The sequence below is a fragment of the Nocardiopsis sp. KDC1DS13DA1 genome (assembly GCF_055632325.1).
The window spans coordinates 1-57,135 of record NZ_JBVMUY010000002.1; the positions used below are offsets into that span (position 1 = coordinate 1).

General features: G+C 72.7%; 50 protein-coding genes. 18 read left to right on the forward strand and 32 right to left on the reverse strand.

The window, feature by feature from the left end; translation table 11 throughout:
• Nucleotides 1-268: 268 nt before the first annotated feature.
• Both ACTVAJ_RS00405 and ACTVAJ_RS00410 read left to right on the forward strand, forming a co-directional pair.
• Nucleotides 269-529 carry a mycoredoxin gene (locus tag ACTVAJ_RS00405; RefSeq protein ID WP_470386071.1) on the forward strand — a complete coding sequence of 87 codons (261 nt, stop codon included), beginning with the start codon at nt 269-271 and terminating at the stop codon, nt 527-529.
• A 160-nt stretch (nt 530-689) separates the two neighbouring features.
• Nucleotides 690-1,145, forward strand: a complete 456-nt coding sequence (locus ACTVAJ_RS00410; RefSeq protein ID WP_470385965.1) for an ANTAR domain-containing protein — start codon at nt 690-692, stop codon at nt 1,143-1,145.
• A 285-nt stretch (nt 1,146-1,430) separates the two neighbouring features.
• Here the strand turns inward: ACTVAJ_RS00410 and nudC are convergent, their stop codons facing one another.
• Both nudC and ACTVAJ_RS00420 read right to left on the reverse strand, forming a co-directional pair.
• Complete coding sequence (gene nudC / locus ACTVAJ_RS00415) at nt 1,431-2,381, reverse strand: NAD(+) diphosphatase (RefSeq protein WP_470385966.1); 951 nt, start codon at nt 2,379-2,381, stop codon at nt 1,431-1,433.
• A gap of 124 nt (nt 2,382-2,505) precedes the next feature.
• Nucleotides 2,506-3,888: a dipeptidase gene (locus ACTVAJ_RS00420; protein ID WP_470385967.1), complete on the reverse strand. Its 1,383-nt coding sequence runs from the start codon at nt 3,886-3,888 to the stop codon at nt 2,506-2,508.
• Nucleotides 3,889-4,108: 220 nt separating this feature from the next.
• On the opposite strand from ACTVAJ_RS00420, the gene ACTVAJ_RS00425 reads away from it, so the two are divergent.
• A complete protein-coding gene (locus ACTVAJ_RS00425) occupies nt 4,109-4,657 on the forward strand; it encodes an EF-hand domain-containing protein (RefSeq protein ID WP_470385968.1) in 549 nt (182 codons plus the stop codon).
• Nucleotides 4,658-4,769: 112 nt separating this feature from the next.
• Here the strand turns inward: ACTVAJ_RS00425 and ACTVAJ_RS00430 are convergent, their stop codons facing one another.
• The 3 genes from ACTVAJ_RS00430 to ACTVAJ_RS00440 form a co-directional block, all read right to left on the reverse strand.
• Nucleotides 4,770-8,186: a UvrD-helicase domain-containing protein gene (locus tag ACTVAJ_RS00430; RefSeq protein WP_470385969.1), complete on the reverse strand. Its 3,417-nt coding sequence runs from the start codon at nt 8,184-8,186 to the stop codon at nt 4,770-4,772.
• A 66-nt stretch (nt 8,187-8,252) separates the two neighbouring features.
• Nucleotides 8,253-11,435, reverse strand: coding sequence for an ATP-dependent helicase (locus ACTVAJ_RS00435; RefSeq protein ID WP_470386072.1), 3,183 nt, complete (start codon nt 11,433-11,435; stop codon nt 8,253-8,255).
• Between the two features lie 116 nt (nt 11,436-11,551).
• The gene (locus ACTVAJ_RS00440) at nt 11,552-11,881 is read right to left on the reverse strand and encodes an MGMT family protein (protein WP_470385970.1); all 330 of its coding nucleotides are present in this window, start codon (nt 11,879-11,881) and stop codon (nt 11,552-11,554) included.
• A gap of 143 nt (nt 11,882-12,024) precedes the next feature.
• Here ACTVAJ_RS00440 and ACTVAJ_RS00445 point away from each other — a divergent pair, with 143 nt between their 5' ends.
• Nucleotides 12,025-12,543, forward strand: a complete 519-nt coding sequence (locus tag ACTVAJ_RS00445; RefSeq protein ID WP_470385971.1) for a hypothetical protein — start codon at nt 12,025-12,027, stop codon at nt 12,541-12,543.
• Nucleotides 12,544-12,611: 68 nt separating this feature from the next.
• Here the strand turns inward: ACTVAJ_RS00445 and ACTVAJ_RS00450 are convergent, their stop codons facing one another.
• Together ACTVAJ_RS00450 and moeZ are read right to left on the reverse strand one after the other, a co-directional pair.
• Complete coding sequence (locus tag ACTVAJ_RS00450; RefSeq protein WP_470385972.1) at nt 12,612-13,025, reverse strand: SPW repeat protein; 414 nt, start codon at nt 13,023-13,025, stop codon at nt 12,612-12,614.
• A 165-nt stretch (nt 13,026-13,190) separates the two neighbouring features.
• On the reverse strand, nt 13,191-14,351 hold the full coding sequence (moeZ, locus tag ACTVAJ_RS00455; protein WP_470385973.1) for an adenylyltransferase/sulfurtransferase MoeZ: 1,161 nt from the start codon (nt 14,349-14,351) through the stop codon (nt 13,191-13,193).
• Nucleotides 14,352-14,635: 284 nt separating this feature from the next.
• Between moeZ and ACTVAJ_RS00460 the strand changes: the two genes are divergently transcribed.
• The 3 genes from ACTVAJ_RS00460 to ACTVAJ_RS00470 all read left to right on the forward strand — a co-directional run bounded on the left by ACTVAJ_RS00460 (nt 14,636) and on the right by ACTVAJ_RS00470 (nt 16,776).
• A complete protein-coding gene (locus ACTVAJ_RS00460; RefSeq protein WP_470385974.1) occupies nt 14,636-14,863 on the forward strand; it encodes a hypothetical protein in 228 nt (75 codons plus the stop codon).
• A gap of 155 nt (nt 14,864-15,018) precedes the next feature.
• On the forward strand, nt 15,019-15,663 hold the full coding sequence (locus ACTVAJ_RS00465; RefSeq protein WP_470385975.1) for a TetR/AcrR family transcriptional regulator: 645 nt from the start codon (nt 15,019-15,021) through the stop codon (nt 15,661-15,663).
• 327 nt (nt 15,664-15,990) lie between these two features.
• Nucleotides 15,991-16,776 carry a mechanosensitive ion channel family protein gene (locus ACTVAJ_RS00470; protein ID WP_470385976.1) on the forward strand — a complete coding sequence of 262 codons (786 nt, stop codon included), beginning with the start codon at nt 15,991-15,993 and terminating at the stop codon, nt 16,774-16,776.
• A 112-nt stretch (nt 16,777-16,888) separates the two neighbouring features.
• Here ACTVAJ_RS00470 and ACTVAJ_RS00475 read toward each other — a convergent pair whose 3' ends face one another.
• The 3 genes from ACTVAJ_RS00475 to ACTVAJ_RS00485 form a co-directional block, all read right to left on the reverse strand.
• Complete coding sequence (locus ACTVAJ_RS00475) at nt 16,889-17,131, reverse strand: hypothetical protein (RefSeq protein WP_470385977.1); 243 nt, start codon at nt 17,129-17,131, stop codon at nt 16,889-16,891.
• 261 nt (nt 17,132-17,392) lie between these two features.
• The gene (locus ACTVAJ_RS00480; RefSeq protein ID WP_470385978.1) at nt 17,393-17,704 is read right to left on the reverse strand and encodes a DUF6401 family natural product biosynthesis protein; all 312 of its coding nucleotides are present in this window, start codon (nt 17,702-17,704) and stop codon (nt 17,393-17,395) included.
• Nucleotides 17,705-17,878: 174 nt separating this feature from the next.
• Complete coding sequence (locus ACTVAJ_RS00485) at nt 17,879-18,559, reverse strand: ferritin-like fold-containing protein (protein ID WP_470385979.1); 681 nt, start codon at nt 18,557-18,559, stop codon at nt 17,879-17,881.
• Between the two features lie 587 nt (nt 18,560-19,146).
• On the opposite strand from ACTVAJ_RS00485, the gene ACTVAJ_RS00490 reads away from it, so the two are divergent.
• Entirely contained in the window at nt 19,147-20,688 is a 1,542-nt protein-coding gene (locus ACTVAJ_RS00490; protein WP_470386073.1) for a DEAD/DEAH box helicase, read from the forward strand.
• Nucleotides 20,689-20,937: 249 nt separating this feature from the next.
• Nucleotides 20,938-21,846, forward strand: coding sequence for an alpha/beta fold hydrolase (locus ACTVAJ_RS00495; protein WP_470385980.1), 909 nt, complete (start codon nt 20,938-20,940; stop codon nt 21,844-21,846).
• A 158-nt stretch (nt 21,847-22,004) separates the two neighbouring features.
• Here the strand turns inward: ACTVAJ_RS00495 and ACTVAJ_RS00500 are convergent, their stop codons facing one another.
• The 9 genes from ACTVAJ_RS00500 to ACTVAJ_RS00540 form a co-directional block, all read right to left on the reverse strand.
• Nucleotides 22,005-22,952 (reverse strand): MBL fold metallo-hydrolase, encoded by a 948-nt coding sequence (locus ACTVAJ_RS00500; protein ID WP_470385981.1) that lies wholly within the window; start codon nt 22,950-22,952, stop codon nt 22,005-22,007.
• A gap of 425 nt (nt 22,953-23,377) precedes the next feature.
• Complete coding sequence (locus tag ACTVAJ_RS00505; RefSeq protein WP_470385982.1) at nt 23,378-24,253, reverse strand: PHP domain-containing protein; 876 nt, start codon at nt 24,251-24,253, stop codon at nt 23,378-23,380.
• 66 nt (nt 24,254-24,319) lie between these two features.
• Nucleotides 24,320-24,976: a DUF6758 family protein gene (locus tag ACTVAJ_RS00510; protein ID WP_470385983.1), complete on the reverse strand. Its 657-nt coding sequence runs from the start codon at nt 24,974-24,976 to the stop codon at nt 24,320-24,322.
• Between the two features lie 91 nt (nt 24,977-25,067).
• Entirely contained in the window at nt 25,068-26,960 is a 1,893-nt protein-coding gene (gene typA, locus ACTVAJ_RS00515; protein WP_470385984.1) for a translational GTPase TypA, read from the reverse strand.
• A gap of 109 nt (nt 26,961-27,069) precedes the next feature.
• On the reverse strand, nt 27,070-27,489 hold the full coding sequence (locus ACTVAJ_RS00520) for a (deoxy)nucleoside triphosphate pyrophosphohydrolase (protein WP_470385985.1): 420 nt from the start codon (nt 27,487-27,489) through the stop codon (nt 27,070-27,072).
• A 92-nt stretch (nt 27,490-27,581) separates the two neighbouring features.
• The gene (gene recD2, locus ACTVAJ_RS00525) at nt 27,582-29,798 is read right to left on the reverse strand and encodes an SF1B family DNA helicase RecD2 (RefSeq protein WP_470385986.1); all 2,217 of its coding nucleotides are present in this window, start codon (nt 29,796-29,798) and stop codon (nt 27,582-27,584) included.
• 25 nt (nt 29,799-29,823) lie between these two features.
• Nucleotides 29,824-30,228, reverse strand: coding sequence for an MmcQ/YjbR family DNA-binding protein (locus ACTVAJ_RS00530; protein WP_470385987.1), 405 nt, complete (start codon nt 30,226-30,228; stop codon nt 29,824-29,826).
• A gap of 85 nt (nt 30,229-30,313) precedes the next feature.
• A complete protein-coding gene (locus tag ACTVAJ_RS00535; protein ID WP_470385988.1) occupies nt 30,314-31,525 on the reverse strand; it encodes a hypothetical protein in 1,212 nt (403 codons plus the stop codon).
• A gap of 143 nt (nt 31,526-31,668) precedes the next feature.
• Complete coding sequence (locus tag ACTVAJ_RS00540) at nt 31,669-31,914, reverse strand: hypothetical protein (RefSeq protein ID WP_470385989.1); 246 nt, start codon at nt 31,912-31,914, stop codon at nt 31,669-31,671.
• A 257-nt stretch (nt 31,915-32,171) separates the two neighbouring features.
• On the opposite strand from ACTVAJ_RS00540, the gene ACTVAJ_RS00545 reads away from it, so the two are divergent.
• Entirely contained in the window at nt 32,172-33,293 is a 1,122-nt protein-coding gene (locus tag ACTVAJ_RS00545; protein ID WP_470385990.1) for a serine/threonine-protein kinase, read from the forward strand.
• On the opposite strand, the gene ACTVAJ_RS00550 is transcribed toward ACTVAJ_RS00545, so the two are convergent.
• Nucleotides 33,278-33,841 (reverse strand): hypothetical protein, encoded by a 564-nt coding sequence (locus ACTVAJ_RS00550; protein WP_470385991.1) that lies wholly within the window; start codon nt 33,839-33,841, stop codon nt 33,278-33,280. The genes ACTVAJ_RS00545 and ACTVAJ_RS00550 overlap by 16 nt on opposite strands.
• Nucleotides 33,842-34,107: 266 nt before the next feature.
• On the opposite strand from ACTVAJ_RS00550, the gene ACTVAJ_RS00555 reads away from it, so the two are divergent.
• On the forward strand, nt 34,108-36,258 hold the full coding sequence (locus tag ACTVAJ_RS00555; RefSeq protein WP_470385992.1) for a bifunctional metallophosphatase/5'-nucleotidase: 2,151 nt from the start codon (nt 34,108-34,110) through the stop codon (nt 36,256-36,258).
• Between the two features lie 98 nt (nt 36,259-36,356).
• Here ACTVAJ_RS00555 and ACTVAJ_RS00560 read toward each other — a convergent pair whose 3' ends face one another.
• Together ACTVAJ_RS00560 and ACTVAJ_RS00565 are read right to left on the reverse strand one after the other, a co-directional pair.
• Nucleotides 36,357-36,782 (reverse strand): hypothetical protein, encoded by a 426-nt coding sequence (locus ACTVAJ_RS00560; protein WP_470385993.1) that lies wholly within the window; start codon nt 36,780-36,782, stop codon nt 36,357-36,359.
• A 245-nt stretch (nt 36,783-37,027) separates the two neighbouring features.
• Nucleotides 37,028-37,603 (reverse strand): hypothetical protein, encoded by a 576-nt coding sequence (locus ACTVAJ_RS00565; RefSeq protein WP_470385994.1) that lies wholly within the window; start codon nt 37,601-37,603, stop codon nt 37,028-37,030.
• A 63-nt stretch (nt 37,604-37,666) separates the two neighbouring features.
• Here ACTVAJ_RS00565 and ACTVAJ_RS00570 point away from each other — a divergent pair, with 63 nt between their 5' ends.
• From ACTVAJ_RS00570 to ACTVAJ_RS00580, 3 genes are all read left to right on the forward strand, one after another.
• Nucleotides 37,667-37,963: a hypothetical protein gene (locus tag ACTVAJ_RS00570; RefSeq protein WP_470385995.1), complete on the forward strand. Its 297-nt coding sequence runs from the start codon at nt 37,667-37,669 to the stop codon at nt 37,961-37,963.
• A 333-nt stretch (nt 37,964-38,296) separates the two neighbouring features.
• On the forward strand, nt 38,297-38,965 hold the full coding sequence (locus ACTVAJ_RS00575) for a response regulator transcription factor (RefSeq protein ID WP_017570862.1): 669 nt from the start codon (nt 38,297-38,299) through the stop codon (nt 38,963-38,965).
• A gap of 61 nt (nt 38,966-39,026) precedes the next feature.
• Nucleotides 39,027-40,313 (forward strand): sensor histidine kinase, encoded by a 1,287-nt coding sequence (locus ACTVAJ_RS00580; protein ID WP_470385996.1) that lies wholly within the window; start codon nt 39,027-39,029, stop codon nt 40,311-40,313.
• Between the two features lie 90 nt (nt 40,314-40,403).
• Here ACTVAJ_RS00580 and ACTVAJ_RS00585 read toward each other — a convergent pair whose 3' ends face one another.
• The 3 genes from ACTVAJ_RS00585 to wecB all read right to left on the reverse strand — a co-directional run bounded on the left by ACTVAJ_RS00585 (nt 40,404) and on the right by wecB (nt 45,741).
• Nucleotides 40,404-42,611: a glycosyltransferase gene (locus tag ACTVAJ_RS00585; protein WP_470385997.1), complete on the reverse strand. Its 2,208-nt coding sequence runs from the start codon at nt 42,609-42,611 to the stop codon at nt 40,404-40,406.
• A gap of 58 nt (nt 42,612-42,669) precedes the next feature.
• On the reverse strand, nt 42,670-44,442 hold the full coding sequence (locus ACTVAJ_RS00590) for a hypothetical protein (RefSeq protein ID WP_470385998.1): 1,773 nt from the start codon (nt 44,440-44,442) through the stop codon (nt 42,670-42,672).
• A gap of 186 nt (nt 44,443-44,628) precedes the next feature.
• Nucleotides 44,629-45,741, reverse strand: a complete 1,113-nt coding sequence (wecB, locus tag ACTVAJ_RS00595; protein ID WP_470385999.1) for a non-hydrolyzing UDP-N-acetylglucosamine 2-epimerase — start codon at nt 45,739-45,741, stop codon at nt 44,629-44,631.
• 253 nt (nt 45,742-45,994) lie between these two features.
• Here wecB and ACTVAJ_RS00600 point away from each other — a divergent pair, with 253 nt between their 5' ends.
• From ACTVAJ_RS00600 to ACTVAJ_RS00615, 4 genes are all read left to right on the forward strand, one after another.
• Nucleotides 45,995-47,743, forward strand: coding sequence for a glycosyltransferase family 4 protein (locus ACTVAJ_RS00600; protein WP_470386000.1), 1,749 nt, complete (start codon nt 45,995-45,997; stop codon nt 47,741-47,743).
• A gap of 102 nt (nt 47,744-47,845) precedes the next feature.
• On the forward strand, nt 47,846-49,210 hold the full coding sequence (locus tag ACTVAJ_RS00605; protein ID WP_470386001.1) for a nucleotide sugar dehydrogenase: 1,365 nt from the start codon (nt 47,846-47,848) through the stop codon (nt 49,208-49,210).
• Nucleotides 49,211-49,460: 250 nt separating this feature from the next.
• Complete coding sequence (locus tag ACTVAJ_RS00610; RefSeq protein ID WP_470386002.1) at nt 49,461-50,612, forward strand: glycosyltransferase family 4 protein; 1,152 nt, start codon at nt 49,461-49,463, stop codon at nt 50,610-50,612.
• 118 nt (nt 50,613-50,730) lie between these two features.
• On the forward strand, nt 50,731-51,333 hold the full coding sequence (locus ACTVAJ_RS00615) for a malonic semialdehyde reductase (RefSeq protein WP_470386003.1): 603 nt from the start codon (nt 50,731-50,733) through the stop codon (nt 51,331-51,333).
• A gap of 126 nt (nt 51,334-51,459) precedes the next feature.
• On the opposite strand, the gene ACTVAJ_RS00620 is transcribed toward ACTVAJ_RS00615, so the two are convergent.
• The 7 genes from ACTVAJ_RS00620 to ACTVAJ_RS00650 form a co-directional block, all read right to left on the reverse strand.
• Nucleotides 51,460-51,624, reverse strand: coding sequence for a hypothetical protein (locus ACTVAJ_RS00620; protein ID WP_470386004.1), 165 nt, complete (start codon nt 51,622-51,624; stop codon nt 51,460-51,462).
• Nucleotides 51,625-51,689: 65 nt separating this feature from the next.
• Nucleotides 51,690-52,520 (reverse strand): glycosyltransferase family 2 protein, encoded by an 831-nt coding sequence (locus ACTVAJ_RS00625; RefSeq protein ID WP_470386074.1) that lies wholly within the window; start codon nt 52,518-52,520, stop codon nt 51,690-51,692.
• 293 nt (nt 52,521-52,813) lie between these two features.
• Entirely contained in the window at nt 52,814-53,584 is a 771-nt protein-coding gene (locus ACTVAJ_RS00630) for a CDP-alcohol phosphatidyltransferase family protein (protein ID WP_470386005.1), read from the reverse strand.
• Nucleotides 53,562-54,611 (reverse strand): iron-containing alcohol dehydrogenase family protein, encoded by a 1,050-nt coding sequence (locus ACTVAJ_RS00635; protein ID WP_470386006.1) that lies wholly within the window; start codon nt 54,609-54,611, stop codon nt 53,562-53,564. Before ACTVAJ_RS00635 ends, ACTVAJ_RS00630 begins: the two co-directional genes overlap by 23 nt.
• A 5-nt stretch (nt 54,612-54,616) precedes the next feature.
• Entirely contained in the window at nt 54,617-55,348 is a 732-nt protein-coding gene (locus tag ACTVAJ_RS00640) for a phosphocholine cytidylyltransferase family protein (protein WP_470386007.1), read from the reverse strand.
• A 34-nt stretch (nt 55,349-55,382) separates the two neighbouring features.
• Complete coding sequence (locus tag ACTVAJ_RS00645; protein ID WP_470386008.1) at nt 55,383-56,126, reverse strand: DUF5941 domain-containing protein; 744 nt, start codon at nt 56,124-56,126, stop codon at nt 55,383-55,385.
• Entirely contained in the window at nt 56,123-56,941 is an 819-nt protein-coding gene (locus tag ACTVAJ_RS00650; protein WP_470386009.1) for a hypothetical protein, read from the reverse strand. Before ACTVAJ_RS00650 ends, ACTVAJ_RS00645 begins: the two co-directional genes overlap by 4 nt.
• Nucleotides 56,942-57,135 lie beyond the last annotated feature (194 nt).

Genomic DNA, 57,135 nt, shown 5'->3' on the forward strand with positions numbered 1-57,135 from the left:
GGCAAGCGGGCTGCGGCCGGAGGCCGTCCGTTGAGGGTGGTGGTGGGCGACGGGCGGGAACAGTCTCTCAAGTATCAGGCGTCACCGGGAGCGGATCGACACCACGTGCCTTCGGAGCGCCACCGCACAATCCGGAACCAGTCCGGCCTGTGAGGCGTCCCACGATGTGTCTGGCGGTCGCGGGAAGCGGGTCGCGCCACACGGTGTTGTCACGTGGTGGATCGACCGATCCCCACCGAACGCCTGACAGGAAGTGGATATGAGCGACATGACCAAGACGGGCACCGAACTGTTCACGATGTACACCACCCCGTGGTGCGGGTACTGCAAGCGGCTCAAGAGCCAGCTGGCCCGCGAGGGGATCACCGGGCGTGAGGTGAACATCGAGGAGCACCCGGAGTCCGCGGAGATCGTGATGAGGGCCAACGGCGGGAACCAGACCGTTCCCACGCTGGTCTTCAGCGACGGTGCGGCGATGACCAACCCGTCGCTCGCTCAGGTGAAGAAGAAACTGACCGAGTTGGCGTAGGTCGGTGCGCGGACCGCGGCCCCCTTCGGGGCGCGGTCCGCACCGCGGGGACTCCTCCCTCGGGGCAGCGGCCCCGGAGCATCCGCGTACCGTCCGGCGACCAGCACGGCCAACCTCTGGTTGGACGAAGACGACGGGGAGTGTTGAGTTGGGGGACGACATGAGGCCTCATGACATCGCGGTCGCCGACACGTTGGACGTCGGCGTGGTGCGCCGCACCCCGACGGGATGGCGGGTCGGGGGCGGGCAGGAGATGCCCGACCTGGTGAGCGCCATGGTCCTGGCGGACCTGCTGTCGAACGAGGCCGGTGTACCGAAGCCGCGCGTCCAGTCGCCCGGGCGCGCGCCGGAGGATGCGACCGAGGTGGAGCGGCTGCGCCACACGGTCGCGCAGCTGGAACACGCCCTGCACTCGCGTGTCACCGTCGAGCAGGCGATCGGTGTTCTGGCGGAGCGGCACACGCTGCTGCCCAGAGAGGCGTTCGAACGGTTGCGGTCCTCGGCGCGCTCACGCGGCCGCAAGGTGGCGGACCTGGCGCGGGACGTGGTGGAGAGCAGCACGAGCCCTCTGGCCCCGCTCCCGGACGAGTTGAACACCTCGACCGGCGCGAACTGAGGCCGTCGGCGACGAGGGAACGCGAGACCGAACACAGGTGAGGGCCCCGCACGACCGATCCCGGGGGGCGGGCGTGCGGGGCCGTGCCTGTTCCGGGCCCTCCGCCTGGCTTCGGCCCGGCCGTCCGCCCCCGAGGGACGCCTGCGGCGCGGTACCCTCCCTCGTCGGGCGCCCCGGCGGCGCCTGCCGCCCGTTCCCCGCCGCGCGGCTCGACCCGTCGTGCGCAACCCTGCCGGCGCCCGAACGACGGGCCGCCTCGGGTGACCGCCCGGCTTCGAGCGGCCGTCACCACTCTCCGGGCAGTTGGCCCCCGTACCAGCGCTCGATGAGGGAGCGCGCGATGGAGACCCGTCCGGGCAGGGTGACCTCCCCGGAGTCCACGGCGGTGAAGAGCCGCTCGCGCGTGAACCAGCGGGTCTCGGCGATCTCGTCGTCCGTGCGCTCGGTCTCCCCGACCGCCCGTGCGGTGTAGCCCACCATGAGGCTGCGCGGGAACGGCCACGGTTGCGACGACAGGTAGCGCGGGTCCTCCACGACGATCCCGGCCTCCTCCGCCACCTCGCGCACCACCGCCTGTTCCAGCGACTCCCCCGCGTCCACGAAGCCCGCCAGGACGGAGAAGCGGCGGGAGCCCCACTTGGGGTTGTTGCCCAGCAGGGCCTCCTCGCGGCCGTCGCGTTCACGGTGCACCAGCATGATCACCGCCGGGTCCGTCCGGGGGTACTGCTCGGTCCCCTCCTCCTCGCACACGCGCACGTGCCCGGCCGAGGCCGTCGCCGTGCGCGACCCGCAGCGCGGGCAGAAGCCGTGCGAGGCGTTCCAGTTGGCCAGCGCGACCGCCCGGGTCAGCAGGCCGGTGTCGCGGTCGTCGAGCAGGGCGCCGACCTCGCGCAGGGATGCGGGCGCGGCGGCCGGGGTGGCGGCGAGGTCCGTCAGGGAGCGCACCGCGAAGTAGGCCGTGCCGTCCTGGGTGCCCAGCAGGTACCGCTCGCCCTCGGGGGCCTCGCCCGGAGCGGTGAACACGAGTCCGGGCGCCCCGCCGGTCGTGACGAGCGCGCGCGACTGCTTGTTCATGACCGCCTGCCAGCCGTAGCTGCCGGGGTCCCCGCCCTCCAGGACGAGCACACGCGTGTTCGGGTCCGCCCACGCCTTCTCCAGCCACGCGGCGTCCGCGCGCCGATGGCCCGCGGGGTCCACAGCGGTGCGGGACAGTGAGGGGGTGGCGTCGAGGTCCATGGGTCCTTCCGGGTGGTCTCTCGGCCGCGGGAGCACGGCCCTACTCCTACAGGTAACACCACCGGGGCGGCGGCGCACTCCCCGCGCCGCCGCCCACGGCCTCCCGTACCCTCTCGGCCACCGCTCAGCCGCGGCGTGCGGCGGCGAGCTCCTCCCACAGGTAGGCGGCGCTCTCGGCGCCCTTGAGCAGGAGCGGGACCTCGACCTTCTCGTTGGGCGCGTGGATGCGGTCCTCGTCCAGGCCGACCGCGACGAACACCAGGGGCGCGCCCAGGACGTCGGCGATGTCGGCCTCCGGTCCGCTGCCGCCCTCGCGGGTGTAGAGGACGCGGGTACCGAAGGCGCGCTCCATCGCGGTGCGCGCGGCCAGCAGCTCGGGGGAGGTCAGGTCGGAGGCGCACGCGCGCACGCCCGGGCCGCCGAACGCCAGCTCGGCGCGCAGGCCGTCGGGGGTGTTGGCCGCCACGTACGCCCGGACGCGGTCCTGGACGCGCACGGGCTCCTGGCCTGGCACGAGGCGGAAGCTGACCTTGGCGTGCGCGGAACGGGGCACGATCGTCTTGCCGCCCGCGCCGGTGTGCCCGCCCCACATGCCGTTGATCTCGGCGGTCGGGCGCAGCCAGATCCGCTCCAGGGTGCTGTACCCGGCCTCGCCCCAGGTGGCGGTGGAGGCCGCGGTCTCCAGCCACTCCCCCTCGTCGAAGGGCAGCTGGGCGATGAGCTCACGCTCCTCGTCGCTGGCCTCGACCACGCCGTCGTAGAAACCGGGAACGGCGATCCGCCCGTCGGCGTCGTGCAGGCCGGACAGCAGGTCGCTCATGGCCTTGAGCGGGTTGGGCACCGCGCCGCCGAAGGAGCCGCTGTGCAGGTCGCGGGAGGGGCCGTACAGGCTGATCTCGACGTCGGTGACGCCGCGCATGCCCACGCACATGGACGGGGTGTCGGCCGCCCACATGGTGGTGTCGGAGATGACGGCGACGTCGCAGGCCAGGCGCTCCCGGTTGGTGCGCATCAGCTCGGCGAAGTGCACCGAGCCGGACTCCTCCTCGCCCTCGACCAGCAGCTTGAGGGTGACCGGCGGGGCGTCGGCACCCGACGCGGCCAGGGCGGCGCGTACGCCCAGGGCGTGGAACAGGACCTGGCCCTTGTCGTCGGAGGCGCCGCGCGCGAACAGTGAGGTGCCGCGCTCGGTGGGCGTGAAGGGGTCGGTCTCCCACTCCCCGACCGGGTCGACGGGCTGGACGTCGTGGTGGCCGTAGACGAGCACGGTCGGCGCTTCGGGGTCGGCGGCGGGCCACTCGGCGTACACCGCGGGCAGCCCGGGTGTCTCCCACACCTCGACGGTCGGGAAGCCGGTCGCGGTGAGGTGGTCGGCGAGCCACCGCGCCGAGGCGCGGACGTCGTCGGCGCGGGCCGGGTCGGCGGAGATCGACGGGATCGCCAGCCACTCCTTGAGAGAGGAGAGGAACTCGTCCCTGTGCGCCTCGATGTAACCGCGTACGTCCATGTTTTTCCCGTTTCCTGCCCGACGTCCTTGTCCGTTCCGAGCCTAGGACGTCGTCGGGAGCTCCGGTGCACCCGCTGCGGGCGGACACCCAGGGGTCGGTGGTCGCACCCGCCCATGTGTCAAGGAAGGCGCGAAACCGTACCGGGAACCGTGCGGGGCGCGGGAGACTCGAAGTGTGCAGCGGGCGGGACAGCCCCGCCCACCGACGAGAGGAACGCCCGTGGACACCGTCCCCTCCGCCGCGATCGCCGAGCGGTTCGGCACGCTCTTCGACACCCTGGACAGCGACAATGACGCCGCCCTGGCCTGGGACGACTACCAGCGCCTGGTCGACCGCTACTCCGAGGGGTACTCCCTGGGCGCGGACGACGCCCGGGCCCGGGCGATCCACACCGCCTACCGCGGGCTGTGGGACGAACTGGTCCGCCGCTCCGGGTCGGCCGACGGCGGCCTGGACCGGGAGGCGTTCGTCGGGGCCATGCGTGCGGTGTCGGAGGACAGGAGCCGGTCCAACCCGACCGAGGCCCTGGCCGACGCGGTCTTCGACCTCCTCGACGACGATGACAACGGCTCGATCAGCGAGGCCGAGTACGTGGAGTACGCCGAGGTCCTGGGCGCGACCGTCGACACCGCCTGGGAGCGGTTCAGGGCCCTGGACACCGACGGCGACGGGTCCATCAGCCGCGAGGAGTTCATCCAGTCGGGCCGGGAGTTCCTGTTCGGTGAGGACACCGACTCCGCGGGCGGCTTCGTCTTCGGCATGGTGTGACCCCGCGGGGGCGGCCCGCACCGTGTCCGCGCCGCTCCGGCCCCGGCCCGGGGGCGGAGCCCGACACTCCCTCCGACGGGCGTCCGCGCCGTCGGAGGGAGTGTCGGCGCTCTCACCCGGGCTCGGGTACCGAGGCGATGAGCGCGGCCAGTCCCGCGGCGTCGAGCAGGTCGGCGGGGCGGACGGTCTCCCCGGCACGGACGTAGTGGAAGGCGGCCCTGACCTCGTGGAGTTCGACCCCCGCCAGGTCGGCCCACGCCAGCCGGTAGGCGGCCAGCTGCACGCCGACCGCGCGCCGCTCCGCGTCCGTGGTGGGCGGGTGGCCGGTCTTCCAGTCCACGACGTCGTAGCGGCCGGTCGCGGGGTCGTGGAACACCGCGTCCATCCGCCCCCGGATGAGGCGGTCGCCGATGACCGTCTCGAAGGGCGCCTCGACCTCGACCGGGACGCGCGCGCCCCACTCGCTCTCCTCGAAGCGGCTCCGGAGCTCGGCCAGGTCCTCGTCCTCCCCCGCGGTCTCGTCGGCGGCGCCGGGCAACTCGTCCAGGAGCGTGATGTCACGGCCGAAGCGCTGCTCCAGCCACGTGTGGAAGGCGGTTCCGCGCCGGGTGTGCGGCGCGGGCGGACGCGGCAGCGGCCGACGGATCTGGCGGGCCAGGGCGGAGGGGTCGCGGGCCAGCCACACCATGGACGACACCGACAGGTGGGCGGGCAGCTCGACCTCGATCGGCCCCTCCCCCGGTCCGGCAGCCGCGGTCCGGCGGTGGGCGAGCAGGAGTTCGGTGTCGCGCTCCCACCCCTGGAGGCGGCGGCGCAGCCCGGCGGGGGCGGGCTCGGCGGCGACCGCGCCCGCGCGCAGGCGCTCCCGGGCGCGCTCGACGAGGGCGGCGCCCTCCAGGACCTCCGCCCGTCGGGTGTCGGCGGCGGCCCGTGTCGCCCCGGCCGCTGCCTCCTGCGCGGCCTCCTCTCCCGTGTCGCCGTGCACCGGGGGCCACACCGCGGAGTTCTCCTCGTCGTCGTGCGGGTTGGTCTCCTCCGGGTCCGGCGGCGGCGCCCAGGCCACGACCGCCCCCGACCCCGCCTCGCACGCCTCGCGGACCTCGTCCAGGAACACCGACGGACCGCGCGGCGAACTCCCCGTGCGGCCCCACCAGTGGCCGGTGCACAGCAGGGCGAAGGACGCACGGGTGACGGCCACGTAGGCCAGCCGCCGCTCCTCCCTCAGGTGGCGCTCCTCCTCGGCCGCCCTGAAGTCGGCGATGTCCTCCTTGGCCGCCCCCGCCAGGACAGGCAGGCTCGTGCGGTCGCCGCGCAGCGGGTACGGGAGCAGGTGGTCGGCCCTGACCCAGGCCAGCGAGTCGCGCGCCCTGGCCGGGAACAGCGGCGCCCTGCGCCCCGCGCTCACGCCGGGCACGACCACCACCGGCCACTGGAGCCCCTTGGCCCCGTGCACGGTCATGAGCTTGACGCTGTCGGAGCCGCCGACCCGCTCGCCGGGCGCCAGACCGCTCTCGTTCTCCTCGGCGGCGTTGAGGTAGCTCAGGAAGCTGCCCAGGGTGGGGTCCTCGCTGTTGCCGACGAAACGGACCGCGTGGTCGACGAAGGCGTCCAGGTCGGCGCGGGCCGAGAGGGGGTCGCGGCCCGTGCGGGCGGCCACCTCGATGTCCAGTCCGAGCATCCGCTCGACCTCGGTGACCAGGTCCGGCAGGGGCTGGCCGACGAGTTTGCGCAGCGACCGCAGCTCCTCGGCGAGGCGCCCCAGTCGGTCGTAGGCGGCCCCGGAGTAGTTCTCGGCGGGACCGGGGTCGTCCACGGCGTCCACCAGGCTGCCGCTCTCCGCGGTCAGGTCCAGGACGGTGCGCCGCAGGATGTCGTCCTCCGGCTCCTCCCCTGGGTCGGGCGCCGTCAGGTCCCGGCGGGTGTGCCGGGCGAGCTCCGCGGCGCGGGCGCCCAGCGCGGCGAGGTCGCGCGGACCCAGCCGCCAGCGCGGTCCGGTGAGCAGGCGGGCCAGCTCGTTGCCGGCCGAGGCGTCGTGCACCACACGCAGGGTGGCGATGATGTCGCGTACCTCGGGGACGAGCATGAGCCCGCCGAGCCCGACCACCTCCACCGGGATACCGCGCGCCTCCAGGGCCTCGCGCAGCGGAGGGAACTGGGACCTCTTCCGGCACAGGACGGCGACGTCGCCCGGGCTGACCCCGCCGTCCTCGCCGCCGCCGGACTCACCGTCGGGCCAGGGCAGGAAGTCGGGGGCGGTGCAGGCGTCACCCGGTTCCCCCGGCCGGGCGTGCACGAGGCTGTGCACCTGGTCGGCGATCCAGGCGGCCTCCTCCGTCTCGGTGCGGAAGAGGGCGGCCAGGGCGGTGCCGCGGCCCCGGCGCGCCGGCCCCGGGTGCAGGACCGGGACCTGCGCGGCCTCCGCGCGCAGCGGTTCGGAGATCCGCTCGGCCACGCCCAGCACGCGCTCACCGTTGCGGAAGCTCGTGGACAGGCGGCGTACGGGGGCGGGCCGCCCCGGAGCGGTCGGGAAGTCGGTGGGGAAGCGCGTGAGGTTGGCCGCGATCGCGCCCCGCCAGCCGTAGATGGACTGGCAGGGGTCGCCGACGGCGGTGACCGGGTGCCCCTCGCCGAACAGGGACCGCAGCAGGACGAGCTGGGCGTGGCTGGTGTCCTGGTACTCGTCCAGGAGCACCACGCGGAACCGGCCGCGCTCGATGAGTCCGACCTCGGGGTGGTTCTCCGCGATGCGCGCCGCCAGCGCCATCTGGTCGCCGAAGTCCATCGCCTCGCGGACGTGCTTGGCGTGGTTGTACCGCTCCACCAGCGGCAGGAGCTGTTCGCGGCGGCGCTGGGCGGCGACCAGGTCACGGGTCTCCCTGGTGGGCTTGCGGGTCATCGCGTCGACCTCGGCCTGGATCCACCGGCCGATCCCGCGCACGCGGTCGGTGGTGGTCAGGTGGTCGGCGATCTCCCCGGACAGGTGCAGCACCCGCTGGGTCACCGTGTCGGCCCCGACGGTGATGTGGTCCATGGGCCCGTCGTACTCGCCGACGATCCGGGCGGCCAGCTGCCAGGACTGGCCCTCGCTGAGCAGGCGGGCGGTGGGCTCGACCGCCTCGCGCAGGGCGTGGTCGGAGACGATCCGCCCGGCGTAGGCGTTGTAGGTGGACACCGTGGGCTCTCCGTCGAGCACCTCGGCGGGCAGTTGTTCGGTGGCGCGGAGCTGGTCGAGCCGCTTGCGGACGCGTTCGGCCAGCTCGGCGGTGGCCTTGCGGGTGAAGGTCAGGCCGAGCACCTGCTCGGGACGCACGTGTCCGTTGGCGACCAGCCACACCACGCGGGAGGCCATGGTCTCGCTCTTCCCCGACCCGGCGCCCGCGATGACCACACCCGGTTCCAGGGGTGCGGAGATGACCTCGGACTGCTCGGCGGTGGGCTCGGGCTGGCCGAGGAGGCGGGCCAGTTCGGCGGGGGTCAGGCGGGGGAACGGCGGTGCGGCGTCGGCGGGGTCGGTCAGGGGTGCAGACATGGGGTGGCTCTCGGGGTGGTGGGGGAGGTTCGGTTACGGCGTCCTCAGCGTGGCGGGGGCGGGGGTTCACACATGTCGTCCCTCGTCCTGCACGGGGCAGCAGGCGCGTACGGCGCACGCGTTGCAGCCCTGGTTGCGGGTGGCGGTGAAGCGGGACCCGCCCATCCCGGTGGCGACCTCACGCACCAGTGTCCCGGCCCACCCGGGGTCGGGGTCCTCGCCGAGCGGCGGCTGGGGCTGCTCGCGCGCCGTGCGGGTGAGGGCGCCGCCCCCGACCTGGACGAGGGCGGCACCGCCGGGTTCGGTGAGGCCGAGTTTGCCGAAGGCACCCCTGAGCACGGCCATCTGGTAGACGCCGAGCTGGGGGTGGCGCGCCAGGTCGTCGGCCTTGGCGCCGCCGGTCTTGATGTCGACGACGAACGCGCGCCCCTGCGCGTCGCGTTCGAGTCGGTCGACGCGGCCGGTGATCTCGATGCCGCCGACGTCGACGCGGAAGCCCTCCTCGGTGACGACCAGTTCACGGTCGTTGGCCGCGTCCCAGTCCAGGAGCTTGCCGACCATCTCGTCGGCGCGCTCGCGCTGCTTGTCCGCCTGCCAGGGGCCGCCGAAGTCCAGGTCGGACCAGATCTCGTCCATGCGCTTGTGGATCTCGTCCGGGGAGCTGCCCCGGGCGACCAGGACGGCGACGGCGTGCACCACCGTGCCGAGGGCGGAGGCGGAGTCGCCGGAGGAGGCCCCGGCGGCGCGTTCGAGCAGCCACCGAAGCTGGCAGTTGGTGAAGCTCTCCACCTGGGACGGGGAGACGCGGATGGTGTCCTCCTCCCCCGCCAGCGACCGGTCGTCGGTGAAGGGGGTGAGGGCGTACCACTCGGACGGGTCGGCGCCGCGCACGCCCTCCTCGGCCAGCCGGGCCAGGTGGGCGGCGGCGGCCTCGCGCAGCGGGTCGGGCGCGGAGGGGTCGGTGACCACCGAGCGCAGATCGGCGACGAGCGCGGGCAGGGAGAGCCAGCGGCGGCCGGTGCTGACCGGTTCGGGGTCGCCCGCACCCATCTCCGTGAGGAAGCGCGAGGGGCGCTCGTCGCTCTCCTCCCCGCCCACGGCCGTGACCACCAGCGTGTGCCGGGCGCGGGTGAGCGCGACGTAGAACAGGCGGCGCTCCTCGTCCAGGAGCTTGGAGGCGAGGGCCGCGCCGGAGGTGTCGGCGGAGTGGGCGTCGGCGTCGACGAGCTCCTCCACGCCCAGGAGCGATCCGCGCAGCCGCAGGTCGGGCCAGTCTCCCTCCTGGGCGCCGGCCACCACGACCAGCCCCCACTCCAGCCCCTTGGAGCGGTGCGCGGTGAGGATGCGCACCGCCTCTCCCTCGGGCGCGCGCTCGGCGAGGCTGTCACCGGGGATCTCCTGGGCGGCGAGGTCCTCCAGGAACCCGGCGGGGGTGCCGGGGGGCAGGCGGTCGCAGTAGCGGGCGGCGCTCTCGAAAAGGGCGACGACGGCGTCCAGGTCGCGGTCGGCGGAGGCTCCCCTGCGGCCGCCCGCCTGGCTGGCGCGGAGGAGGCGGTCGGAGAGGCCGCTGTCGCGCCACAGCTCCCACAGGACCTGTTCGGCGTCGGCACCCCGGGCGGCCAGGGTCCGGACGGTGGCCAGGGCCCCGGCGATGCGCAGGGCGGGCGCGGCGACCCCGCGGTCGACGAGGGCGAGTTCACGGGGGTCGCGCAGCGCGTCCACGAGCAGGCGGGACGCGGGCCGGTAGCCGTCGGGGCGGTCGCCGTCGGCGGCCACGTCGTCGCCCTCCCCCGCGGTGCCGTCGGCCCGGGCGGCGGCGACCCGGTCCAGGTCGAGGCGGCGCAGGGCCCGGACGAGCCGCCGCAACCGCACGGTGTCGGCCTCCCCGAACGGACCCGTGAGCAGGTCGCGGGCGGCGTCGTCGTCGAGCTCGTCCGGGTCCAGGCCGTAGCGGATGAGCGCGAGCAGGGGCCGTACGATCGGCTCGGCGGCCACCGGGAGGTCGTCGGCGCCCACGACCACGGGCACCGACGCGGCGGTCAGGGCGCGGCGCAGGACCGGCAGTTGGCGGGCGGAGGAGCGCACGAGGACGGCCATGTCCGACCACGGGACCCCGTCGACCAGATGCGCCCGGCGCAGCGTGTCGGCGATGACCGCCGCCTCCTGGGCGGCGCTGTCCGCCAGGAGGACCCGGACCCGGCCCTCCCGGACGTTCTCGCCCGGGGTCAGGTCGCGGTGCTCGTTGACGTGCCCGCCCGCCGACGCGACGGCGGGCAGGCGCCGGGTCAGCCCCCGGGAGGCAGCCAGCAGCGCGGTTCCGCTCCTGCGGCAGGTGCGCAGCGCGACGACGGGGGCCTCGGAACGGTCGGCGGCCCGGAAACGGCGCGGGAACTCCAGGATGTTGTCGACCTCGGCGCCGCGGAACGCGTAGATGGACTGGTCGGGGTCGCCGACGGCGACGAGGTCGCGGCCGTCCCCCGCCAGGGCGCGGAGCAGCTCCTCCTGGGCGGGGTCGGTGTCCTGGTACTCGTCGACGAACACGACCTCGCGGGCGGCGCGCTCGCGCTCCTGCACCTCGGGGTCGGCGAGCATGTTGGCGGCGACGCGGACGAGTTCGGCGTAGTTGAGCGTGGGCACGGGGGCGATGTCGAACCGGCCGGTGTAACGGTCGAGGAACCCGGCCGCGGCCTCCCAGTCGTCCCTGCCGCGCTCGCGGCCGAGCAGGTCGAGTTCGGCCGGTCCCAGGCCGCGTTCCTGGGCGCGCATGAGGAAGTCGCGCAGCTCCTCGGCGAAACCGCGCGTCTCCAGGGCGGGGCGGAGCCGCTCGGGCCAGTGGTCGGCGCCGTCGAGGGCCTCGCCGGCGAGGAGTTCGCGCACCTCCATGAGCTGTTCCGGCCCGGAGAGCAGCCGCGGCGGCAGGTCGCCCATCCGCTGGAACTCACGTCGGATGAGGGCGTAGGCGTAGCTGTGGAAGGTGAGGGCGAGGGGTTCGCGGGTGGTGCGGCGCAGCCGGGCGGTGATCCGTTCACGCAGTTCCTGGGCGGCCTTGCGGCTGAACGTGAGCACGAGTACGCGCGAGGGGTCCACGCCCCGGTTGTCGATGCGGTCCACGACGGCCTCGACGATGGTGGTGGTCTTCCCGGTCCCGGGTCCGGCCAGCACCAGGAGGGGGCCGCCCTCGTGCTCGACCACGCGCCGCTGGTTCACGTCCAGCACCGGCGGCGGCTGCGCCCGGTTGGCGCGCCGCACGAGTCGGTATCGGGCGTGGTCCACGACCAACAGTTCACCAGAGGTCGGGGACCTTCTCGGCCAGAACGGACGTATTCGTCCGCCGCGCGGGGATCAGTCCCGCCGGGTGCCGGGGCTCAGGTCCGCCCTTCCCACCGGGCCCGGCGCATGTCCACGCGATCGGCGCCGGGACGCATGGGTGTGGCCTCCGCCGCGTAGTGGGACAGAGCACGTACCTCGTGGCCCGAGGGCGGGCGGCCGTCCGCGCGCACGACGCGCCACCAGGGCACCGCACCGCCCCACGTGGACATGACGGAGCCCACCTGGCGGGGGCCGCCGCGGCCGACGTACTCGGCGATGTCGCCGTAGGACATCACCATGCCGGGCGGGATGGACTCGACCGCGGAGAGGACCTCCTCCGCGTACTCGTCGGGACCGGTGTGGGGGTCGTCGAAGTCGTCCAGCACACCGGAGAGCCTACTGCGGCCCTCCGACTGACGGCGGGCCCCGACGGCTCCCGCCCTCGCGTGGCAAACCACGGGTGAAGCGGACGGCAAGTGGCGCACGGCATCCTGGGCGTCCACACCCCTCCGGCAGAGGAGACAACCCCGTGAAGAACGCCATCGTCCGAACCCTACGCGGCGCGGCCGTCGCCGCCCTGGCGCTGACCACGGTGTTCGCCGCCGCCAACACCGCCAACGCGCACAGCTCCACCGAGATGGACACCATGGTCTACAACGGTTGCGAGTGGGCCTCGGGCGGTTACCGAGTCCTGGAGTCCAACACCATCCGCCTACCGGGGTCGACAGGTCCGGAGTACGACGGCATCGCGGTCGGCATCGTCTACCTCGTCTGGAACGAGCAACTCGGCGAGAACTGCGTCCTGGTCCGCAAGATCGGGCACAACCACGGCGTGTCCACCGACGTGCGCGCGTGGCTGTACGTGGAGGCTGACCCCGATTCCGGTGGCAGGTGGAACCTGTACAGGGAGGACGGCGACTTCTCCCACTACGCGGGGGCCGCGGGACCCGCCCGGAACAGGTGCGTGATGTACGAGGCCAGCGTCCGCGACCCGTACTACCGGGAAACCGGGTGGAACATGATGTACACGCCGAGTTACTGCAACTAGGGCCGCCGCGGCCGGCCCCCGCCCCACCGGGGGCGGGGTCGGGGGCCTTCGTTCGCGCGGTACCGGCCTCAGTGGTCGCTCACGCGACCGGACGGTCTGCCGCCGAACTCGTTGCGGTGGATGGTCCAGGCGAGTTCCGGGTCGCGCCTGCGGGTCCGCCCGGCCATCGTCAGTCCGTACACGCCCAGCAGCATGATCGCCGGCCCGATGAGCCACGCGCTCCACGCGGCGGCCGTCTGGTCGGTGAACCCCAGGATCCACGGCAGGGCGAAGGTCAGCAGGCCGATGGCCATCAGGGCGATCTCCCCGGACACCGCCGCGGGGCGGTTCAGTGAGATGACCGCCGCCATGATCACGACCAGCCCGAGCACGAACATCAGTCCGCCGCTCCAGCCGTACATCCCGTGCCACATCCAGCTCACTCCGAGGGCCAGACCGGCGGCTACGGCCACCCAGTCCGCCCAGCGTCCCTTCTCTCGCATAGCGCCACCTCCCAGCGGCGGACCGCTCCGACGACGTGGGCGGCCCCTGTGGGACTTGTACCCACTCACGGGCGGTGGCGCGGGACAGGGTCCGGGTCCGTGGACGAGGAGGGGGACGGAGGCGGGTCCTCCCGCCCTCCGTCCCCCTCTCCCGGACTCCGCCGGTCAGTAGACGGGCAGGCTCGGGTCGACCTGGTTGATCCAGGCCAGGACCCCGCCGCCGACGTGCACGGCGTCGTTGAACCCGGCGGCCTTGACCGCGGCCAGCGCCTCGGCCGAACGCGCGCCCGACTTGCAGTGCAGGACGATCCGCCTGTCCTGCGGCAGCCGCTCGAAGGCCTTGCCGTTGAGGAACTCGCCCTTGGGGATGAGGGTGGCACCCGGGATGTTGACGATCTCGTACTCGTTCTGCTCCCGGACGTCGACCAGGAAGATGTCCTCGTCCTTGTCCAGGAGGTCCTTGAGCTCGCCCGCGGTGATCGTGGAACCGGCGGCGGCCTCGGTGGCCTCCTCGGACACCGCGCCGCAGAAGGCCTCGTAGTCGATGAGCTCGGTGACCGGCTCGGTGTCGGGGTCCTTGCGGACCTTCACCTCGCGCCAGGTCATCTCCAGGGCGTCGAAGATGAGCAGGCGGCCGACGAGCGGATCGCCGATACCGGTGATGAGCTTGATGGCCTCGTTCACCATGACGGAGCCGATGGACGCGCACAGCACGCCCAGCACGCCGCCCTCGGCGCAGGAGGGGACCATACCGGGCGGCGGCGGCTCGGGGTACAGGTCGCGGTACTGCGGCCCGTACTCGTTCCAGAACACGCTGACCTGGCCGTCGAAGCGGTAGATCGAGCCCCACACGTACGGCTTGTCCAGCAGCACGCAGGCGTCGTTGACCAGGTAGCGGGTGGCGAAGTTGTCCGTGCCGTCCAGGATCAGGTCGTAGCCGGCGAAGATGTCCAACGCGTTGTCCGACTCCAGGCGCTCCTGGTGCAGGACGACCTCGACGTTGGGGTTCACCTCCTTGATGCTGTCCCGCGCGGACTCGGCCTTGGGACGGTCGACGTCGCTCTGGCCGTGGATGATCTGGCGCTGGAGGTTGGACTCGTCGACGACGTCGAAGTCGATGATGCCGAGCGTGCCCACACCCGCGGCCGCGAGGTAGAGCAGTGCCGGGGAGCCCAGACCGCCCGCGCCGACGACCAGGACCTTCGCGTTCTTCAGGCGCTTCTGCCCGTCCATGCCCACGTCGGGGATGATCAGGTGACGCGAGTAGCGGCGCACCTCGTCCACGGTCAGCTCGTCAGCTGGTTCCACCAGCGGCGGCAGCGACACGGTGACTCCTCAGGTCTGTTCAGGTTGCTCCGCACCGCCCGGACCGGAGGGCATCCGGCCGAGGGGGCGGGGTGCGAAGCGTGCTTGCACTTATACCCAACCTAACGGGTGGGGTTTCCCATTCCCACCCCGGGGAGGTGTGGGACACACCCCGCCCGCACGTACCCGAACGTACCTCCGCCACCCCTCACCGCCTGCGGATTCACGCCCGCGGGTTCCCTCACCGGCGACCTCGGGGCGGGTAGTGTCGACTGTACGCGCAGCGACGACGCCGGGAGGCTCCCGTGACAGCACAGAACCGGGCCGGGAAGAGGCGCCCCGCGATCGAGGAGGACCCGTCGGAGGCCGTACCCGAGGCGGACGCGCTGGAACAGGGCGCGGAGACCACCGAGGAGGAGAACGGCCAGTGGCTGGAGAACCCCGCTGGTCGGAGGCTGGAGCAGGCCAACGAGGCGGACGTGGTCGAGCAGTTGCGCACGTTGGGCACCGACCAGGAGGAGGAGCACCGGTGACCCGGTCCCGCGGCTGAGCGCCCACACCGAACCTACGCCGCAGTAAGATGAGGGAAAAGCTGTGGGGCGCGACACCGTGTCGCGCCGGGCAGTACTAGCCACGCAGATGTTCGAGGTGGCGTGCATCTGCCATGCCGATTTCGGAGGGTGTGGGTGTGACAGCTCCTTCAGACGCCCGCGCCCGGGGTACCCGCTTGCCCCGGGTCAGGCGCCGACGCCAACTCCTGGCCGCGGCACAGGAGGTCTTCGTCGCCCGCGGGTACCACGCCGCGGCCATGGACGAGATCGCCGACCGCGCCGGAGTCAGCAAGCCCGTCCTGTACCAGCACTTCCCAGGCAAGCTGGAGCTCTACCTCGCCCTCTTGGAGGAGCACTCCGAGGCCCTGGTCGAGAAGCAGCGCGAGGCGCTGGAGAGCACGGACGACAACCGCCAGCGCGTGATCGCGAGCTTCCGCGCCTACTTCGACTTCGTCGCGGGCGACGGTGAGGCGTTCCGCCTGGTCTTCGAGTCCGACCTGCGCAACCTGCCCGCGGTGCGCGAGAAGAGCGAGCAGACCTTCCAGCGCTGCGCCGAGCTGATCGAGAAGGTGATCCGCCAGGACACCAGCATCTCCGACGAGGAGGCCCGCCTGCTGAGCATCGGCCTGGTCGGCATGGCCGAGACCAGCGCCCGCTACTGGCTCAACAACTACGGCGAGGTGCCCAAGGAGGCCGCCGAACAGCTCGTCGCCCGCCTCGCCTGGCGCGGCATCAGCGGCTGGGACCTGCAGCGGCAGGCCGAGGAGCAGGACGAACGGTAACCACCACCCGGCCGGTTGCCCCGGCCGCGGATCCCCCGATCCGGACCATCGGCCCCCGGGAGCGCGGAGCGCGCACCCGGGGGCTTTTCCGTGTCCGCACCGTGCACAGAGGAAACGCGTTGTCCGGACAACACCCCGGCGATTATTCCATTTTCCCGCAAAAAAATGTCCAAGAAAGGGCAACACGGCCCTGACAAGGCGGACAAAAGGTTCAATCAACGAAGGTCGGGTATCGCGGACATGAGAAGTACGGCACTTTTGTTCGCCGTACCCGTCCGGGCGAACTCCGTGCCTCGGCGGACAACGCGATTCGGGGGTGAAGGCGTTATGGACATTGGTCAGGGCGTGACCGCGGCCTGGGAGATGGTGGCGACCTTCGTGCCGTTGCTGGTCGGTTTCCTCGCGATCCTGGTGATCGGCTGGTTCGTCGCCTGGGTGCTGGGCAAGCTCGTCGCGAAGGGGCTGCACTCGGTCGGCCTCGACCGCGCACTGCACCGCGGCGGGGTGGGGGAGTACTTCGAACGCAGCCGCTGGGGCGCCAGCGAGCTGTGCGGGAAGATCGTCTACTACGTCGGTCTGCTGTTCGTGCTCACGCTCGCGTTCAACGTCTTCGGACCGAACCCGGTCAGCCTCCTGCTCAACGACGTCATCGCCTGGATCCCGCACGGGATCGTGGCCCTGGTGATCCTCGTGGTGACCGGCATCCTGGCCAAGGCCGCCCGCGACCTCATCAGCGGGGCGCTCGGCGGTCTGTCCTACGGCCGTCTCCTGGGCAACGTCGCGGCCGTGGGCATCCTGGCCCTCGGTGTGATCGCCGCGCTGAACCAGATGGGCGTGGCCATGAGCGTCACCCTGCCCGTCCTGATCGCCGTGCTCGCCACGATCGGCGGCATCCTGGTCGTCGGCGTCGGCGGCGGTCTCATCAAGCCGATGCAGTCCCGCTGGACCCGCTGGTTGGACGTGGTCGAGCGGGAGACCGGCCAGATGGGCGAGGGGCCCAGCTACGAGGCGGGGCGCGAAGCGGCGATGCGCCGCCCCGCCGAGGCGGAGAAGAAGGGTACGGAGGCCAAGGCGGCCCCCGGACAGCGCGGCGGGGGTGAGTCCACCCCGTAGCCGCTCACGAGACCTGCGGCCGCGTTCGTCGGCCGGAGGAAATGGATGCAGGTAGGGGGCGGGGCCGACGGGCCCCGCCCTCGCGTCGTGGCCGGACGCCGGCGTGCGGCCGTCAGAGGAACTCGGAGTCGCGGAGCTCCATGCGCGACAGGTGCTCGATCCTCCGGAACGCGAGGACGCCCGAGGCGATGATCGGGATGAACGCCAGCCAGAAGACCGCGCTGCCCGGCCCGGAGAAGACCATCGACGCCAACGCGACGACGATGATCAGTGCGAACAGCGCGAAGTCGAGGCGCTCCTGTTGGATCAGGACGCCGACCGGTGGACGCGCCGCCCCATGCCGACCGCTCCTCATGCGCATTCCTTTCTCGCGGCTCTGCGGGCCGCTCCGCCAGTCGCGGTCCCGGTCGCTGCGCACCGGCACCACGTGTCCCACGTTGCATTCCGCAGGGCCCCGGACCAGCATCGGCGACGGGGCCGATCATCGGCCTCCCGATCGTCACCGGCTACCTTCAGCGTACGCCGAGCTCCGGGTTTTCGCTGGGGATCGGGGGTGCCCGGACGCAGCGAGCATCCTCGCGTCAGGCATCACGGACCGCCCGCGGATTCCACCAACCTAGCGGACGAAGCCCCGTTCCTTCGCCAGGCGGCAGATCGCGAGAATGCGGAGGGTCTCCCAGTCGTACTCGACCGCCTCGGAGTCCCACCCCCGTTCGAGGCACCCGTCGATGAAGCCGTGCAGGTACGTCCCGAGGCTGCGCGCCGTGAGCCCGCCTCCCGACGAGGTGATCGCGTCGCACACCTCTGCGGCGTGCTGATCCAGTTCAGCGCCCATACCGGGCTCGATCGGGGCGTCGAGCGGGCCGAGCTTGTGGAAGTCACGGGTGAGTCCGGCCAGCGGGTGGCGCACGGAGGTCCCACGGGGCATGGAAGTACCTACTCGCGTGGTCAGGAGACGGGAAACGTCATCGACTATACGTGCACTGACCAAGGAATCGTCATGAAAGTGTTGGTCGGCGACCCCGCCCGACCACGCACGACGCGGTACCGGCGACCGTTCGCGGCCGCCCTCCGGACGGACGGGAACCGGTTGACGGCCGGGCTAGTCGGCCAACCCCATCGCCCGCAGGCGCCCGGAGTGCCCCTCGGTCAGTGAGGCGAACATCCTACTCACGGCGGCCAGGTCGCCGACGCCCGAGGACGGCTCCGCCCCCGTGTCCCCGGCCAGCAGCCTGGCCAGGTCGGGGCGCTGCACGGCCACGGCCTGGGCCTGGCTCAGGGCCTCGCCGACCAGGCGCCGCGCCCACAGGGACAGGCGACCCGCCAGCGTGGGGTCCTCCCCCAGGGCCCCGCGCACCGTCCCGGCGACGAACTCGGCGCGGCCGGTCTCGGCGAGCACGCCCTCGACCAGGACACGCGTCTCGTCGTCGGCGAGCCCGGCGACCCGGGCGTAGAAGTCGCCGGCGATGCCGTCGCCGACGTAGGTCTTGACCAGGCTCTCCAGCCAGCTCTGCGGCTCGGTGCGCTCCTGCCAGGCGTCCAGAGGCGCGACGAAGGGCGCCATGGCCTCCTCGGGGTCGGCTCCGAGCTCCTCCAACCGGTCCCGGAGCGCCTGGTAGTGGGCCTGCTCCGTGGCCGCCAGGGCGGCGAGCTGGCCCTTCTCGCGCAGCGTCGGGGCGAGCCCGGCGTCGTCGGCGAGCCGGAAGAACGAGCCGAGCTCGGCGTAGGCGAGCAGCCCGAGGAGATCGATCACACCGGGGTCGGCGGAAGGGCCTTGCGTCATGCCCGTCAGCGTAGCGCCCGGCGCGCCGGGCGCCGAACCGGGGCGCGTCGGACCGGCTCCGCGGCGGACCCGGGGACTAAACACGGCGCGGACACGGTTGCACCGGCTGGGAACGGGTAGGTCCTCGGCCGTCCACAGCGCGGTGAACTGCTATGTCCACCGGCTGAGTCACCAGCTAGACTCTGCGTGATGACCGGCGTGTGCAGACGACCAGACCAGCCCCCGCCCGATCGGGGACGGTCACCCGGCCACCACGGTGCGGCGACCGGTGCCGGTCTGGAACACAGCGGCCCTCGAAGCGCCCCTCACACGCGGGGACAGACCCCTCGTACACGACAGAACTGCGGATGGAGCCGGTCCGCGGACGGGTACACCCCGGCCCGCACGGATCCAGGCGGCAGCGCCACCGCGCCCCTCACCGGAAGGTGGAGCAGCGGTGAGCCGCGCCCTCCGCGGCGGCCAGAAGCCGCCCGCGACCGCACCCCGCCGCGGCCACGCCAACGTTGCGGCCCGCCAAGATGGAGGCTTGAGCCCTGAGCAGCACACAACAGACCACACAGCCCCGAACGACCTTCCGCGACCTGGGCCTGACCGCCGAGATCGCCGACGCCCTGGAGGCGGAGGGGATCATCGAGCCCTTCCTCATCCAGGAGCTGGCCCTCCCGATCGCCCTCAACGGCAGCGACATCATCGGCCAGGCCCGTACCGGCACCGGCAAGACCCTCGCCTTCGGCCTCCCGCTGCTCCAGCGGGCCCAGGCGAATCCGGGTTCGGCCAAGCGGCCCCGCGCCCTGGTCGTGGTGCCCACCCGTGAGCTGGCCATCCAGGTCGCCGCGGACCTGACCACCGCCAGCAAGCGCAACGGACTGCGGGTCCTGACCGTCTACGGCGGGCGCTCCTACGAGCCGCAGATCAACGGCCTCAAGGAGGGTGTTGACGTCGTCGTCGGCACCCCCGGCCGCCTGCTGGACCTGGAGAACCAGAAGCACCTGCGGCTGGACCAGGTCTCCGCCGTGGTCCTGGACGAGGCCGACAAGATGCTCGACCTCGGGTTCCTCCCCGACATCGAGCGGATCCTCACCAGGACCCCGGCCGAGCGCCAGACGATGCTGTTCTCGGCCACCATGCCGAGCGAGATCGTCGCGCTGTCGCGCAAGTACCTGCGCCAGCCCACCCACGTGCGGGCCAGCGACGACGACGAGATCGACGGCTCCGCCATCACCGGTCGGATCGTCCAGCACGCGTTCCGCACGCACCAGATGGACAAGATCGAGATGCTGGCCCGCCTGCTCCAGGCCGAGGACCACGGCCAGAGCATGGTGTTCTGCCAGACCAAGCGCGCCTGCGACCGCGTCGCCAGCGACCTGAAGGCGCGCGGCTTCGCCGCCGCGGCCGTCCACGGCGACCTGGGCCAGAGCCAGCGCGAACGCGCGCTGCGGGCCTTCCGCAACGGCAAGATCAACATCCTGGTCGCCACCGACGTGGCCGCCCGGGGCCTGGACGTCGACGATGTCACGCACGTCGTCAACTACGAGACGCCCGAGGACGAGAAGACCTACACGCACCGGATCGGCCGCACCGGCCGGGCCGGGCGCAGCGGCACCGCGGTCACCTTCGTGGACTGGCAGGAGATGCCGCGGTGGAAGCTGATCAACGCCGCCCTGGACCTGCCGTTCCCGGACCCGGAGGAGACCTACTCCACCTCCGAGCACTTCTTCGCCGCCCTGAGCATCCCCGCGGGAACCAAGGGCAAGCTCGCGGTGGACAAGCGCACCCACGCGGGCCTGGAGGCCGAGGAGGTCGAGGACATCGGTGACACCGGCGGCCCGCGCGCCGAGCGTGGCGGGCGCGGCGGGCGCCGCGACCGCGACCGCGACCGCGACCGCGACGAGGGTGGCCGCGGCGAAGGCGGCCTCAGCGAGGGCCGGAACCGGAACCGTTCGCGCCGTCGTACCCGCCGCGGCAAGGCCGTGGCCGACGCCGCGAGCGCGGCCACCGAGAAGGCACCCGGCACGCCCGCTCCTTCCGTCGGTCAGTCCTCCGGGGAGGAGGGCACCAAGCGGGTCCGCCGCCGTCGCCGGACGCGCGGTGGTGCCAGCGCCGCCCGCCGGGACCCCGAGAACACCTGATCCCGTTCCCGTCGCCGACCGCGCCTCCGGGCGCGGTGGCACCGTCCGCCCACGACGGGTGAGCCCTCACCGGAGGGCTGGGGCGACGGGAACCGGACCCCGACCGCCGACCGTCCGCGCAGGTGGCGGACGGGCGGTCCAGGACCATCCGCGCCGTGTGCGGTGAGCGCCGCCGGTCGCCCGGCACGGCTGTCGCGAGGCAGCGGAGAGAACTCCCACCGTGCCCGTGATGCCCTAGGGTTGCCCGACGTGAGTACACCGACCTTCCTCGATCTGCCGCCCGGTGTGCGGCGGACGGACCTGCACCTGTCCCACGGCCCGGTGGCGGCCCTGCGCGCGCTGCCGACGTCCGGCGGTGCCGAACTGGCACCCGCCGTTCTGGTGCACGGCTTCACCGGCAGCAAGGAGGACTTCATCGCCCTCCTCCAGAGCCTGGCGCAGGCCGGCCGGGAGGTGGTCGCGATCGACCTGCCCGGCACCTACGAATCGCCCGGACCGGAGACCCTCACGGCGCCTCCGGGCGTCCAGCTCCCCGACTACCGCCTCTCCTCCCTCGGCTCCGTGGTGGCCGAGGTGGTCGACGAGGTGGGTGACGGCTCGCCGGTCCACCTGGTCGGGCACTCGTTCGGCGGCCTGGTGGCCCGGGAGACCGCCCTGTCCGAACGCGTGGACCTGGCCTCGCTCACGCTCATGTGCAGCGGCCCCGGCGCGCTGGTGGGCGACCGCGCGACCGGCGCGCGCAACCTCATCGCCGCACTGTCCATGGACCCCTCGAAGGCACGGCTCCAGGAAATGTGGGACGCGCAGTTCGACGCCGAGGCGCGCCAGCGCACCGCCGACCCGCGTATTCAGGACTTCCTCCGCAGGCGGCTGCTGTCGAGCAGCGCCACGGGGCTCATGCGCACCGCCGAGGACCTGCTGGGTACGGCGGACCAGGTCGACGAACTGGCCGCGCTGGACCTGCCCACGCTGGTGCTGTACGGCGAGAACGACGACACCTGGTCGACCGACGAGCAGTCCGAGATGGCCCAGCGGCTCGGCGCGCAGCGGCTGGTGGTGCCCGGCGCCGGGCACTCCCCGAACGTGGAGGCCCCGGAGACGACGTCGAGCGCCCTGACCTGCTTCTGGAACGAGACCGAGTCCGTGGGACGGCGCTAGGCGGTGTTGTTGGGTGCTCCGCTGCGCTTCGCATCGTCTTCGGGCGCCCCGAACACGGGGAGCCCGCCCGCCACCGTCCTCGGCCGACGCCCTCGGTAGGGCACCCGGCCCGTTCGTCCGCCGCGCCACCGGGTCGGCGCGGCGGACGGTGCTCCGGGTCAGACCCAGTCGTCGAAGTTCTTGCCCTCGGCGCCGGAGGTGGTGGCCGGGCCGCGGTCGGGCAGGATGCGGGTGGTCGGCGGAAGTGACAGCAGGGACTCGCCGATGGAGGCGAGCTGTGTCGTGTAGTCGATGTAGGTGTCACCGACCATGCCGGGCTCGCCCCTGCGCAGGGTGTCGCCGCTGAAGACCACGCCGAGCTGGCTGATGTAGTAACCCACGCTGCCCGGCGAGGTTCCGGGCAGCGCCAGGACGTCGATGTGCAGGTCACCGATGTCGAAGGCGCCCTGCCCCTCGACCTCGACCTCGGGACGGTGCTCGGCGCCGTGCTGGCGGCGCCAGGCGCGCATCTCGCGGGGGTGCAGGGCGATGTCGGCCTCGGCCTCCTCCGCGACGCGGAGCGCGCCCTCGATGTGCGGGGTGTAGCCGTTGGTGCAGGCCACGAGGTAGACCTCGCGGTCGCCGACGGCCTTGAGGATCGCCTCGGGGTCGTGCCCGGGGTCGATGACGACGACGCCCTCGTCGTCGGCCTCCACGATCCAGGTGTTGCTGACGATCTCGTAGGTCTGACCGTCGAACTCGAAGCTGCCCGAGGTCCGCACGCGCGTGATGCCGTCGTCGTCGGGACCGGTCACGCCCGGCTCCTCGGTGTCGTCGGCGAACACGTCGGCGGGACCCTCGTCCTTCGTGTCCCTCTCCTGGGACTTGTCGTCCTCGGCCCCGTCGTCGGAGGCCTGGGCGTCCTCGTCGTCACCGTCGGAGGCGTCGTCGTCGGAACCGGTCTCCCCGGCCTCCCGCTCCGCCGCGTCGTCCGGAGTCTGCGCGGTGTCCTCGGAGTCGGCCGCCTCGGTCTCCTCCTCAGCGTCCTTCGCGGACTCCCGCTCCTCCACAGCGGAGTCGGGGGCCTCCTGGCCGTCCTTCTTTTTCGGCTTCCGCTTCCAGAACACGGCGTCAGACCTTTCGAATCGTCCAGGTTCGGGTGGTTCGCTGCGACCATTGTCGCGCCCTCTGGCAGTGGTCCGTACCGTATCGAACGCGCGGTCGCGTTGTCCGAAGCGGCCGCCCAAGGGGGTCACCGTTCGGGCGCCGGCGGGGTGTTGCACGACGAGGCGAGCCGCGTAGCGAGGAACGAGCGACAGGCGAAGCCGAGGAGGAAGCAACCCGCCTCCCGGGCGCCCGAACACGGTCCGAAGCGCAGCGCAGGACCAAGGCGAGCACGACTCGGGCGTCGGCGGGGTGTTGCACGACGAGGCGAGCCGCGTAGCGAGGAACGAGCGACAGGCGAAGCCGAGGAGGAAGCAACCCGCCTCCCGGGCGCCCGAACACGGTCCGAAGCGCAACGCAGGACCAGGGCAGGCACGGGGCACGCGGGTCAACCCCGGATCAGCGAGGCTCCCGTCGCCGGCGCCACGAGTTCCTCGAAGGCCTCGGGCGCGGTGGTCCGGCAGCCCAGGCGGCGCCCGGTCAGGGTCCCGTGGTCGTCGCTGGAGCCGGTGACCACCACCCCCAGGTCGGCGGCCACGCCCCGCCACTCCTTGGTCTGGGCCCGGTTGTGCGAGGGGTGGTCGGCCTCGATCCCGCCCAGCCCGGCGGCCACCATGCGTTCGACCAGGTCGATCGGCACGGCACCGTTGAGCGCGCCCTCGGCACGCGCCGGGTGGGCGAGGGAGCACACGCCGCCCGCCGCGCGCACCAGCTCCACGGCGCGGACGGGGTCGAGGGCGTACCGCGCCGCGTAGGCGGGTCCGCCCGAACCGATCCACCGGTCGAAGGCGTCCTGGACGTTCCGGGCGGCACCCGCCTCCACGATCGCCCGCGCCAGGTGGGGGCGGCCGATCGTGTTGGCGTCGGCGTACTCGTCCTGCCCGGCCCCGGCGATGGTCAGGACCCGGTCCCAGGAGACGTCGACACCGAGCCCGCGCAGCTTGGCCACCATCTCCTCCGCGCGCGAGGCCCGGTCGGACCGGACCCGGCGCAGCTCGGCCGCCAGCCCGGGGGAGGCGGGGTCGAACAGGTAGGAGACCAGGTGCACGCTGGACCCGGCGTGGGCACAGGACAGTTCCATCCCGGGAACGAGGGTGAGCCCCGGGGGCATGTGCTCGGCCGCCTCCGCGATCCCGCCGACGGTGTCGTGGTCGGTCAGGGCGAGGACGTCCAGCCCGGCGGCCACCGCCTCCCGGAGGACCTCGGCGGGTGTGTCGGTCCCGTCGGAGACGGAGCTGTGCGAGTGCAGGTCGATTCGGGTCACTGCCCGATTGTACGTAAGTCGTGTTCGGGGTGCCCGGGGTGTCCGCGAGCACGCCGGGACCGGGGATCACTCCACCGGGGCGAGCCCCCGGATGAGGAAGGGGCTGAGCGCCCCGAACGGCGGCTCGAAGGCGACCCCGCCGTCCTTGATGTCACGCAGGTCCCGGAGCGAGTTGATCTCGCACATGAGGATCGCGGTGTCCGGTGAGGCGAACACGAACCACAACCAGTGGGCGAGCGCCTCACCCGCGTAGACCGCGCGGTGGCGGCCCACGTCGAGGTTCCACAGGGCGATCTCGTGACCGTCGAAGCGCACCTTGGCGTCGGCGGCCGAGGCGTCGAACCCGTCCCCGGGATCGGGTCCCTCCAGGCCGGACAGCCGTGCGCCGAGGCCCACCCCCGGGTCCTCGGCGACGATGACGGCCTCGCCGACCCCGCCGAGCGGGTTGGGGCCGGACAGGGCGACGGCGGCGGCCACCACGCCACTGCGGTCGTCACCGGCTTCCGCGAACCCGGTCACCACCCACCCGGTGGGCAGCGGCCACGGCACCCAGACCGGGACGCGCGCCTGCGGGAGCAGGGCGTCGAGGCTGCTGGCCCCGGGGGCTCGAACCCCCTGGAGGGGCGCCACCGGGCCGTGGACGTCACACTGCCAGGCGCTGGTCCACAGCCCCGGAGGCTGGACCGTGCGCCCGCATCGAGGACACGAGGGCTCCGACTTCATCGCTCTAAGCGGTCTACCCCTCTGACCTGCCCGGAAACGCGCGGGAGGGCGGCCGGTATCCACCGACCGCCCCCGAGGGTGAACAGAACCCCTACTGCGACTGGCGCTTCTTGTGCGCGGTCATGCGGGCGCGCTCCTTCTGGTCGAGGACGACCTTGCGGATACGCACGTTCTCCGGGGTGACCTCCACGCACTCGTCCTCGCGGCAGAACTCCAGGGCCTGCTCCAGCGACAGACGGCGCGGCGGCACCAGGCGCACGAGCTCGTCTCCGGTGGCCGAGCGCATGTTGGTGAGCTTCTTCTCCTTGGTGATGTTCACGTCCATGTCGTCGGAGCGCGAGTTCTCGCCGACGATCATGCCCTCGTACACCTCGGTGGTCGGCTCGACGAACAGCGTGCCGCGCTCCTGGAGGTTGAACATCGCGAACGCCACGGCGACCCCGGCCCGGTCGGCGACCAGGGAGCCGTTGGGGCGGGTGCGCAGATCCCCGAACCACGGCTCGAACTTCTCGAAGACGTGGTGGGCGATGCCGGTGCCCCGGGTCTCGGTGAGGAACTCGGTGCGGAACCCGATGAGGCCGCGGGAGGGGACCAGCCAGTCCATGCGCACCCAGCCGGTGCCGTGGTTGACCATGTTCTCCATGCGGCCCTTGCGGACGCTGAGCAGCTGCGTGATGGCGCCCATGAACTCCTCGGGAGCGTCCACCGTGAGGCGCTCGACCGGCTCGTGCGTCTTGCCGTCGATCACGCGGGTGACCACCTGCGGCTTGCCGACGGTGAGCTCGTAGCCCTCGCGGCGCATCTGCTCGACCAGGATGGCCAGCGCCAGCTCACCGCGGCCCTGCACCTCCCAGGCGTCGGGGCGCTCGGTGGGCAGCACGCGCAGCGACACGTTGCCGATCAGCTCGCGGTCCAGCCGGTCCTTGACCAGCCGGGCGGTGACCTTGGCGCCCTTGACCTTGCCGACCAGCGGCGAGGTGTTGGTGCCGATGGTCATGGAGATGGCGGGCTCGTCCACCGTGATCAGCGGCAGCGGACGCGGGTCCTCGGGGTCGGCGAGGGTCTCACCGATCATGATGTCGGGGATACCCGCGATGGCGGCGATGTCGCCGGGCCCGGCCTTCTCCGCGGGCTGGCGCTCCAGCCCGTCGGTCATGAGCAGCTCGGTGATCTTGACCTGCTGGGTGGTGCCGTCGGCGCGGATCCACGCGACCTGCTGCCCCTTGCGCAGCTCGCCCTGCTGGACGCGGCACAGCGCCAGACGGCCCAGGAACGGGGAGGCGTCCAGGTTGGTGACGTGGGCCTGGAGGGGCGCGCCGGGGCTGTACTCGGGTGCCGGGATGGTGTCCAGGATGGTGCTGAACAGCGGAACGAGGTTGTCGTTCTCCGGAACCTCGCCGTTGGCGGGACGCTCCAGGGAGGCCTTGCCGTCACGGGCGCAGGTGTAGACGATCGGGAACTCGATCTGCGACTCGTCGGCGTCCAGGTCCATGAACAGCTCGTAGGTGTCGTCCACGACCTCGGCGATCCGGCTGTCGGGCCGGTCGACCTTGTTGATGACGAGGATGACGGGGAGCTTGGCCGCCAGGGCCTTGCGGAGGACGAAGCGGGTCTGCGGGAGCGGGCCCTCGCTGGCGTCCACGAGCAGGACGACGCCGTCGACCATCGACAGACCGCGCTCGACCTCTCCGCCGAAGTCGGCGTGGCCGGGGGTGTCGATGATGTTGATGACCACGTCCTCGCCCTCGGGCGTGGTGTAGTGGACGGCCGTGTTCTTCGCGAGAATGGTGATGCCCTTCTCGCGCTCCAGGTCGTTGGAGTCCATCACACGCTCGTCGACGTCCTGGTTCTCACGGAACACACCGGACTGCCAGAGCATGGCGTCGACGAGTGTCGTCTTGCCGTGGTCCACGTGGGCGACGATGGCGACGTTGCGGAGGTCGCTGCGGCGTGCGGACCCCTCGACGGGAGTGGCGCTGGACATGGGAAAGTCTCGATCTCCTGGTACTGGGTAGAGACCGCAGAGTGCCACGGCCCGTTGCCAGTTTATGCGGTAAGAGGTGTCTGGTTGGGAAACGTGCAGGTCAGACCGGTCACGAAGGGTTGACCAGCAAGGGTGCGAGCGGGTCCAGGAACGGGATGTCCGCGGGCAGCCAGTCGACGGCGCGCAGGTCGGCTGCGGAGAGCCAGCGCAGGGACAGGTGTTCCAGCGGTTCGGGCTCGCCGTCGACCAGTTCCGCCCGCCACAGCCGCAGCACCGCGGCACGGGTGCGGGTGCCGGACGGGGCCGGGAAGGGCGCGTCGGATCCGATCGGGTGCAGGGGCCGGACGGTGACGCCGAGTTCCTCCCGGCACTCGCGGGTGAGCGCGTCGGTGGGCGACTCCCCGTCGTCGACCTTGCCGCCGGGGAACTCCCACCGGCCGCGCAGGGCGGCGGGCTCGGCTCGCTGGGCGGCCAGGACGCGGCCGTCACGGATGATGGCGGCGCCGACGACGATCAGGGTCTCTCGCACGGTTCCCCAGCCTAGGGTCTCCTCCGGGGACCGGCACCCCTGGGGGCACCGTTGGGGCGGTGGCGGGCGACGGGTGCGGCGGAGCGGAGGCCCTAGGCGACACCGCCGAGCCGGTGGGCCAGGGCGGTGTGCCGGTGGCCGGAGGAGGCGTTGCGGACGGCCTGGGCGAGCGCGCGGCGGGAGCCCACCAGGACCACGAGCTTCTTCGCCCTGGTGATCGCGGTGTAGAGCAGGTTGCGCTGGAGCATCATCCACGCGCTGGTGGTGACCGGGATCACCACGCAGGGGTACTCGCTGCCCTGGGAGCGGTGGACGGTGACGGCGTAGGCGTGCGCCAGCTCGTCGAGTTCGGCGAAGTCGTAGTCGACCTCCTCGTCCTCGTCGGTGCGCACCGACACCTCCTGGGCGACCGGGTCGATACCGGTGACCACGCCGAGCGTCCCGTTGAAGACCCCGTTGGCCCCCTTCTCGTAGTTGTTGCGGACCTGCGTGACCTTGTCGCCCACCCGGAAGACCCGCCCTCCGAAGCGGCGCTCGGGCACCCCCTCCCCCGGTGGCGTGACGGCGGCCTGGAGGGCGGTGTTGAGCTGGGCGGATCCGGCCGGTCCGCCCTTCATCGGGGCGAGTACCTGGACGTCGCGGCGGGGGTCGAGCCCGAACCGCCGGGGGATGCGGCGGGCGACGACGTCGACGGTGCGTTCGGCGGCCTCCTCGGCGTCGTCGCAGGGGAAGAGGAAGAAGTCGGTCATGCCCTGGAACTCGGGCGGTGCACCGGTGTTGACGCGGTGGGCGTTGGTGACCACGCCCGACTGCTGGGCCTGCCGGAAGACGTGGGTGAGGCGGACGCTGGGGATCGGGGAACCGTCGGCGAGGAGGTCGCGCAGCACCTGTCCGGCGCCGACGGAGGGAAGCTGGTCGACGTCACCGACGAAGAGGAGGTGCGCTCCCGGCGGCACCGCCTTGACCAGTTTGTTCGCCAGGACCAGGTCCAGCATGGAGGCCTCGTCGACCACGAGCAGGTCGCAGTCGAGGGGGCGGTCCCGGTCGTAGGCGGCGTCGCCGCCGGGGCGCAGTTCGAGGAGTCGGTGCACCGTGGAGGCGTCCACCCCGGTGAGCTCGGTCAGGCGCTTGGCGGCCCGCCCGGTGGGCGCGGCCAGGATGATCCTGGCGCGCTTGGCCGCCGCGAGGGTCACGACGGAGGCCACGGTGAAGGACTTGCCGCAGCCGGGGCCGCCGGTGAGCACGCACACCCTCCTGGTGAGCGCGGTGCGTACGGCCTCGCGCTGGGCGTCGGCGAGATCGACCCGGGTGCGCTCGCGCAGCCAGCCCAGGGCCGTGTCCCAGTCGACGTCCCCGAAGGCCGGGAGCCGGTCGCCGGGTGCCTCCAGGAGGGAGCGCAGCCCCGAGGCGAGCCCGATCTCGGCGCGGTGCATCGGTACCAGGTACACGGCGCGCACCGGCTCGTCCTCCGGTCCCGGGAGTGTCTCGCGGACCACGCCCTCGGTGGAGACCAGTTCCTGGAGGCATTCGATGACCAGGCCCGCCTCCACCCCGAGGATCTTCACGGCGGCGGAGATGAGCCGCTCCTCCGGCAGGTAGCAGTGGCCGTCGCCGGTGGACTCCGAGAGGGTGAACTGGATGCCCGCCATGACCCGCTGGGGGCTGTCGTGCGGGATACCGACCGCCTGCGCGATGGTGTCGGCGGTCTTGAACCCGATCCCCCACACGTCGGACGCCAGCCGGTAGGGCTCCTTCTGGACGACGTTGATGGACGCGTCGCCGTACTTCTTGTAGATGCGCACGGCGAGGGAGGTGGTGACCTCGACCCCCTGGAGGAAGACCATCACCTCCTTGATCGCCTTCTGCTCCTCCCAGGCGTCCGCGATGAGTCGCGTGCGTTTGGGACCGAGCCCGGGGACCTCGACGAGCCGCCGGGGGTCGTCCTCGATGACGTCCAGGGCGTCGGTGCCGAAGTGGCCGACGATGCGTTCGGCCATCTTCGGGCCGATCCCCTTGATGAGCCCGGAGCCGAGGTAGCGGCGGATGCCCTGGACCGTGGCGGGCAGGACGGTGGTGTAGTTCTCCACCTGGAACTGGCGCCCGTACTGGGGATGGGATCCCCAGCGGCCCTGCATCCGCAGCGCCTCGCCGGGCTGGACACCCGCCAGGGCGCCGACCACCGTGAGGAGGTCGTGGGCCCCGTTCCCGGTGTCGACCTTGGCGACGGTGTATCCGTTGTCCTCGTTGGCGTAGGTGATCCGTTCCAGGACGCCCTGGACGACGGCGGGCCGGAAGGTCCTGTCGGACACGGGATGAACACTCCCTCCCGATCGGTCAGACGGTGGCGGGCGGTTCCCCCGGTCGGGGGGCGTCGTCGCCCAGGACGGCGAGCACGCGGTCCCGGTCGGCCCGGCGCAGGCTCCGGGCGACCAGTACGTAGGAGTGTCTCAGCATCTCCACGATCTCGTCATCGGGTACGGAGCCGTCCAGGAGCACCGAGTTCCAGTGCCGTTTGCTCATGTGGTAGCCCGGGGTGACCCCGGGGAACCGGTCACGCAGCTCCAGCGCCAGTTCCGGGTCGCACTTGAGGTTGGCCACCGCCCCCTGGGGGCGCTCCATGAGGAGCGCGAACATCTTCTGGCCGGCCACCTTGTAGACCAGTGGCCCCGGACCGAAGGGCTCGGTCTCGGCCGTCTCCGGGAACCACAGCGCGGCGTCGATGAACTGCTCGGGGGTCATGGAATCTCCTCTCACGTCGAGCGTGCCAGAGGGCACCGACGAACGGGGGCGCCGTCCGGGACCGGCGGACGACGCGGGGCCGGGCTCACCGCCCCGGACCGCCCGGCGGCTCCGGACCGTCGAGGGGGCCGGGGCGGGGGTGCCCGAGTCCACCGGTGAGGGAGGCCACGCGCAGCGCGAGTTCCTGGGCCTGGACGAGGGTGGACAGCACCTCGTCCTGCTGCTGGTGGTCGGATCCCGCCTCGACGGCCAGGGCCTCCAGCCGCTCGGCGGCGCGGCGGTCGTAGCGGTCCATCTCCGCGGCGCGGACCTTGCCCGCGTAGTCCTCCAGGACGCGGACGCGTTCCGCCACCCGTGCGACGTCCCCGTCGAGGACCTCCCTGGCACGCGCGGCGGCCCGGCGGCTGTGCTCCCCGGGGGTGGGGGTACTCGCCATGGTGCGCCGGGTCCGGGTGTGCCCGGCCAGGCTCGTGGCCAGGCCCCACTCCACGTCCGCGAGGACCACCCGGTTGCGGACCGTGTCCAGCAGCAGGCCCTGGTCGTGCAGCGAGGAGGCCAGGACGGAGTCGACGGCGGCCTGGGCGCGGCCGAGCAGCGCGCGGGCCGGGGCGTCCAGCGTGTCGGGGCTGACGTACCAGTCCCGCCACTCCCGCAGCAGCCGGTCCTCCGTCGCGCGTTCGGTCTCGCCCGGCAGGGGCCGCCGCGACGGCTCGTCGGCGGTCCTGGCCACGGCGGCGGAGACCAGGACGGCGCCCGCCGCGACAAGGCCGAGGACGAGCATCGCCACCGCGGCCAGGATCCCGAGGAAGGGCAGCAGGAGCAGGAACAGTCCGACGACCACCGCCCCGCCGACCGGGTAGAGCCAGTGGTCGTTCGCGGGGAGCGAGGCGTCGGAGCGCCAGGACGGGAGGGGCGGCCGGGGCGGCGCGGGTCGGCTTCGGTGCAGGGCCGCCGCGTTGAGCCGGACCGCGGTCCCGTCGTCGACCTCCGGATGGACGGTGAGCCGGGTGGGCTCGTGCCCGTCCCAGTCGTCCCCACCGTCGCCGAAGGCCGCCCCGGGCGCGTTGGCCAGCAGGTCCCGCACCCCGACGCCGCGTTCGGTGAGCACCCAGGCCCCCAGATGCCGGTCCCGGACGGCCAACCGCTGGTCGGCCAGCGCCCGCACGGCCTCGCCCGGGGTACGGCTCCGCAGCCGCGACAGTCCCGGACGTCCCGGCACCGGCACCGCCGCCCGCAACGCGCGGGAGGTGACAGCGGTGACCCGCACGGTGCTGCCGTCGGCGAGGTGGAACTCCATGGCGTCCTTTCCGGCGGACGGGCCCGGGTGTGGGCGTACCTCTCGCCGACTTCGACGCACGAACGGGCTCAACGGTTGTATCCGATCGTCACCGCGGCGGGGGCGGGCGGTCGGCCACCGCCCGCCGGGGACCGAACCGCGGGTCAGGCGACGTCCGGAAGGAACCCGTACCAGATCCCCAGGGCCAGGAGGAGCCCGACGCCGGCCACCGCGACGCCCACGCCGGGGACGCCGTGCTCCTCCATGAGCGCGGGGACGCGCTCGTCCAGAAACGCCCGGACCTCGTCCTGTGTGGGTGCGCCCGGTTCGGCGGGGGCGGACGCCGCGAACGTGGCGGCGAAGGAGCGTCGGCCGGGACGTGACCGGCTCTCAGGTGGGGACGGGGGCATAGGGCGCTCGCCTTCCGGATGCGGGGGGGTGCTGGGACGCTCCGAATCTAGGAGTCGGGGCGGCCCAGGTCAGGACGGCAGACCACCGGGTTTCGCCGGACCCGTGCGCCACCGCGGCGGTGGAGTCCGCTCCACATCGCCGCCTCCGACCGGCGGTGGGACCGCCCGGACCGGTACCCGCGACGCGCGTGTCAACCGACGCGAAACACACCGGGGATAGGATCCGGCACACGCGTCCCCCACCGAACGGGAGCCCCATGAAGGCGCGCGGCATCCGCAGGCTCGGCCCCCTCACCCCCGAAGACCCGCGCACCGTGGGCGGGCACCGGATCAGGGGCCGGGTCGGCTCCGGCGGGATGGGAACGGTCTACGCCGCCGACTCCCCCGGTGTCCACGGCTACCTGGCGGTCAAGGTCGTGCACCCCGAGCAGGCGGCCGACCCCCGGTTCCGGCACCGCTTCGCCCACGAGGCGCGGCTCCTGGCCAGGGTGAACAGCCCGGCGGTGGCGCGGTTCGTCCGCGCCGACGTCGAGGCCGAGCTGCCGTGGCTGATCACCGAGTACGTTCCCGGGCCCACTCTCCGCCACCACGTGGAGCGCTTCGGCCGGTTGCGCCGCGGGATGCTGCTCGGACTGGCGGTCGGAACGGCGGAGGCCCTCCGGGCGATCCACGACGCCGGTGTGGTGCACCGCGACCTCAAGCCGAGCAACGTCGTGCTGTCGGACCGGGGGCCCAAACTGCTCGACTTCGGGATCGCCCACGCGGTGGAGGACCCCGACCCCACGAAGTGGATCAGGCTCCGACGGATGCGCCGCGCCTACCGGGACCTGCGGCTCCCGTCGCCGGAGGGCCTGTCCGACGAGCGGACCGCGCGTCAGCTCGACCGGTTGGGCACCCCGGGGTGGATGAGCCCGGAGCAGTACGGCTCCCAGCCCACGACCCAGAGGGCGGACGTGTTCCTGTGGGGGGCGACGGTCGGTTTCGCCGCCGCCGCGCACGACCCGTTCGGGCACGCGCACCCCAAGGAGATGGCGCGCCGGGTCATGTTCGAGGAGCCCGACCTCGACCATCTGCCGCCCGGGTTGGCGCGGGTGGTGACGGCGGCGATGGCCAAGGACCCCGGCGACCGCCCCGACGCGGCTGAGCTGCTGGGGGAGTGCCTGGCCCTGGAGAACGAGGAGGGCGGCGTGCGTCCGCCCGAGGACTCCGGGGAACGGGGGTCGGGCGCGGCCGCGGTGCGGGCCCTCCTCGGACGCCAGTGGACGCAGGTCGCGGTCCGGCCGCCGCTGCCCCCGCGTGAGGGACCGCGGATCTTCGGCCGGGGGCGGAGCGCGGAGGGGACGGGCTCCCGGGGCTCGGGGGCTCAGAGCAGCCCGTAGTAGGCGCGGCCCTCCCGGGAGAACATGAACGCGACCATGGTGGCGGCGAAGCCGAGCGGTACGACGGACGACAGGTCGCCGCCGACCAGGTTCCAGGCCAGGAGCGCGCCCGCGGCGGTCTGGAAGAGCACCACGCCCCAGAACACCCCGACCGTCCTGCGGGGTATCCGGGACGCCAGCAGCGTGGACAGGACCCCGTACACACCGGTGACCAGGGCCAGCACGGCCATGAACGAGCGCATCATGTCGACGGTGGCCACCATCTCGGCCCCCTGCCCGGCGGCCGGGTCGACCTGTTGCCGGAAGGCCTCCTCCAACGCCTCCGGCGGAACGGCCAGTCCCATGAGGAACAGCGCCGACAGGGCGAGGCCGCAGGCGCCGCCGACGAACATCAGCGTGCGGACCACCGCGACCTTCCGGGGTGTGGGGGCGTCCGGGTGCAGGGCGTCGAGGTGCGCCCCGAAACCGAACAGCCCCCGCTGCGGCGGGACACCGCCCGCTCCGCGCGCCCCGTCGGGATCGTGGGGGTCCTGGCCAGAGGGATGCACGGGGATCCTCCGAGGAAGTCGATGGGCGTGTGCACCCATGGTAGGGGGCCGTGCCCCTCCGGGCGGTGGTGCGCGCACCCGAACCGTCCGACGGCCCCCGCCCGGGGCGGTCCCGGTCCGGCACCGCGGGTTCTCCGCATCGTCACCCCGGAGCACGTGTCAGGAGGCCCTGCGTCCTCTAGGGTGATGCCCTCTGCCCCCCGTTCCCGGGACGGCCCCGCCGTCCCCGCATCCCCCCTTCCCCCGAGAAACTGGAGCCACAGAGCATGACCAGACTCGTGCGCGCGTCCGGCGCGCTGGTACTGGCGGGCGGCCTGGTCGCCTCGTCCGTGTCCGTCTCCGCGGCGGCCGTCGCGCCCCAGGAGGCCCCCGGTACCCAGGCCGGGACCGACTTCACCCTGACGGTCCTGCACGGCAACGACCCCGAGTCCGCGCTGCTGCACGCCTCCGGCCAGCCCGACTTCGGCGGCGCCGCCCGCTACACCGCCCTCTTCCACGACCTCCGGGACGCCGAGAACGCCGGTGACGGTGCGGGCGCGGACGAGTCCGCGCAGCGGGGCGTGGTGTCGGTCAACTCCGGCGACCTCTACCTTCCGGGGCCGGAGTTCTCCGCCTCGATGGAGGAGGGCGCACCGTTCTACGACGCGATCGCCACCAACCACGTCGGCTACGACGCGGTGTCGATGGGCAACCACGAGTTCGACTTCGGACCGGACGTGTACGCCGACTTCCTCGACGGGCTGACCGGTGGCACCACCGTCGTCGCGGCCAACGTGGACGTGTCCGGCGAGCCCCGCCTGGCCGCCCTGGCCGACGCGGGCCGTATCGCGCCCAGCACGGTGGTCGACGCCGGTGGTGAGCGCGTCGGCGTCGTCGGCGCCCTCTACCCGGATCTCCACAGCATCAGCAGCCCCCGTGACGTGGTCCTGGACGAGGTCGTCGGGCCGGTGCAGGCCGAGGTCGACCGGCTCACCGCCGACGGTGTCGACAAGATCGTCATGATCTCCCACCTCCAGAACATCGGCTTCGAGGCGAGCGTCGCCGAGAAGCTGACCGACGTCGACGCGATCGTCTCCGGCGGCGGCCACGAGGTCATGGCCAACGCCGACGACCCGCTGGTCCCCGGCGACGAGGTGACCGCGAACCCGTCCACCGGCGATCCCCTCGCGTATCCGCTGTGGGCGAGCGACGCCGGGGGCGCCGACGTGCCGATCGTCACCGCGGGCGCCAACCACAAGTACATCGGCCGACTGGTGATCAACTTCGACGCCGACGGCCGGGTGTCCTCCGTCTCCGATCGCTCGGGCGCCGTCCGGGTCTCGGGCACGGGTGAGGACGCCGTCGAGCCGGACGCCGAGGTGCGGAGCCAGGTGACCGAGCCGGTCTCCGAGCACGTCGCCGCCCTCGACGAGACCGTGGTCGCCCAGAGCGAGGTCGCACTGGACGGCGTCCGGGACCCGGGGGTGCGCACCCAGGAGACCAACCTCGGGAACCTGATGGCCGACGCCCTGCTGGACACCGGCCGGCGCAACGCGGCGGAGTACGGGGTCCCCGAACCGCAGATCGGCATCCAGAACGGCGGCGGCATCCGCAACTCGTCGGTCATCCCGGCGGGACCGCTGACGGCGCTGGACACCTACGGGATCGCGCCGTTCGCCAACCAGGCCGTGGTGGTGCCGGACCTCCCGCGCTCGCAGATCAAGGAGCTGCTCGAACACGGCGTGCACGCCGCGCCCGCGGCCAACGGGGGGTTCATGCAGGTCGGCGGCGTGAACTTCGCCTACGACCCGGAGCGCACCGCCCAGGAGGTCGACGCGGACGGCCGGGTGGTCACCCCCGGCGACCGGGTCCGCGAGGTGATCCTGCACGACGGCACGGTCATCGTGCGGGACGGCGCGGTGGTCGAGGGCGACCCGATCACGGTCGCCACGATCGACTTCTCCGCGCGCGGCGGCGACATGTACCCGTTCCGCGGGGCCGACTTCACCGTCGTGGGCGCGACCTACCAGGGCGCCTTGGAGCAGTACCTGACGGGGGCCCTGGAGGGCCGGGTGACCGCCGAGCGCTACCCCGAGGGCGGTTCGGGCCGGATCGTGGTCGGTGACCGGGCCACCGACCCGGTCGGCACGCCGAACGGCACGCTGGAGCTGCACCGCACGCCGGTCCGGGAGCCCGCGACGGCGATCCTGGGCTACTCCACCGACTCCCCGGGCCGCGACAACCGCGTGGCGGTGTTCGCCGAGGGGGTCTCCCCCGGTGAGGGGGATCCGCTGGCCACGCGCGGGGCCCGTCGCGCGTGGGGCCGTGTTCCCGTGAGCACGCGTGTGCTGGGGGCCGGTACGTTCACCGCCTACCTGCTCGACGGCGACGGGGCCGTCCTGGCCGGCCCGCTGACCTTCGAGGTCGAGGGACGCTGATCCGGCGGCGCCCGTCCCGGCTCCCTCTCGGGGCGGCCGGGACGGCGCCGTCCCGGCCGCCGGTGCGGGGCGGGCGCCCCGGGCCGGCGGCCGGGGCCTCAGCAGCGCGGCAGGCCCTCGATCGGCTGCCACGGCTCGGACGCCTCGAAGGCGGTCGCACTGACGAACACGTCCCGGTTGCCGGTGTCGTCGTCGGTGAGCACCCACCACATGGTGCTGTTGCCCTGGCCGTCGGTGTGCGGCTGCCCCTTGGCCTGGCAGAAGACGTAGTGCCGTCCCGGCCAGAGCCAGCCGCCCGTCGCGTAGCGGGTGTCCGCGGACCAGTAGGTGCTGGCGTCCCGCCAGGTCGTGTAGTACAGCCGCGGTGAGGCGGACTCCGCCCGCGCCTGGGTCGGCGAGAGCGGCGCCGGGACCGGTGCCCGCACGGCCGCGCTCTCCGCCGTGGCGGCCGGGGCCGACAGCGCCATGGGCGTCGTGAGCCCCAGGACCGCCGTCATCACTCTCAGGAATCGTCTGCTGGCCATCGCCGCTCCTCGTCCCGCCCCGGACGCGGGGGCGGGGGTGGTTGCCGGTGTCGGCGCTCCGGCCGGGCTGGCGGCCGCGGGGGGTGTTCTGGGCCGGCACCAGGGTGGATGTGCTCGGTGGAGCGGCCCCGGACCACACAAGCCCGACGGACCGCACCAACAAGGCAATTGTCACCCGAAGTGACAGCTCACGCGCGTAACGACACGAGGCGGCGCCCCGGACGGAGGGGCGCCCGGCGCCCGGCTCAGAAGCAGCCGACGGCCTCCTCGGCGGCGGTGGCCATGTCGTCGCGTTCGCCCTGGTCCAGGCCGTTCTGCTCGAACCAGATGAGCACGAAGTGGCACGCGCTCTGCACGTCGACGGAGTCACCCTCCTCGTCCGCGCCCAGGAGCCCCGTCATGAACGCGGCGGCGCCGACGCTGTCGAAGGCGATGACCCGCACCAGGTTGGTGTCGATCGCGGAGGTGCACTGGAAGAACGCGTCCTCGCCCTCCGCGGACTCGCAGATGTCGCCGGTGGTGTCGATCCGGTCGGTGATGTCGAAGTCGGCGGACAGCTCGTCGAGCAGCTCCGTGGAGGTGAGCAGCTCCTCCGGCTCGATCTCCTCCTCGGTGGGCTCGGGTTCGTCGGTCGGCGCGGTCTCCTCGGTGGGTTCCGGTGTCGGCTCCTCGGTCGGCCCCTCCGAGGGGGAGGGGTCCTCGGTGGGTTCGGGCGCGGGACCGGCGGTGAGTCCGCCCACCACCGTCTGCCCGAGCACGAGCCCACCGCCGAGGAAGGAGGCTCCCGCGAGGACCGCGATGACCGTGAGTACGGCCAGCACACCGGTCCCGTAGCGCCCGCGCCCCGGCGGAGGGGGCGGGGTGGGCCCTGCCGGACCCTGGGGATGCTGCGGTCCCTGGGGCGGACCCTGGGGCGGACCCTGCGGTGGTTGCTGCCCCTGGAAGTCCTGCGGTGGCTGGGGGTGCGGTGGAGCCTGCTGGTGCTGCCAGTACTGCGGTTCCTGGGGCTGGCCGGGTTGCTGCGCCCGCGGGTCCAGGAACGCCTGGGGGTAACGGGGCTGCTGGCCCTGCACCCCCTGGGGATGCTGCGGTCCCTGGGGCGGCGGCCCGAAGCCGCCTCCCGGGTCGGGGGTGTGCTCGTTCACGAAGGGGCTCCTCGGGGTCTGGGGATCTGGGGATGATCGCGCTCGGACGGGGGTCGGCGGCCGAACACGGATCCGACACCGCGTCGATGCCCACCGGAGCCGCCTCCATGTCCCGTCGCGTGATGCAGTGTCCCACTTCCGCACGGTGAGGGATGCCCAGGGGCGCCCCGGAAACGCACACGGCGCAGCGGACTCCACCCGCACACGAGCACCCAGCATCCTGGTATCGCCAAGAAAAAGCAAAGAAAATTCACAATAGGGATGAATGAACGGATTGCCCGGTATGGGATTAGCGTATTTTCGGCCAACCTTGGGCCATCCGGCGCGCATAATAGGGAAATGCGCGACCCCAGACCTACGATCAGGAGCATGACCTGCGTTTTGCTGGCCGAAGACGATGTCTCGATCTCCGAGCCCCTCGCGCGTGCGCTCCGCCGCGAAGGGTACACGGTGGACGTGACCGTCAACGGCATTGAGACACTCGACCGTGCCCGTGCGGGAGACATCGACCTGATGGTCCTGGACCTCGGGCTGCCCGAAATGGACGGCCTCGAGGTGGCACGTCGGCTGCGCGCCGAGGGTCACGGCACGCCCATCCTCATCCTCACCGCCCGCGCGGACGAGGTCGACACCGTGGTCGGGCTCGACGCGGGGGCGGACGACTACGTCACCAAACCGTTCCGCCTGGCCGAGCTCCTCGCCCGTGTCCGGGCCCTCCTGCGACGCGGCGGGGCCGAGGTTCCGGTCGTCCACGGTGTACGCATCGACAACGACTCCCGCCGCGCCTGGCTCGGTGAACGCGAACTCCAGCTGACCACGAAGGAGTTCGACCTCCTGCGTGTGCTGGTCCGCGACGCGGGCAAGGTGGTGACCCGCGAGCAGATCATGCGCGAGGTGTGGGACACCAACTGGTGGGGGTCGACCAAGACCCTGGACATGCACATCTCCTGGCTGCGCCGCAAGCTCGGCGACGACGCCAACCAGCCGTCCTACATCACCACCGTGCGGGGTGTGGGCTTCCGCTTCGAACGGGACTGACCCGACCGCGCGCCGACACGCTGGACGCGATCGGCCGCCCGGGTCGCACGGATGAGGTGACATGCGCAGGCGGATGGTTTTCTCCACCCTCGTGGTGACCGTCATCGCCGTCATGCTGCTCGGCCTGCCGCTGGGTGCGCTCACGTACAAGATGGTGCACGACGAGGCCAGCCAGCAGCTCCGGAGCGAGGCGGAACTCATCGGCGCGGAGAGCGACAACATGCTCGAACTCCAGGGCGACCTGGACCTCGCCGAGCTGGCTTCCGAGCACCCGCGCCGGTTCATACGCATCACGCCCCCCGGGGAGACCACCGCGACGACGGCCGGCGACCCCACCCTGAACCCCGCCGTACCGGACGCACCGAGCCTGCTCCGGGCCACGGACACCACCGCCCGCGGCACGCACGTCCAGGTGTGGGCGAGCGCGGACAGGGTCCAGCGCAGCGTGGTCCGTGCCTGGCTCGGGATCGGATCGCTGTCCCTGCTCGCCATCGGCGTGGCCGTGGGGCTGTCGATGTTCCAGGCCCGCAGGCTCACCCTGCCCCTGGCCGACCTGGCGGCCACCGCGGAGCGTCTGGGATCGGGCGTGGCCACCCCGTGGGGCCACCGCTACGGCATACCCGAGGCGGACCGGGTGGCCGAGGTGCTCGACCGCAGCGCCGAGCGCATCGCCGGGCTCATCGCCACCGAGCGCCACTTCGCCACCGACGCCTCGCACCAGCTGCGCACGCCGCTCACCGCGCTGACCATGCGCCTGGAGGAGATCGTCGCCGAGGCCGCCGACCCCGAGGTGGTCCGGGAGGAGGGCGAGGCCGCCCTCGCCCAGACCGAACGCCTCGTCGAGACCGTCGAGAGCCTGCTGGGGCGGGCCCGCAAGAGCCAGAACCCCGAGGTGGAACCGGTGGAGCTCGACCCGGTGCTCAACCACCTCCAGGCCGAGTGGTCCCCGGTCTTCCAGCAGGAGAGGCGCGACCTGGTCGTCGCGGGGGACCCGGGGCTGACCGCCATGACCGTGCCGAGCGACCTCGCGCAGATCCTCGCCACGCTGGTCGAGAACGCCTACAAGCACGGCGCGGGCACGGTGACCATCCGCCGCCTCGACACCGGCCACTCCGTGCGCGTCGAGGTCAGCGACGAGGGCGACGGCGTCCCCGAACACCTGTCGGGGCGCATCTTCGACCGCGAGGTCAGCGGTGACGGCGGTACAGGTCTGGGGCTGGCCCTGGCCCGGCACATCGCCGAGTCGGAGGGGGCCCGGATCGAGCTGGTGCAGACCCGGCCGACCACCTTCGCGCTGTTCCTGCCCGCGGGTGCGGGCGGTCTGTCGAAGATGACCGGCCCGGTCTGACTGTGTTTGTCGTGGTCCTCCGCTTCGCTTCGGACCGTGTTCGGGAGCCCCCTGGAGCGACCGCCCCGCCTTGGCCCAAAGCAAACACTGCTAGGCCACGGTCGGGGTCGACGCCGCCTGGGGCACCTTCCCGCGCACCACCAGGTCGCTCCACAGCGAGCGCACCCGCGCCAGCCCGTAGGCCCCGGTCACCTCCGCGCGGGCCCGTTCGGCCTCCTCCCCGAAGCGCCCCTCGGACACGACCGTGTGGATGGCCTCGGCCATCTCCACCGCGTCGTCGTGGATCCAGTGCGGGTCGTAGATGGTGTCCGCGCCCGGCCACGGCAGCAGCGCGGGCACCCCGCCCGAGGCGGCGCACTCGGCGGGCGCCAGGTGGAACGACTCGTCGTCGCTGGTGGAGAGCATGAACCCCACGCGCCGCAGCCAGGTGGCCACGTCCGGACCGAACGGGTCGAAGACCACAGCCGACGCGAGCCGCTCGTCGCGCTGGATCCGCCGGTAGACGCCCTCGAAGTAGGCGCGCTCCTCGGGCCGGTTCCAGATCCACCAGTAGTCCCACGGCTGCTTGGTCTTGATCGACAGCGTGTACCGGGGGTCCATCCGCCGCAGTTCCGCGAGCACGTCCAGCCCGCGGTCCAGGCGCTTGCGCGAGGGCGCGATCCCGATCATGCCCAGGGAGTACTCCGCGCCCGCGAGCTTGGGCCGGTGCAGCTGTTCGTCGTCCACCCAGTTGGGCACGACGACCACCTTGTCGGCGGGCCAGCCGGTGATCTCCCGGGTCAGGTCGGCGTAGTGGGGGCTGACGCACACCACCGCGTCCACCTTGTCGATGTCGAGTCTGCGCGGCCACTCGGCGTAGAGCTCGAACCGGTGCAGACGCACGACCAACCGCTGGTCGGGGCGTTTCCACTTGGCGTAGAACAGCGCGTTGGGTCCGCACCACTCACAGATCACCACGTCCGCCCACCCGGCGAGTTCACGGGAGCGGTACTGGTCGTGGGTGCTCAGGCCCTCCCACTGGTCGATCCGCACGTCGAGCCCGGGCAGGGAGTCCAGGTAGTCGGCCAGGCGGGTGAAGAACTTCAGGTCGTGCCCGGCCACGACCACCTTGAGCGGGCGCTCCGGGTCGGTCCCGGCCGGTGCGGGCGGGAGCGCCTCGGTCAGGCAGCGGCGCAACCGCGCGGCGGCGCGTTCCAGGGTGTGGTCGGCCGCGGCCCGGCGGCAGCGCTCGGCCGCGTCCGCGTAGACGGCGCGGTCGGCGTGGGCCCGGGCCACGGCGGCGGCGACCGAGCCGACCCCGGTGCCGGCGAAGAGCGGGTAGTCCCCGCCCAGCATGGCCTCGTGCATCGGGGTGCGGTTGAGGACCACCGGCAGGCCGAGCGCGCCCAGTTCGAGGACCTTGGTGGACAGTTCGAGGCTGGCGTCCATGGACGGGTCGCGCCAGGAGAGCCCGAAGTCGCATCCGGCGGCCTGGCGGAGCGCCTCGGCGCGCGCCATACCGCCGCGCCAGTCCACCCCGTCGGTGTTCTCCAGCCCCCTGCGCATGCGCTTGGCCCAGTCCGGCGGGTCGGAGTGGATCTTGTCGCCGATCATCACCACCTCGGCGTCCACACCGAGCCGCGCCAACTCGGCCGGGAGCTCGGTCATCTCCAGGGTGTTCCAGCCGGGTGCGAACTTGCCCGTGTAGGCGAGGCGGGCGCGGGCGTGCACCTCCCCGTCGGCGCGGACGTCGTCGGGGACCACGACCACGGGCGGGAACAGCACCGAACGCCCGCAGGCGGCGGGGACCGACGACTCCAGGAAGGCCCGCAGCTCCTCGGTCTGGCACAGCAGGAACCGGGAGGCGAGCGCGATGTCGGTGAGTTCGGCCGTGGCGGTGGCCGTGAACTCCGCGACACCGTGCGGGAAGTCGGTCAGGTAGGTCCACAGCCGTCCGGACAGGGACTCCTCCTGCGCGGCCAGCCCCGCCAGGCGCCTGCCCCGCACCACCACGAGGTCGAAGTGCGACCGCTCGTCCTGCCTGGTGATCAGGGTGACTGCCTGTTCCGGGGTGAGTCCCCTGGGCCCGAGGTCGGACAGGAGCTTGTCCTCGTAGGGCCGCAGCAGCCGGACGCCGGGCACCTCCGTCAGGGGCGCGGTCAGCCGGTCGGTGCGCACGGGCGCCTTGAGTAGGAGGGTGACCTCGCATCCGGCGGCGGCCAGGGCCTGCGCCATCGACTGCGCCCAGATCGCGGAACCGTCGATGATGTTGAGATCCACGTCCCCGTACAGGAGTGCGCGCGGAGGAGGTGTACTCACGTTCTTCCCTTCGGATGCTTTCGGGTTGCCCGTGCGGGGCGGTCGGCGCGGTCGGGGGTCAACCGACGGCGCCGGTCTGGGCGGCGGAGTTGGAGGACCCGTCGCCGCCGGGGTCGGTGCCGGTGCCGTGGTCCGGACCCAGCGCGAGGAGGCGGCTGCCGCGACGGTTCCACTCCCTCGGGCGCCAGCCTCGGCGCAGGAGTTCGGTCCGGGCCAGTTCCGGGGTGATGGCGCTGACGAACACGTACTGGCGACCACCGCTGTCCGGGCGGTCGAAGAACCCGCGCTCCCCCGCTCCCGTGAGCGGATCGGCGGCGTCGGTACCGGGGTCCGCCGTACCGACGGCGTCGGCTCCGGAGCACTCGGCGGCGCACACGAGGTCGACGAGCCGGTGGTCGCCGAGCGGCCCGGTCCACGGGTGCGCCCAGGGGGACGTGGCGCGTTCGGCCAGGGCGGCCCACCTCTGGGCGGAGAGTCCGCCGTGCGTGTCCCCCGGAACCGGTCCGGCCTCGCGGGTGAGCTCCTCGGGGGTGTCGGGCGCACTGACACGGACGGTGCGCACGGTCACGCCCTCCGACCGCAGCCGCTTGACACCGGTCAGTTTGGCGGCCGTCCCCGGGACGACGACCTCGGCGGGGCGGAGGCGCGCGGTGAGCAGGTCGGTGGCGAGCTGGTCGGCGTCGGCCTCACCCGCCGGGTCGGCGAGGACGGCCACGGCGCGGCCGCGCAGCGGCAGATCGGTCCCGGGGGTTCCGGAGGCGAAGTCGAGCCCCTCCAGGACCGAGGCCAGGCGGACCGGCGTGGCCTCGTCGAGGAACACCCGGCGCAGGAGCTCGCGCTGTTCGGAACCGGTGGGCTGCTCGGCGCGCAGGCGCGGCACGGACACCGCCAGGTCCTCGCTCCCGGCGTGGGGCGCCGGGGAGTGGGTGACCGAGCGGGCACCGCAGGCCCAGGCCCGTCTGCGGAGGCCGTCGGTGTCGGCCGACGCCTCCGGGACCACGGCGACGTTGGCCGCGCGCAGGGCGTCGGGCAGGTCGGCTGCGTCGGCGTCGACGACGCGCACGCCGAGGTCCGCGAGGACGTCGGGGACGGGTTCGTCGCGCGTGGCCCGCACGTAGACCGCCGCGGGTCCCGGCGCGAGTTCGGCGGCGACGGGGTTGAACAGGTGGAGGGGGACCCCGGCGTCGCCGGCGTGGACGCGGTCGAACCCGAGTCCGCGCAGGGCGGGGGGCGCGGGCGCGTCGTCGAGGAGGACGGCGGGGATGCCGCGGGCGGCGGCCGACTCCAGGACCCAGTGCAGCGCGCGGGTGCGGTCGGTCGCGGCCGGGTCGCCCACGTGCGCCCAGGGCGAGCCCGGGGCGGCGGCCGAGGCGGACACCAGGACGAGGTCGACGTCGACGCCGTCCATGACGATCTGTGCGTCGTGCGGGCGCAGCGGCACGGTGCGCACGTACGGGTCGATGGCGGCCTGGATGGCCGGGCCGACGACGGTCGCGGCGATGAGCCGGTCCTCGCGGCCGCCCACGACGCCGGTGAGCAGCCGGGCCTCCTGGCGTTCGGCGTCGAAGGAGCGGACCGGCTCGCTGGCGGGGCGGCGGCGCTCGCTGTGGTTGGTCTGGCCGCTGCGGCGCCAGAGGCGGTAGAGGTCGCGCGGGAGGCGGACCAGGGAGCGGCCGGGCTTCTTGGCGGCGGCGGTGAGCGCGCGGCCGACCTGGAGGGAGGTCGACCCCTCCACGGCGGCCAGGCGTGCGCGCGCCTCCTGGAGCTGGGCCTCGCGTTCGGCCAACGCCTGCTTGAGCTGCTCGGTCTGACTCTGTTCACGCCGTTTCACGGTCTGCCACCTCGTGTTCTGGTCGGATCGGCGTCTCCGCCGCGTCCATCGGGGGCCTGGGTGCTGGGACGGTCGGACGGTGCCGGGCGCCGGGCCGGGCGTGGGAGTCCGTGGTCGGGCGGGTGGCGGGCCCCGTGTGAGGTCTGCGTGGCGCGGGGGCCGGTCGGTGCAAGTGTGGCACGGCGATCACCTCGTCCACTGGGTGAGGACGGCGGCGATCCGCTCTCCGGCTCGTCCGTCCCACAGCGGCGGAACGTCGTCGCCGAGCCGCTCGGGGCCGCGCCCGTCCAGGACCTTGCCGAGCGCCTGGAGGAGGTCGGCCTCGGTGACGAGCTGGTTGGTCCCGTGGGTGATGGTGACCGGCCGTTCCGTGTTGGGGCGCAGGGTGAGGCAGGGGACGCCGAGGATGGTCGTCTCCTCCTGCACGCCGCCGGAGTCGGTGACCACGGCGGCGGCGCCGCGGGTGAGCGCGACGAAGTCGAGGTAGCCGAGCGGTTCGAGGAGGCGGACGCGCGGGTGGTCGCCGAGCCCGGCCGTGTCGAAGGCGGCTTTGCCGCGCGGGTGCACGGGCATGACCACGTCGGTGGTGTCGGCGATCTCGTGCAGGCGGGCGACCAGGCGCGCCACGGTGTCGGGGTCGTCGACGTTGGCGGGCCGGTGCAGTGTGGCCGCCACGTAGCGCTCGGGCAGGTCGAGGCGGGCGCGCAGCGCGTCGGCGTCGAACCGGTCGAGGTTGGCCAGGAGGGTGTCGATCATGGGGTTGCCGACCAGGTGGACGCGGCCGGGCCGGACGCCCTCCGCGGCCAGGTGGCCGACCGCCTCCGGGCTCGTGGCGAAGCACAGGTCGCTGAGCTGGTCGGTGACGCGGCGGTTGATCTCCTCGGGCATCGTGTCGTCGAAGGACCGCAGCCCAGCCTCCACGTGCGCGACGGGGATGTGGAGTTTGGCGGCGACCAGGGCGGCGGCCACCGTGGAGTTGACGTCGCCGTAGACGACGACCATGCCGGGCCGGCGTTCGGTGAACTCCTTCTCCAGCCCGATCATGAGCGCGGCGGTCTGGGCGGCGTGCGAACCCGAGCCCACGCCGAGGTCGACGTCGGGGGTCGGCAGGCCCAGGTCGCGGAAGAAGACGGCGGACATGCGGTCGTCGTAGTGCTGCCCGGTGTGGACGACCGCCTGGTGCGCGCCGCGACCGCGCAGAGCCGAGACGACGGGCGCGGCCTTGACGAAGTTGGGCCGTGCCCCGACCACGTGCACGATCCCGGTGTCCTGACTCCCGAGGGGAGCGCTCGATGCCACGTCTCTCACGTTTCCTTCTGTTGGGGTGGTGTGCCCACCGAGGGGGTTGGTGGGGCGGATCCGACCTGGTGGAGGTCACCGTGACCGGTGCGGGTCCTGGGTGGTCCGTCCGGTTCCTTGCCCGAGCCGTCCCGTCCGTGTCGCCGTGGTGTCACCACCTGGTCACGTCCGCGTGGTTGTGTGACTGACCGTGCATGACACCCAGACTTGCGAATCCCACGTCCCGCGTCCGCGCGCCCGCTGGGTGCGAGCGATGACGTTCACTGTCACGTTGGCCTGGCGACACCTGCGGTCCGATCCCGCGCGGTTGCCGCTGCTGGCGCTGCGGTTGGCACCCGGTCCGCTGCGGCGCGCGATCCGGGCCGTGGCCGCCCGGCTGGGCGGCCCGGCGCGGGCCTACGCGCTCTGGGACCGGGGCCTGCGCGGAGAGGCGCGCGCGGCGGTACTCGCCGCCGCGGAGGGCGCCTCTCCCCGCCGCGTCGACCGGCTGGTGTCCGCCAGCCTGGCCGCAGGCGACGCGGACACCGCCCGTGAGCTGGTCGAACAGCTCCCGGAGGGCCCGCGCCGAGACGCGGCGGAGTATCGGACGGCCCTGGCGACAGGACGCGCTGTTCCCGCGTCCCCGTCCACGTCGCCCGACCATCACGGGATCACGTTAACCCGTGGTCACCGAACGCGGCCCGACGACACGGTGAACGCTCGGCGACCGGCGCGCCCCACCGGTGAACGGTGGCGTGTGGCCGGGGATCCGTCCGCGCCCGGGTCCGGGCTGCGGGTGCTGCATCTGGTCACCAACGCGCTACCCCACACCAACGCGGGGTACACGCAGCGCACGCACCGGATCGCCGCCGCGCAGCGGGAGGCGGGGATGGACGTGCACGTGGCCACCCGGGCCGGCTACCCGCTCACCAAGGGGATCGCGGACCCGCGCACGCTGGTGCGGGTGGACGGGATCGCCTACCACCGCCTGCTGCCGTGGACGGCGCCCGCCGACCCGCGGGCGGAGCTGGCGGCCGGGCTGCGGTTGGCGGAACCGCTGGTGGAGGCGTTGCGGCCGAACGTGCTGCACGCGGCGAGCAACCACCACAACGCGCGGCTGGCCCTGGAACTGGGCCGGCGGTACGGGCTGCCGGTGGTGTACGAGGTGCGCGGCTTCCTGGAGGAGTCGTGGCTCTCCCGGGATCCGTCGCGGAGTGTGGAGGACGCCTTCTACCGGGCCGAACGGGCCAGCGAGACGGAGTGCATGCTGGCCGCCGACCTGGTGGTGACGCTGGGCGAGGCGATGCGCGCGGACATCGAGGCGCGGGGGGTGCCGCGCGAGCGGCTGCTGGTGGTGCCCAACGCGGTGGACGCGTCCTTCCTCGACCCGCTGCCGCCGCGTGAGGGGGTGCGCGGGGCGCTGGGGATCGGCGGGGACGAGTACGTGGTCGGCACGACGACCAGCTGTTTCGGTTACGAGGGCCTGGACGTGCTGTTGGACGCGGTGGCGCTGATGCGGGAGCGCGGGGAGAGGGTGCACGCCCTGGTGGTCGGCGACGGCCCGGAGCTGCCCGCGCTGCGCGCCCGCGCCCGGGCGTCGGGACTGGCCGGGGCGGCGCACTTCCCCGGGCGCGTGCCCGCGGGCGACGTGCGTCGGTACCACTCCGCGTTGGACGTGTTCGTGGTGCCGCGCCGGGACGAGCGGGTGTGTCGTCTGGTGACTCCGCTCAAACCCGTGGAGGCTATGGCGGGAGGGCTTCCCGTTGTGGCGAGTGAGTTGCCCGCGTTGCAAGAGATTGTGGAACCGGGAGTGACTGGTGAGTTAATTCCGGCTGGCGAATCAGCGGGGCTCGCCGATGTGCTGACAAAACTCGCTTACAGTCAGGAAAAGCGCGTTTCGTACGGTCTCGCCGGTCGAAACCGCGTCGGCACCGATCGGACCTGGGCGGAAGCCGCATACCGCTACAACCAGGCGTACCGGGCTCTTATCCGGAAATTGTCCGAACCAGGCCAGATCCCGTAACCGGGGACGACATCTGCCTACACTCGGATGCCCCACCTTCCTTCCCAGGCTGTCCCGAAACAGTGCGCCCGTTCACCCAACGAATGCGAGTGTGACCGCGAAGTGGATGCCGCAGCCTCCAACCCAGTCTCCGTTCCCGAGCAGTCCTCCGGTGGGACCAGCGACCTCGTCATCCTGGGACTCGGCTACGTCGGTCTGCCCCTGGCGGCCGAGGCCGTGTCCGCGGGCCTCCGGGTGGTCGGCCTCGACGTGAACGAGCGCGTCGTCTCCGGACTCAACGGCGGGGTGTCACACGTGGACGACCTCACCGACGAGGACGTCGCGGCGATGCGCGACGGCGGGTTCACCGCGACCGCGGACGCCTCGTGCCTGGCCCGGACACGCGTGATCGTCATCTGCGTGCCGACCCCGCTCTCCCCCGAGGGCGGGCCCGACCTGGGCGCGGTCACCTCCGCGGCCAAGGCCATCGCCGCGCACCTGGCCCCGGGAACCCTGGTCATCCTGGAGTCGACCACCTACCCGGGCACCACCGAGGAGGTCGTCCGACCGCTGCTGGAGGAGTCCGGCCTGGTCGCCGGAGCCGACTTCCACCTGGCCTTCTCCCCCGAGCGGATCGATCCGGGCAACCCGACCTTCGGCGTCGCCAACACCCCCAAGGTGGTCGGCGGTCTCACCGAGGAGTGCGGAGCGGCGGCCGCGGAGTTCTACGGCCGGTTCGTGCAGACCGTCGTCCGGGCGCGCGGCACGCGCGAGGCGGAGATGGCCAAGCTGCTGGAGAACACCTACCGGCACGTCAACATCGCCCTGGTGAACGAGATGGCCATCTTCTGCCAGGAGCTGGGCGTGGACCTGTGGGACGCCATCTCGGCGGCCTCGACCAAGCCGTTCGGTTTCCAGGCCTTCTACCCGGGGCCGGGCGTGGGCGGTCACTGCATCCCGATCGACCCGAACTACCTGTCGTACAAGGTCAAGACGCTGGGCTACCCGTTCCGGTTCGTGGAGCTGGCCCAGGAGATCAACGGCCGGATGCCCGCCTACGTCACACAGCGGGCGCAGGAGCTGCTCAACGAGTCGGGACTGGCGCTGTCCCGGTCGAAGGTGCTGCTGCTGGGCGTCACCTACAAGGCCGACATCGCCGACCAGCGGGAGTCCCCGGCGCGGCCGGTGGCCCGCAAGCTCGCGGCGAAGGGCGCCACGCTCACCTACCACGACCCGCACGTGGAGTCGTGGGAGGTCGACGGCGCGGAGGTCCCCCGGGCCACCGACCTGGACCGGGCACTGGCCGAGGCCGACCTGACCATCCTGTTGACCGACCACGCCGAGTACCGGCCCAAGCGGCTGTCGGAGTACGCGCGGCTGCTGCTGGACACCCGGGGTGTGCTCCGCCGCGCGGAGCCCGAGGCCGACACCGAGGTGCCCGCGCAGGCGCGCCGGGCCGTCCGGCACGAGGGGCTTCGGGTGCTCTGAGCGCCGGGACCCGCCCGGACAGGCGACCAGGGGGGCACACCGACCACGGACCCACCGCGGTTCATCGGTGTGCCCCCTTCCGTTCACCTTTGCCCCAGGCAAGGTTCACCCGATCACCCCCTTGTGTCCACCGTGGTTTATTCGCACCGTTTCCGCTGGTGATTACCGTGTCGGACAGCTGGTACCGCGCATGTGAGGCGGATCATCGCTGTAGACGGACCCGACCGGTGACACTCGTAGGTGATGTTCGATGCACGCACTCGTGGCCACGGTGGTCCACCATCCGGAGGACGCCCGGATCCTGCACCGCCAGATCCGCGCCCTCCTCGACTCAGGACACCACGTGACCTACGTCGCCCCCTTCAGGGAGTGCGGCGTCACTCCGTGGGGCGAGGTCGACTCGGTGGACGTACCCCGGGCGGTCGGCCGTGAGCGGCTGGCGGCCCTGCGCGCGGCGCGCGCGGTCCTCACCGAGCACGCCCCCCGGGCCGACCTGCTGCTCTTCCACGACCCGGAACTCATGCTGGCACTGCCCTCACGGCGCCCTGTGACGGTGTGGGACGTGCACGAGGACACCGCGGCGGCCATCCTGACCAAGCCGTGGGTGCCCGGGCCGGTGCGCCGGCCGCTCGGTTCCGTGGTCCGCGCCTTCGAGCGCCGGGCCGAGCGCCGGATGCGGCTGCTCCTGGCCGAGGAGGGGTACCGGTCACGGTTCCGGTACGACCACCCGGTGGTGCCCAACACGACCGAGGTGCCGGTCGAGCCCGCACGGGAGCCGGGCGACGACCGGGTGGTGTACCTGGGCCACGTCTCGGTGGCGCGCGGGGCGCACGAGCTGGTCGAGCTGGGCCGGAGGCTGCGCCCCCAAGGGGTCCGGCTGGAGGTGATCGGCGGCGCGGACACGGGGGTTCGGCCGCTGCTGCGCCAGGCTCAGCAGGACGGCGACCTGCAGTGGTACGGGTTCGTGCCCAACGACCGGGCGCTGCGGATCTGCGCGGGAGCGACGGCCGGGGTGAGCCTGCTGCACGACACACCGAACTACCGGCACTCGATGCCGACGAAGGTCGTGGAGTACATGGCGCACGGCCTTCCGGTGGTGACGACCGCCAACCCGATGGCGAAGGAGCTGGTCACGGGTCGCCCCGAGGGAGACGCGGGCTTGGTGGTGCCGTTCGGGGACGCGGCCGCGGCGGCGGAGGCCGTGCTGCGGCTGCGCGGCGACGGCGACCTGCGCCGGCGGATGGCGCGCACGGGCCACGAGATCGCGCGGACCTCCTACCACTGGCCGGTCCAGGCGCGGATGTTCGTCAAGCGGTTGGAGGAGTGGGCGGACGCCTCCGCCCCCGACGCGCCGGAGATACCGAGGCAGCGGGTCAGACGCCCCCTCGCCCCGAGCGAGTGACCGGGGCCACATCTGGCGCTCCAGGAAATATCTTCCTGGATAATTATGTTGGTGCTCCCGAACGACCGTCCCGGCGTGCGCGCCGGCGACGCCCGCAGAGCACGACAGAGGTTATGACATGAACGAGGCGCTGGTTCTCGACAAGGCGACCCAGGACCTGCTGTTCCGGTCCGCCCGCACCGCCAACACCTTCACCGACGAGCCGGTGACCGACGAGCAGGTCCGCGCCATCCACGACCTCGTCAGGTTCGGCCCGACAGCGATGAACAACCAGCCCCTGCGGGTCACCGTCGTGCGCTCCCCCGAGGCACGCGAACGCCTGGTCAGGCACATGGCGGGCAACAACGCCCCCAAGACCTCCACCGCGCCGCTGTCCCTCATCCTGTCCGCGGACACCGACTTCCACGACCGGCTGGCCACCGTCTTCCCGGTGCTGCCCACCGCCCGGGACATGTTCACCGGCGACGACGAGGGCCGGGCGAGGGTCGCCGAGCAGAACGCCTTCCTCCAGATCGCGTACCTGATCATCGGTGTGCGCGCCGCCGGCCTGGCCGCCGGGCCGATGGTCGGGTTCGACGCGGAGGGCGTGCGCGGGGAGTTCTTCGGCCAGGACTCGCCGCTGCGTCCGGTCGTGGTGATGAACGTCGGCAAGCCCGGTCCGGACGCGTGGTTCGACCGCCTGCCGCGCCTGGACTACGAGGACGTCGTCACCGAGATCTGATCGCGGACGCGACGAGGGGCCGGACGCCGGGCGGGGCGTCCGGCCCCGTTCGTCGGCTGACCTCGGAAAACAGGTCCCGTCCGGACGGCGCAGGCCCGGCCCCGAACCCCCGGAGCCGCCGCGCCGTCATCCCTCCGGGGGCGGACCGTGGCGGAATGCGCAGGGACGGCGGGGCTCGACCGGCTCCCTCAGCAGGGAAGCCCGGAGGTTGCGCACCACGAAGAAGGTCATGAGCGCCGCCATCGCGGTGATGACCACCGCTGTGCAGCAGATCGCCGTGACCGCGACCATCGTCGCCGCAGCCCCATACGGGCACGGCCCGCGGACGGGGCGCCGTCGGGTTCCCGGCCCCGGCCTCAGATGATCGGCGGGCGTCCCGCGCGCGTCATCCGCCAGGCGGTCGACCACCGGATCGGCGTACGCGGACCGGCGTCCTCGCGCCACCCCTCGCGGAAGCCGCCGAACCACGAGCGCAGCGCCGCCCGGTCGCGCTCGCGCAGCACCGTCAGCCCGACCCAGGTCCCCAGGTAGGCGAAGGCCAGCGGCCACGGCAGGTTGCGGCGGGCCAGCCACACCCGGTTGCGGGCGTTGAGCCGGTAGAAGTTCTCGTGCCGGGTCGGCGCCACCGCCGGGTGGTACATGACCGCGTCGGCGTCGTACTCGATCGTGTAGCCCGCGTCCATGATCCGCCAGGCCAGGTCGGTCTCCTCGTGGGCGTAGAAGAACTCGCCCGGCAGACCGCCGCCCTCCTCGAAGGCCGTGCGCCGGATCGCGGACGCCCCGCCCAGGAACGTGGTCACCACGCTCGACCTGCGGGAGTCGCCCACCCGCAGCCGGGGCACGTGACGGCGCTGGTCGGGACCTCCGTCCGGGTCGGCGATCCGGAAGGACAGCGCGCCCAGCGCGGGGTCGGCGGCGAACCGCTCCCGCACGTGCCGGGCCAGGCCGGTCGAGCGGTACCAGCCGTCGTCGTCCAGGAACAGCACGACGTCGCCCTTGGTCGCGCGCACCCCGTGGTTGCGCCCCTCGGGGATGCCCACGTTCTCCGGCAGCCGCACCGTGGTGACGCCCTCGGGCAGTTCGGGCAGGTCCGCGCCGTTGCCGACCACCACCACCTCGACGTCCGCGCCCTCCTGCTCGAACACACTGGTGATCGCCCTGCGCAGCTCGGCGGGGCGGTTGCCCATGGTGAGCAGGACACAGGACAGTGTGGGCTGGATGGGACCGGACACCTCGGGACGGCTCCGTTCGGCTCTCGGCGCTCGGGGGTCCTCCTCCGCGGACGCGCCGGAGACCGGTGAGGACGGGATCACGGATGTGGCCATGCTTGCGACCGTTCAGTGGACGATGGACTTCGAGCAGGTTGACTCACGCCAACATTCGCACGAACAGACTAACGAGAGAATAAGAGAAAGGTGTACGGGGCCGTGCGGCGGGTAACACACACGGCCCCGTATGTGACGGTAACGTCACTGACGCGTTATTCCAGGCGGCGCGAGGCGACCACGCTCACGAAGTGGGCGAGGCTCATCACCACGCCCACGGCCGCGCACGCGGCCACGAGCACCCGGGTCGCGGCCAGGTCGCCCAGGAAGGCGTCCACGACCGCCGCCACCACGATCAGCAGCGACAGTTCGACCGCCTGGATCACCCGGTGGACCTTGAGCGCGGAGGCCAGCCGCCGGGCCAGGCTCAGCCCGGACGAGCGCGGACGCATCGCCTCGGCCGTGACCTCCTCCGGCAGCCCCGCCTTGGCCCGGGCCACCACGACGTTGTCCGTCTCCGCCTTGATCAGCGCCACGCCGATCGCCGCCGCCATCCCGAGGATGACCCAGCCGCCCGGCTCGAAACCGCCCTGGGCACGCACGCCCAGACCGATGAGCAGGGCGATCTCCGACACGTAGTGGCCGATCCGGTCCAGGTAGATCCCCGCCACGCTGGTCCGTCCCGTGTACCGGGCGACCTCGCCGTCGGAGCAGTCCAGCAGGAGGTAGACCTGCACCAGCACGGCGGCGAGGATCGCCGACCACAGCCCGCCGAAGGCCACGACCGCCCCTGCCAGGACGCCGAACGCCATCATCAGGTAGGTGATCGGGTTCGGCGGGACGCGGAGCCGGACGAACAGGGTGCTCAGGTAGGGGGAGATGTCCCGCATGTAGTAGCGGCCCGCCCAGTGCTCCTCGTTGACGCGCTCCTTGATCCCCGCGGGCTGGCCGCCCGCGCGGACCTCAGCGACCGACGGCTTCGACATAGTCCGCGACGCTCCGCTTGATCTCGTCCTCGGAGAGGTTCAGGTGTTCAAGGATGGTGAAGCGGCCGGGGCGCGTGCCCGGGGCGTGGACGACGGCGCGCACGAAGGAGTCCTCGTCGAGCCCCACGTCCGAGGGGACGATCGGCAGTTGGTGGCGGAGCAGGCAGGAGCGGATCTCCTCCAGCCGCCGCTGCGACCAGCCCAGGTGGCGCACCCGCAGGAAGGACGCGTACAGCGCGCCCAGACCGGCGAGCTCACCGTGGTTGCTGGTCCCCGGGTAGAGCTGGGTGACGGCGTGCAGGATCTCGTGGCACGCGCCGCTGGCCGGACGGCTGGACCCGGCCACCGACATCGCCATCCCGGAGAGGACCAGGCCCTCGGCGAGCACGGCGAGGAAGGCGTCGGACTCGATGGAGTCGGGACGGTGCAGGACCGCCTCGGCCGCGACCCGGGCGAAGGTGACCGCCATGCCGTCGACCGGCTCGCCGGCGACGCGGCCCGCCAGCTCCCAGTCCTCGATCGCCGAGATGTTGCTGACGACGTCGCCGATGCCGGAGCGGACCAGGTGCGAGGGGGCGGCCTGGACGTAGTCGACGTCGATGACCACGGCGATGGGCATGGTCACGCCGATGGACGGCTTGCCGCCCTCGTGTTCGAGGGAGCTGACCGGGGAGGCGATCCCGTCGTGCGCCAGGTTGGTGGCCACGGCGACCATGGGGATACCCGCCATGGTCGCGGCGAACTTGGTCACGTCGATGGTCTTGCCGCCGCCGATGCCCGCGACCGCCTCGTAGGCGCCCGACCGCAGCTTCTTGCCCAGGTCGGAGGCGGCGTCCACGGTTCCCTCGTCGACCTGGAAGACCTCGCACTGGGGCAGGTCCAGGTCGGCGGCGATCTGCGCGCCCTGGCCCGGACCGACCGCGACCGCGATGCGGCCCTCGGTGGCGATCCGGCGGTCGGCGAGCACCGACCCGAGGGAGGCGATGGCCCCCCGGCGCACGTCGATCGCCAGGGGGGAGGGGAGCATTCGCGCTAGTAGCGGCACGCGATCTCCCTCGCCTTGGCCAGGTCGTCGTGGTTGTCGACCTCGACCCACCGGACGTCGCCGATGGGGGCGACGGAGATCTTCTCGCCGCGGTTGACGAGTTCCTGGTAGCCGTCCTCGTAGTACAGCTGCGGGTCGCGCTCCCAGGTGGCCTTGAGCGCGTCGGCCAGGCGGGCGTCGAGCGAGCCCTCGATGAGGGTGGCGCCGATGTACTCGCCCGCGGCGGTGGCCGGGTCCATCAGCTTGGTGATGGTCCTGATGTGACCGCCCTCGTCGAGGGTCACCTTCATCTCCTCGTCGGCCAGACTTTTCACGTTGTCCACCGCGAGGAGGAGTTCCGGACCCCGTGCGGCGAGTAGCGTTTCCTCGACACTCACGGGGTGAACCGTGTCACCGTTGACGAGGAGGACGCCCTCGGAGAAGAACTCGCGCGCGGTCCACAGGGAGTAGGCGTTGTTCCACTCCTCGGCCTTGTCGTTGTAGCTGAGGGTGATCTTGACGCCGTGGCGCTCCTCCAGCGCCTCCTTGCGCTCCTCCACGGCCTCCGCACGGTAACCGACCACCACGACGACGTCGGTGAGCCCGGCGGCGGCGAGGTTGCGCAGCGAGATGTCCATGATGGTCGTCTCGCCGTCGACGGGCACCAGAGCCTTGGGCAGGGTGTCGGTGTAGGGGCGCAGTCGTCGTCCCGCGCCTGCGGCGAGAACCATTCCGAGCATGAGGGCGTGTTCCTCCTTAGGTCGGGGAGGCGCCTCACGCCTCCCCGTTCGTTCCGGCGGCCGGTCGGCCCCCGTCCCCGTGTCCGGGTGGGGTCGTCCGGGGACCTCCCCGGTCCGTGTCGCCTCCGCGGGGGAACGCGTCGGCGACCGTGCGCACCTCGGTCACGGGCGTCGCGCACCAGGAGCGCACGGCCTCGCGGACGAGCAGCACCGCCAGGTAACCGGCGAGTGCCCCGTAGGCGGGGCCGAGCGCGTGGAACGCGCCGCCGACCGCGATGACGAGCATCCGCCCGTCCCATCCGAGCGCCGCCCTTCGCACCCACTCGGGCCGGGCGACGCCGACCGAGGGACGCGCGACGTCGTCACGGTGGTGGCAGACGACCACCATCAAGAGTACGAACACCAGGGGACCGGGTACACCGGACGCCAGCCCCAGAACCGTCAGGTACCCGTACTCGATGGCGCGGAGGACGGGCGGCACGAGCCAGTCGAAGCGCCCGTCGTGCGGGTGCCCCGAGGCCAGACCGGACAGTAGCAGGGCAGCGACCGGTGCGAACAGGGTAATGCCTGCCAGCTGTCCCCGAACCGCCACGAGCAGCGTCCCGACGACGAGGAGGCCGGTGAGGGCCGGGAGCAGGGGCGCGACGGCTCCCGGGGCGACCCGGCCCAGCATCGCGCAGACGTGACTGTCGTCACGCAGGAACCTCAGGTCGGGCACGGCGGCGCGCAGGCGTTCGCGCGGCGCCCCGTCGGCGGCGGCCGGAGCGCGTTCGCTCACTGGCCCGCCTCCCGGGCGGTGGGGTCGACGAGTTCCCCGGTCACGGCCAGGGCACAGCCGACGATGAGGGTCAGGAAGGCGACCCGGGCGTCCCACACCGTGGCGGTGACCGCGATGACCAGGAAGCGTGTGGGCTGGGTGAAGACCATGACCCGGCGGACCGCGGTCGGTAGCGGCGCCCCCGTCGGGCGCGGCGGCCGGTCGGCCTCCGCACCGCGGTCCGGGTCCTCCGTGGCGGTCGCCCGGCCGGGCGCGTCGCCGAGCAGGCGACCGGTGAGGCGGGGGTCGTTCTCCCGGGACTCCCGAGGCGGGGGCGGCACCAGGTCGGCCACGAGTCCCCCGGAGCCGTCGGTTCCGCCGTGCGGACGCGGGGTGCGGCCCTCCCCTCCGGGTTCCCCCTCCAGCCCGTGTCCGGGAGCCGAGGGGGCCGAACGGGCCACCAGGAACGCGTCCCGCAGCGCCAGGGCGATGAGCGCCCCGGCGGCCCAGCCCCAGGCGCCCTCGATGTCCTCGGCGACCGCGCCGAGGGCGAGGCCGACGTAGACGACGTACTCGCGCAGCTGGCCGAGCATCGCGGCCACCCACATGGTGAGCGCGTCGCGGCGGCCGGCGCGGATGCGCGCGCGGACGGCGTCGCAGAACAGCACGGCCCCGAGGAAGGCGGCCCCGACGACGCAGCCGACGGTGTCGGCCTGGGAGAACCAGACCGCCGCCGCGAGCGCCGCCAGGACGCTGATCCGTGTCACCCCGGAACGGGTGACGCTCCTGCGTTCCAACATCCGCGCGGTCGACCGCGCCACCGTGCCCTTGGCCATGGTCGTGCCTCCTCCAGCAGTACTGGGAGTCACCGTTTCTCACGGTGAGTGACCAAGCAACCACTGACACGCACATAGCGCCTGTAAGACGTGGCGGAGGCCGAGCAACCGCGTTTCGGACATGCATGGACAGACGAGAGCGCACCACCGAAACAGGTCGGAGGTGCGCTCATCGTCGCAGGACGGCCCGCAAC

Coding starts and splice junctions, on each gene's coding strand:
- ACTVAJ_RS00405 (WP_470386071.1), top strand. CDS start 269: ATGACCAAGACGGGCACCGAACTGTTCACGATGTACACCACCCCGTGG.
- ACTVAJ_RS00410 (WP_470385965.1), top strand. CDS start 690: ATGAGGCCTCATGACATCGCGGTCGCCGACACGTTGGACGTCGGCGTG.
- nudC (WP_470385966.1), bottom strand. CDS start 2,381: ATGGACCTCGACGCCACCCCCTCACTGTCCCGCACCGCTGTGGACCCC.
- ACTVAJ_RS00420 (WP_470385967.1), bottom strand. CDS start 3,888: ATGGACGTACGCGGTTACATCGAGGCGCACAGGGACGAGTTCCTCTCC.
- ACTVAJ_RS00430 (WP_470385969.1), bottom strand. CDS start 8,186: ATGTCTGCACCCCTGACCGACCCCGCCGACGCCGCACCGCCGTTCCCC.
- ACTVAJ_RS00450 (WP_470385972.1), bottom strand. CDS start 13,025: ATGCGAGAGAAGGGACGCTGGGCGGACTGGGTGGCCGTAGCCGCCGGT.
- ACTVAJ_RS00470 (WP_470385976.1), top strand. CDS start 15,991: ATGGACATTGGTCAGGGCGTGACCGCGGCCTGGGAGATGGTGGCGACC.
- ACTVAJ_RS00475 (WP_470385977.1), bottom strand. CDS start 17,131: ATGAGGAGCGGTCGGCATGGGGCGGCGCGTCCACCGGTCGGCGTCCTG.
- ACTVAJ_RS00480 (WP_470385978.1), bottom strand. CDS start 17,704: ATGCCCCGTGGGACCTCCGTGCGCCACCCGCTGGCCGGACTCACCCGT.
- ACTVAJ_RS00485 (WP_470385979.1), bottom strand. CDS start 18,559: ATGACGCAAGGCCCTTCCGCCGACCCCGGTGTGATCGATCTCCTCGGG.
- ACTVAJ_RS00510 (WP_470385983.1), bottom strand. CDS start 24,976: ATGAAGTCGGAGCCCTCGTGTCCTCGATGCGGGCGCACGGTCCAGCCT.
- typA (WP_470385984.1), bottom strand. CDS start 26,960: ATGTCCAGCGCCACTCCCGTCGAGGGGTCCGCACGCCGCAGCGACCTC.
- ACTVAJ_RS00530 (WP_470385987.1), bottom strand. CDS start 30,228: ATGACCCCCGAGCAGTTCATCGACGCCGCGCTGTGGTTCCCGGAGACG.
- ACTVAJ_RS00535 (WP_470385988.1), bottom strand. CDS start 31,525: ATGGAGTTCCACCTCGCCGACGGCAGCACCGTGCGGGTCACCGCTGTC.
- ACTVAJ_RS00540 (WP_470385989.1), bottom strand. CDS start 31,914: ATGCCCCCGTCCCCACCTGAGAGCCGGTCACGTCCCGGCCGACGCTCC.
- ACTVAJ_RS00545 (WP_470385990.1), top strand. CDS start 32,172: ATGAAGGCGCGCGGCATCCGCAGGCTCGGCCCCCTCACCCCCGAAGAC.
- ACTVAJ_RS00555 (WP_470385992.1), top strand. CDS start 34,108: ATGACCAGACTCGTGCGCGCGTCCGGCGCGCTGGTACTGGCGGGCGGC.
- ACTVAJ_RS00560 (WP_470385993.1), bottom strand. CDS start 36,782: ATGGCCAGCAGACGATTCCTGAGAGTGATGACGGCGGTCCTGGGGCTC.
- ACTVAJ_RS00570 (WP_470385995.1), top strand. CDS start 37,667: ATGCTGCGGTCCCTGGGGCGGACCCTGGGGCGGACCCTGCGGTGGTTG.
- ACTVAJ_RS00575 (WP_017570862.1), top strand. CDS start 38,297: ATGACCTGCGTTTTGCTGGCCGAAGACGATGTCTCGATCTCCGAGCCC.
- ACTVAJ_RS00580 (WP_470385996.1), top strand. CDS start 39,027: ATGCGCAGGCGGATGGTTTTCTCCACCCTCGTGGTGACCGTCATCGCC.
- ACTVAJ_RS00600 (WP_470386000.1), top strand. CDS start 45,995: ATGACGTTCACTGTCACGTTGGCCTGGCGACACCTGCGGTCCGATCCC.
- ACTVAJ_RS00610 (WP_470386002.1), top strand. CDS start 49,461: ATGCACGCACTCGTGGCCACGGTGGTCCACCATCCGGAGGACGCCCGG.
- ACTVAJ_RS00615 (WP_470386003.1), top strand. CDS start 50,731: ATGAACGAGGCGCTGGTTCTCGACAAGGCGACCCAGGACCTGCTGTTC.
- ACTVAJ_RS00620 (WP_470386004.1), bottom strand. CDS start 51,624: ATGGTCGCGGTCACGGCGATCTGCTGCACAGCGGTGGTCATCACCGCG.
- ACTVAJ_RS00625 (WP_470386074.1), bottom strand. CDS start 52,520: ATGGGCAACCGCCCCGCCGAGCTGCGCAGGGCGATCACCAGTGTGTTC.
- ACTVAJ_RS00630 (WP_470386005.1), bottom strand. CDS start 53,584: ATGTCGAAGCCGTCGGTCGCTGAGGTCCGCGCGGGCGGCCAGCCCGCG.
- ACTVAJ_RS00635 (WP_470386006.1), bottom strand. CDS start 54,611: ATGCTCCCCTCCCCCCTGGCGATCGACGTGCGCCGGGGGGCCATCGCC.
- ACTVAJ_RS00640 (WP_470386007.1), bottom strand. CDS start 55,348: ATGCTCGGAATGGTTCTCGCCGCAGGCGCGGGACGACGACTGCGCCCC.
- ACTVAJ_RS00650 (WP_470386009.1), bottom strand. CDS start 56,941: ATGGCCAAGGGCACGGTGGCGCGGTCGACCGCGCGGATGTTGGAACGC.